This window comes from Methanospirillum lacunae (genome assembly GCF_003173355.1).
Taxonomy (GTDB): domain Archaea; phylum Halobacteriota; class Methanomicrobia; order Methanomicrobiales; family Methanospirillaceae; genus Methanospirillum; species Methanospirillum lacunae.
Genome location: NZ_QGMY01000008.1, coordinates 402871 through 460541 on the forward strand (window position 1 = coordinate 402871; position 57671 = coordinate 460541).

54 protein-coding genes (2 of these 54 only partly in view) are annotated in these 57671 nt (G+C 46.8%); 34 read left to right on the plus strand and 20 right to left on the minus strand.

Annotation, left to right across the window (positions count from 1 at the left end):
- A protein-coding gene (locus DK846_RS12035) for a DUF63 family protein (RefSeq protein ID WP_109969196.1) crosses the window boundary here: on the minus strand, positions 1-361 show its start. 485 nt of this gene lie to the left of the window's left edge; 361 of the gene's 846 nt are visible here — the first part of the coding sequence; it begins with the start codon at positions 359-361; its stop codon lies off the left edge, out of view.
- A 14-nt stretch (positions 362-375) separates the two neighbouring features.
- Between DK846_RS12035 and DK846_RS12040 the strand changes: the two genes are divergently transcribed.
- The 14 genes from DK846_RS12040 to DK846_RS12105 all read left to right on the plus strand — a co-directional run bounded on the left by DK846_RS12040 (position 376) and on the right by DK846_RS12105 (position 10818).
- Positions 376-1458 carry an NAD(P)-dependent glycerol-1-phosphate dehydrogenase gene (locus DK846_RS12040; RefSeq protein WP_109969197.1) on the plus strand — a complete coding sequence of 361 codons (1083 nt, stop codon included), beginning with the start codon at positions 376-378 and terminating at the stop codon, positions 1456-1458.
- A gap of 3 nt (positions 1459-1461) precedes the next feature.
- Positions 1462-1935 (plus strand): UPF0179 family protein, encoded by a 474-nt coding sequence (locus DK846_RS12045; protein ID WP_109969198.1) that lies wholly within the window; start codon positions 1462-1464, stop codon positions 1933-1935.
- A 188-nt stretch (positions 1936-2123) separates the two neighbouring features.
- Positions 2124-2414 (plus strand): UPF0058 family protein, encoded by a 291-nt coding sequence (locus DK846_RS12050; protein ID WP_281269830.1) that lies wholly within the window; start codon positions 2124-2126, stop codon positions 2412-2414.
- Positions 2415-2418: 4 nt separating this feature from the next.
- Positions 2419-4056 (plus strand): tRNA uridine(34) 5-carboxymethylaminomethyl modification radical SAM/GNAT enzyme Elp3, encoded by a 1638-nt coding sequence (locus tag DK846_RS12055; RefSeq protein WP_109969200.1) that lies wholly within the window; start codon positions 2419-2421, stop codon positions 4054-4056.
- A complete protein-coding gene (locus tag DK846_RS12060) occupies positions 4053-5219 on the plus strand; it encodes a DNA primase small subunit domain-containing protein (protein WP_109969201.1) in 1167 nt (388 codons plus the stop codon). Before DK846_RS12055 ends, DK846_RS12060 begins: the two co-directional genes overlap by 4 nt.
- Entirely contained in the window at positions 5200-5979 is a 780-nt protein-coding gene (locus DK846_RS12065) for a hypothetical protein (protein WP_109969202.1), read from the plus strand. The genes DK846_RS12060 and DK846_RS12065 overlap by 20 nt, the downstream gene beginning before the upstream one ends.
- Before the next feature lie 39 nt (positions 5980-6018).
- Positions 6019-6297, plus strand: coding sequence for a 50S ribosomal protein L44e (locus DK846_RS12070; RefSeq protein ID WP_109969203.1), 279 nt, complete (start codon positions 6019-6021; stop codon positions 6295-6297).
- A gap of 5 nt (positions 6298-6302) precedes the next feature.
- Complete coding sequence (locus DK846_RS12075) at positions 6303-6491, plus strand: 30S ribosomal protein S27e (protein WP_109969204.1); 189 nt, start codon at positions 6303-6305, stop codon at positions 6489-6491.
- A 7-nt stretch (positions 6492-6498) separates the two neighbouring features.
- Entirely contained in the window at positions 6499-7293 is a 795-nt protein-coding gene (locus tag DK846_RS12080) for a translation initiation factor IF-2 subunit alpha (protein ID WP_109969205.1), read from the plus strand.
- On the plus strand, positions 7290-7439 hold the full coding sequence (locus DK846_RS12085; RefSeq protein WP_109969206.1) for an RNA-protein complex protein Nop10: 150 nt from the start codon (positions 7290-7292) through the stop codon (positions 7437-7439). The genes DK846_RS12080 and DK846_RS12085 overlap by 4 nt, the downstream gene beginning before the upstream one ends.
- On the plus strand, positions 7439-8191 hold the full coding sequence (locus tag DK846_RS12090) for a proteasome assembly chaperone family protein (RefSeq protein WP_109969207.1): 753 nt from the start codon (positions 7439-7441) through the stop codon (positions 8189-8191). Before DK846_RS12085 ends, DK846_RS12090 begins: the two co-directional genes overlap by 1 nt.
- A gap of 44 nt (positions 8192-8235) precedes the next feature.
- Complete coding sequence (locus DK846_RS12095; protein ID WP_245926539.1) at positions 8236-9315, plus strand: endonuclease Q family protein; 1080 nt, start codon at positions 8236-8238, stop codon at positions 9313-9315.
- Positions 9316-9436: 121 nt separating this feature from the next.
- Complete coding sequence (locus DK846_RS12100) at positions 9437-9610, plus strand: 4Fe-4S binding protein (RefSeq protein ID WP_109969209.1); 174 nt, start codon at positions 9437-9439, stop codon at positions 9608-9610.
- Positions 9607-10818, plus strand: a complete 1212-nt coding sequence (locus DK846_RS12105; protein WP_109969210.1) for an NAD(P)/FAD-dependent oxidoreductase — start codon at positions 9607-9609, stop codon at positions 10816-10818. Before DK846_RS12100 ends, DK846_RS12105 begins: the two co-directional genes overlap by 4 nt.
- 9 nt (positions 10819-10827) lie before the next feature.
- Here the strand turns inward: DK846_RS12105 and DK846_RS12110 are convergent, their stop codons facing one another.
- Entirely contained in the window at positions 10828-13836 is a 3009-nt protein-coding gene (locus DK846_RS12110) for a right-handed parallel beta-helix repeat-containing protein (protein WP_109969211.1), read from the minus strand.
- Positions 13837-13960: 124 nt separating this feature from the next.
- Between DK846_RS12110 and rnhB the strand changes: the two genes are divergently transcribed.
- From rnhB to DK846_RS12130, 4 genes are all read left to right on the plus strand, one after another.
- Positions 13961-14638: a ribonuclease HII gene (gene rnhB / locus DK846_RS12115; protein WP_109969212.1), complete on the plus strand. Its 678-nt coding sequence runs from the start codon at positions 13961-13963 to the stop codon at positions 14636-14638.
- Between the two features lie 47 nt (positions 14639-14685).
- Complete coding sequence (locus tag DK846_RS12120) at positions 14686-16038, plus strand: site-2 protease family protein (protein WP_109969213.1); 1353 nt, start codon at positions 14686-14688, stop codon at positions 16036-16038.
- 116 nt (positions 16039-16154) lie between these two features.
- A complete protein-coding gene (locus DK846_RS12125) occupies positions 16155-16448 on the plus strand; it encodes a hypothetical protein (RefSeq protein ID WP_109969214.1) in 294 nt (97 codons plus the stop codon).
- Between the two features lie 84 nt (positions 16449-16532).
- Positions 16533-17789 (plus strand): TIGR02710 family CRISPR-associated CARF protein, encoded by a 1257-nt coding sequence (locus DK846_RS12130; RefSeq protein ID WP_181391753.1) that lies wholly within the window; start codon positions 16533-16535, stop codon positions 17787-17789.
- 31 nt (positions 17790-17820) lie between these two features.
- Here DK846_RS12130 and DK846_RS12135 read toward each other — a convergent pair whose 3' ends face one another.
- Together DK846_RS12135 and DK846_RS12140 are read right to left on the minus strand one after the other, a co-directional pair.
- On the minus strand, positions 17821-18051 hold the full coding sequence (locus DK846_RS12135; protein ID WP_109969216.1) for a hypothetical protein: 231 nt from the start codon (positions 18049-18051) through the stop codon (positions 17821-17823).
- 25 nt (positions 18052-18076) lie between these two features.
- The gene (locus DK846_RS12140; protein WP_109969217.1) at positions 18077-18397 is read right to left on the minus strand and encodes a DUF2769 domain-containing protein; all 321 of its coding nucleotides are present in this window, start codon (positions 18395-18397) and stop codon (positions 18077-18079) included.
- A gap of 163 nt (positions 18398-18560) precedes the next feature.
- Here DK846_RS12140 and DK846_RS12145 point away from each other — a divergent pair, with 163 nt between their 5' ends.
- The 6 genes from DK846_RS12145 to DK846_RS12170 all read left to right on the plus strand — a co-directional run bounded on the left by DK846_RS12145 (position 18561) and on the right by DK846_RS12170 (position 22362).
- The gene (locus DK846_RS12145) at positions 18561-19781 is read left to right on the plus strand and encodes a YcaO-related McrA-glycine thioamidation protein (protein WP_109969218.1); all 1221 of its coding nucleotides are present in this window, start codon (positions 18561-18563) and stop codon (positions 19779-19781) included.
- A complete protein-coding gene (locus DK846_RS12150; RefSeq protein WP_109969219.1) occupies positions 19735-20412 on the plus strand; it encodes a TfuA-related McrA-glycine thioamidation protein in 678 nt (225 codons plus the stop codon). The genes DK846_RS12145 and DK846_RS12150 overlap by 47 nt, the downstream gene beginning before the upstream one ends.
- Positions 20409-21131, plus strand: coding sequence for a HesA/MoeB/ThiF family protein (locus DK846_RS12155; RefSeq protein WP_109969220.1), 723 nt, complete (start codon positions 20409-20411; stop codon positions 21129-21131). The genes DK846_RS12150 and DK846_RS12155 overlap by 4 nt, the downstream gene beginning before the upstream one ends.
- 7 nt (positions 21132-21138) lie before the next feature.
- Complete coding sequence (locus DK846_RS12160) at positions 21139-21417, plus strand: MoaD/ThiS family protein (protein ID WP_109969221.1); 279 nt, start codon at positions 21139-21141, stop codon at positions 21415-21417.
- Positions 21418-21828, plus strand: a complete 411-nt coding sequence (locus tag DK846_RS12165) for a molybdenum cofactor biosynthesis protein MoaE (RefSeq protein ID WP_109969222.1) — start codon at positions 21418-21420, stop codon at positions 21826-21828. It begins immediately after the preceding gene.
- A gap of 63 nt (positions 21829-21891) precedes the next feature.
- Positions 21892-22362 (plus strand): GNAT family N-acetyltransferase, encoded by a 471-nt coding sequence (locus tag DK846_RS12170; protein WP_109969223.1) that lies wholly within the window; start codon positions 21892-21894, stop codon positions 22360-22362.
- Between the two features lie 46 nt (positions 22363-22408).
- On the opposite strand, the gene DK846_RS12175 is transcribed toward DK846_RS12170, so the two are convergent.
- The 4 genes from DK846_RS12175 to DK846_RS12190 form a co-directional block, all read right to left on the minus strand.
- Positions 22409-22786, minus strand: coding sequence for a nucleotidyltransferase domain-containing protein (locus DK846_RS12175; protein WP_109969224.1), 378 nt, complete (start codon positions 22784-22786; stop codon positions 22409-22411).
- The gene (locus tag DK846_RS12180; RefSeq protein WP_109969225.1) at positions 22768-23259 is read right to left on the minus strand and encodes a DUF86 domain-containing protein; all 492 of its coding nucleotides are present in this window, start codon (positions 23257-23259) and stop codon (positions 22768-22770) included. The genes DK846_RS12175 and DK846_RS12180 overlap by 19 nt, the downstream gene beginning before the upstream one ends.
- 25 nt (positions 23260-23284) lie before the next feature.
- Positions 23285-24226, minus strand: a complete 942-nt coding sequence (locus tag DK846_RS12185) for a lysylphosphatidylglycerol synthase transmembrane domain-containing protein (RefSeq protein WP_109969226.1) — start codon at positions 24224-24226, stop codon at positions 23285-23287.
- A gap of 90 nt (positions 24227-24316) precedes the next feature.
- Positions 24317-25603: a bifunctional hexulose-6-phosphate synthase/ribonuclease regulator gene (locus DK846_RS12190; protein ID WP_109969227.1), complete on the minus strand. Its 1287-nt coding sequence runs from the start codon at positions 25601-25603 to the stop codon at positions 24317-24319.
- A 182-nt stretch (positions 25604-25785) separates the two neighbouring features.
- Between DK846_RS12190 and DK846_RS12195 the strand changes: the two genes are divergently transcribed.
- A complete protein-coding gene (locus DK846_RS12195; protein WP_109969228.1) occupies positions 25786-27450 on the plus strand; it encodes a S8 family serine peptidase in 1665 nt (554 codons plus the stop codon).
- A gap of 36 nt (positions 27451-27486) precedes the next feature.
- Here DK846_RS12195 and DK846_RS12200 read toward each other — a convergent pair whose 3' ends face one another.
- Both DK846_RS12200 and DK846_RS12205 read right to left on the minus strand, forming a co-directional pair.
- Complete coding sequence (locus DK846_RS12200; RefSeq protein WP_109969229.1) at positions 27487-27999, minus strand: nitroreductase family protein; 513 nt, start codon at positions 27997-27999, stop codon at positions 27487-27489.
- Between the two features lie 62 nt (positions 28000-28061).
- Positions 28062-29198, minus strand: coding sequence for a DUF3821 domain-containing protein (locus DK846_RS12205; RefSeq protein WP_109969230.1), 1137 nt, complete (start codon positions 29196-29198; stop codon positions 28062-28064).
- An 86-nt stretch (positions 29199-29284) separates the two neighbouring features.
- Here DK846_RS12205 and msrA point away from each other — a divergent pair, with 86 nt between their 5' ends.
- Positions 29285-29755: a peptide-methionine (S)-S-oxide reductase MsrA gene (gene msrA, locus DK846_RS12210; protein ID WP_109969231.1), complete on the plus strand. Its 471-nt coding sequence runs from the start codon at positions 29285-29287 to the stop codon at positions 29753-29755.
- A gap of 64 nt (positions 29756-29819) precedes the next feature.
- On the opposite strand, the gene DK846_RS12215 is transcribed toward msrA, so the two are convergent.
- The 3 genes from DK846_RS12215 to DK846_RS12225 form a co-directional block, all read right to left on the minus strand.
- The gene (locus tag DK846_RS12215) at positions 29820-30275 is read right to left on the minus strand and encodes a response regulator (protein WP_109969232.1); all 456 of its coding nucleotides are present in this window, start codon (positions 30273-30275) and stop codon (positions 29820-29822) included.
- On the minus strand, positions 30262-32904 hold the full coding sequence (locus tag DK846_RS12220; RefSeq protein WP_181391754.1) for a PAS domain S-box protein: 2643 nt from the start codon (positions 32902-32904) through the stop codon (positions 30262-30264). The genes DK846_RS12215 and DK846_RS12220 overlap by 14 nt, the downstream gene beginning before the upstream one ends.
- 84 nt (positions 32905-32988) lie before the next feature.
- Positions 32989-33582, minus strand: coding sequence for a hypothetical protein (locus DK846_RS12225; protein ID WP_146201214.1), 594 nt, complete (start codon positions 33580-33582; stop codon positions 32989-32991).
- A 695-nt stretch (positions 33583-34277) separates the two neighbouring features.
- Between DK846_RS12225 and DK846_RS12230 the strand changes: the two genes are divergently transcribed.
- Positions 34278-36404 (plus strand): PAS domain-containing protein, encoded by a 2127-nt coding sequence (locus DK846_RS12230; protein WP_109969235.1) that lies wholly within the window; start codon positions 34278-34280, stop codon positions 36402-36404.
- Between the two features lie 58 nt (positions 36405-36462).
- On the opposite strand, the gene DK846_RS12235 is transcribed toward DK846_RS12230, so the two are convergent.
- Positions 36463-36717 carry a SemiSWEET transporter gene (locus DK846_RS12235; RefSeq protein ID WP_109969236.1) on the minus strand — a complete coding sequence of 85 codons (255 nt, stop codon included), beginning with the start codon at positions 36715-36717 and terminating at the stop codon, positions 36463-36465.
- A 101-nt stretch (positions 36718-36818) separates the two neighbouring features.
- A complete protein-coding gene (locus tag DK846_RS12240; RefSeq protein WP_109969237.1) occupies positions 36819-37523 on the minus strand; it encodes a hypothetical protein in 705 nt (234 codons plus the stop codon).
- Between the two features lie 1085 nt (positions 37524-38608).
- Between DK846_RS12240 and DK846_RS17705 the strand changes: the two genes are divergently transcribed.
- Positions 38609-38770 (plus strand): hypothetical protein, encoded by a 162-nt coding sequence (locus DK846_RS17705; protein ID WP_181391755.1) that lies wholly within the window; start codon positions 38609-38611, stop codon positions 38768-38770.
- 144 nt (positions 38771-38914) lie between these two features.
- Here the strand turns inward: DK846_RS17705 and DK846_RS12245 are convergent, their stop codons facing one another.
- Entirely contained in the window at positions 38915-42013 is a 3099-nt protein-coding gene (locus DK846_RS12245; protein WP_245926540.1) for a hypothetical protein, read from the minus strand.
- Positions 42006-42146 carry a hypothetical protein gene (locus DK846_RS17710; RefSeq protein ID WP_181391756.1) on the minus strand — a complete coding sequence of 47 codons (141 nt, stop codon included), beginning with the start codon at positions 42144-42146 and terminating at the stop codon, positions 42006-42008. The genes DK846_RS12245 and DK846_RS17710 overlap by 8 nt, the downstream gene beginning before the upstream one ends.
- A 343-nt stretch (positions 42147-42489) precedes the next feature.
- Here DK846_RS17710 and DK846_RS12250 point away from each other — a divergent pair, with 343 nt between their 5' ends.
- Positions 42490-47352 (plus strand): PAS domain S-box protein, encoded by a 4863-nt coding sequence (locus tag DK846_RS12250; RefSeq protein WP_109969238.1) that lies wholly within the window; start codon positions 42490-42492, stop codon positions 47350-47352.
- A 112-nt stretch (positions 47353-47464) separates the two neighbouring features.
- Here the strand turns inward: DK846_RS12250 and DK846_RS12255 are convergent, their stop codons facing one another.
- Positions 47465-48715, minus strand: coding sequence for a transporter substrate-binding domain-containing protein (locus DK846_RS12255; protein WP_109969239.1), 1251 nt, complete (start codon positions 48713-48715; stop codon positions 47465-47467).
- 227 nt (positions 48716-48942) lie between these two features.
- Between DK846_RS12255 and DK846_RS12260 the strand changes: the two genes are divergently transcribed.
- Positions 48943-49353, plus strand: coding sequence for an IPT/TIG domain-containing protein (locus DK846_RS12260; protein WP_109969240.1), 411 nt, complete (start codon positions 48943-48945; stop codon positions 49351-49353).
- A gap of 88 nt (positions 49354-49441) precedes the next feature.
- On the plus strand, positions 49442-50629 hold the full coding sequence (locus tag DK846_RS12265; protein ID WP_109969241.1) for an MFS transporter: 1188 nt from the start codon (positions 49442-49444) through the stop codon (positions 50627-50629).
- A 7-nt stretch (positions 50630-50636) separates the two neighbouring features.
- Here the strand turns inward: DK846_RS12265 and DK846_RS12270 are convergent, their stop codons facing one another.
- On the minus strand, positions 50637-52484 hold the full coding sequence (locus tag DK846_RS12270) for an MBL fold metallo-hydrolase (RefSeq protein ID WP_181391757.1): 1848 nt from the start codon (positions 52482-52484) through the stop codon (positions 50637-50639).
- A 38-nt stretch (positions 52485-52522) separates the two neighbouring features.
- On the opposite strand from DK846_RS12270, the gene DK846_RS12275 reads away from it, so the two are divergent.
- Together DK846_RS12275 and DK846_RS12280 are read left to right on the plus strand one after the other, a co-directional pair.
- Positions 52523-52873 carry an STAS domain-containing protein gene (locus DK846_RS12275; protein WP_109969243.1) on the plus strand — a complete coding sequence of 117 codons (351 nt, stop codon included), beginning with the start codon at positions 52523-52525 and terminating at the stop codon, positions 52871-52873.
- 46 nt (positions 52874-52919) lie between these two features.
- Complete coding sequence (locus DK846_RS12280) at positions 52920-53336, plus strand: ATP-binding protein (protein ID WP_181391758.1); 417 nt, start codon at positions 52920-52922, stop codon at positions 53334-53336.
- 6 nt (positions 53337-53342) lie between these two features.
- On the opposite strand, the gene DK846_RS12285 is transcribed toward DK846_RS12280, so the two are convergent.
- Positions 53343-55313 carry a beta-propeller domain-containing protein gene (locus DK846_RS12285; RefSeq protein ID WP_109969245.1) on the minus strand — a complete coding sequence of 657 codons (1971 nt, stop codon included), beginning with the start codon at positions 55311-55313 and terminating at the stop codon, positions 53343-53345.
- A gap of 383 nt (positions 55314-55696) precedes the next feature.
- Here DK846_RS12285 and DK846_RS12290 point away from each other — a divergent pair, with 383 nt between their 5' ends.
- Positions 55697-57671 carry the 5' portion of an outer membrane protein assembly factor BamB family protein gene (locus DK846_RS12290; RefSeq protein WP_181391759.1) on the plus strand. The gene runs 674 nt beyond the window's last position, so only the first 1975 of its 2649 coding nucleotides appear in the window; its start codon is at positions 55697-55699; the stop codon falls past the right edge of the window.

Genomic DNA, 57671 nt, shown 5'->3' on the forward strand with positions numbered 1-57671 from the left:
AGGTCTGTTTGAATTTTAAAATAACCTGTCTTTTTTCCAAAAACCATAGGACCCAGAGTGTGGGTGCTGCAACTGTAAATATCAGGAAGAATATAAACGGGGTGGTGAGAAGCATCCCCCATCCTGATCCTGAAACTCCTGTATCTTCTACGACTCTAAGTAATCCTCCCCAGATAACCCATGGGATAAGAGCATACACAAACTCACGGTCTACAGAAATATTGCTCTTGCAGAGCCACCGGTAGATCAACCAGACACAGATGATAAGAATTCCTGCGTAGGTCAGCGTGTCAACAAGGGTATAGGGCTGACCATACCTGATAGGATCTATGTAGTATTTGTAGATGAATTCCCTAATCATGTGCTGAGAGCTACATGAGTGCAGATGACATAAATGTACTGAGGAGGGACTTTTCCAAGTCACGATGGACACAACTCCCACGTGATGTTCTCGTCGGTCATAATGCAATAGAACAGCTCCCTGCTATCCTTGCTGATATCAAACCAGGGAGGTCTGCACTTATCATCACCGGCACTGCAACTCGTGAAGTTGCCGGAAATCAGGTCTGTGCCGTGCTGAATCATGATTATTCAATATTCCATTTTTCAGCAACCCGGCTGGATGCCGGTCTCCTGAAAGAGGCAGAGCAGGCCGGCAGAGAGGCAGGTGCAGAGTTTATCATCGGGGTTGGGGGCGGCCGGGTTATTGATACTGCAAAGATAGTCTCATACAACCTTGACATCCCGTTCATCAGCGTGCCTACCGCTGCATCTCATGATGGAATTGTATCAGGCAGGGCTACTCTTCCAACCGAAGATGGGAACGTTTCTGTGCAGGCCCATCCTCCGATTGCTGTAGTGGCTGATACCGGAATAATTGCCCGGGCTCCTCATCGCCTTCTGGCTTCTGGGTGTGCCGATGTCATTTCCAATTACACAGCGGTTCTTGACTGGGAACTTGCCCACCGTCTGAGGGGAGAAGAAATCAGTGAGTATGCTGTCTCACTCTCACGGATGACAGCAGAGATTCTCGTGAAAAATTCCCGGTTGATAAAGCCTGGCCAGGAAGAAGCTGCCTGGATCGTTGTCAAAGCACTTGTCTCATCAGGAGTTGCGATGAGTATAGCCGGCTCGTCCCGTCCGGCTTCAGGTGGAGAACACAAGTTTGCTCATGCACTTGAACGAATTATGCCCGGAGGAGCACTCCACGGGGAGGTCTGTGGTATTGGTGCTATTATGACTATGTATCTGCATGGTGGTGACTGGCGAGCTATCAGACAGTCCCTGATTCAGATTGGTGCTCCGACTACACCTGAACAATTAAAAATCCCTGACCGGGTTGTAACCGAAGCCCTGCTCAGCGCAAAGGATATCAGGCCTGAACGATTTACTATCCTAGATACAGGAATCACCCGCGAATCGGCTGAACATCTGGTACAGATGTTATACGAGGAGTAATTTATGGAGCAGAAAAAGACTCGGGTTACAATTGTCGGGTCAGCATATGCGAAGCCTGGTATTCAGTTTGTATATACCGGAAAGACTGAAGAATGTGAATCATGTTCCATCTCCCGGGTATGTCACAACTTGGAAATAGGGAAAAGATATGAGGTCGTGGCGATTAGGGCGGCAAACCATTCATGCCCGGTTCACCTAAAAGGAGCTGTAACCGTTGATGTAACCGAAGCACCAGTTGATATTCGTATTCCTGATGGCCTCGCAAAGAAAAATACGACCGTTCTTATCAAACTCCCTGTCTGTGATGAAGCATGTGAATGGTATGCCGAATGCCATCCGGCCGGGGTTGTCAGCGGTCAGAAATATATCATCACTGATATCTTGCCGGATGACCTGGTTCAGTGTCGTGTAGACCTCAAACCTGTAATGGTAAGAGTAATTCCCCTCCCTGATGTACTGCCAAAAATTTCTTCATAAGTCTTCATTTCAAGATGAATTTCTCTTTGTGCTTTACATCTTCTCTGGATATACGATCAGGACATCCTTCTCTAAAGGCGCGGACAAAATCTTTGAATTTCAGTTATTTCATCTCGTGCGCTCTTCAGAGTCTTCCCTTAAATAAATCATTTGCATAACATATATCCAAACCCCGGTGGAGAATCCTGTTGAGTGTTCCAGGTGATAGAGTGCAGAAGGAAGAGTTGCTACATTTACACATGCTTTTTGTCCACGTTAAGAAGTATTATGAACTTACAACCAGTGAGGAAGTTCCCACTGATCGGTATGATACTCTGCACATCTCTCCTGTCCATATCCACAAGAATAAGAGGTCACATAAGGAAGCTATCCTCATTCTTGGACAGGAGATTGTTGACCATATCAAACAGCAACAGCATAAGCCCCCTGTGATTGGGTTTACTGATATGGTCACACCTGAAATAGCGGTTGAAAACTGACATAATGGACGACGAGACCGCATATCGGGAGATCGTCTCCCTTCTTTTAGTATCCGATTCTAAAGATTGTAATCTTCGAAGGATCGTCGCAACTGTCTGTAAGAAATATCATCTCTCACGGGTTCCACGCAATTCTGAAATCTTTGCCTGTGCAACTGCCGACGAGCGAGAGCTGCTTCGCCCGATATTGTTGGTTAAACCATCACGTACCCTTTCCGGGGTTGCGCCGGTTGCAGTCATGACTTCGCCTGCTCCCTGTCCTCATGGCAAGTGTCTCCCCTGTCCGGGTGGACCTGATCATGAGTATCATTCTCCCCAGAGTTATACCGGTGGAGAACCTGCAGCAAGACGAGCCTTCCTGCACCGGTTTGATCCCTATGATCAGACAACTGCACGGCTTTCACAGTTTGAGCAGCTCGGTCACCATGTAGACAAAGCAGAACTGATCATCATGGGGGGAACTATTACTGCCAGGGATGAGGAATATCAGGAATGGTTTACTGCAAGTTGTATCAGGGCGATGAACGAGTATGAATCAGGTTCTATACCCGAGTTCGTACCTCCGTCAGAAGAAATTGGGCAAAGACCTGTTAGTGAAGTCACTCCTCTTCAGCCAGGAGAGAGGGACTCCATATTTGCCAGAAATGAGGAGGCAAAGGTTCGATGTGTGGCAACTACCTTCGAGACCAGGCCTGACTGGTGTCGTGTTGAACATATTGATCGGATGCTTTCCCTCGGCGTGACAAAGGTTGAACTAGGAGTTCAACACCTGGATGACCGAGTTCTTGAGTTGAATCAGCGTGGATGCACTGTTGCAGATGCTGTCAAGGCGAATACGCTGCTTCGAGATGCAGGCATAAAAGTAGGGTTTCACATGATGCCAAATCTTCCGGGTAGTGACGCAAACCGGGACCGGTTGATGTTTCAGGAACTATTTTCCGATCAGAGGTTCAGACCCGATTTTCTTAAAATATATCCAACGCTCATCACCCCTGGCACAGATATAGAAGAACTGCATAATCAGGGTGGCTATGATGTATATCCGGAGGATGAACTGATCGATATCGTTGCAGATGCCAAGGCTGCCATTCCTGAATACTGCCGGCTTCAACGTGTCCAACGCGATATTCCGGCAGACCGGATCCTGGCCGGATCTAGGCACTCCAACTTTCGTGAACTTGCCAAACAGCACCTTATTGAAAAGGGTGGGGTCTGCAGGTGTATCCGGTGCCGTGAGATCGGCCGGAGATCTTCGGATGATGAAGCAGTCCTTCAGACACTGCCATATGAGAGCTGTGATGGAGAGGAACGGTTCATCAGTTTTGTCTCCGGTGACTCTCTGATTGGGTTTGCAAGGCTGCGGCTCCCTGGCAATACCTGGCGGCCAGAGACCCGGGACGCCGCGTTCACCCGCGAGCTGCATGTGTATGGGAAAGTTGTTCCGATAGGAAGAAGTGGTTCTGGAGAAGATCGGCAACATCGCCGGTTTGGCACTGAGCTCCTAACTGAAGCTGAGCAGCAGGCTGCTGATGCCGGTTATTCCCGGATGGCAATCATGGCAGGTATCGGGGTGAGACCTTACTACCGCCGACTTGGTTATGAACGCTCCGGCCCCTACATGATAAGGGATCTTTCGGCATGAGAGCATCGACCCTGACGTTCATCAGGCAGCGGTTTACTGAATACTACGGTAGGGTGCAGATCACACCTCCATCTTCGTCAGGCCAGCGTGAATTTGGGTTCATCTTTTTTGATGGGAATTATCCTGAAGACATCAGAATGAGGAGGCATATCGGATTTGGCTCACCTGAAGAGATGCAGGCGTACATAAAAAATCTCGTTCCTGCCCATGCCTATTACTCAACTGCATATTATCAGACACCACTGGCGGCGACTATGGGCGACAAGAAATGGCTCGGCGCTGACCTGATATTTGACCTGGATGCTGATCATATTCTTCGGGGATCCTACCAGTTGATGCTTGAGCGGATCAAGGAAGAAGCTGTCAAACTTATAACTGTCCTTGATGAGGAACTTGGAATAGATATGCGTACCGTTCGCCTTGTCTTCTCAGGGGGGCGAGGGTATCATATTCATGTGCAGGAGATTGCACTCCGGAGTTTTGATGCACAGGAACGACGTGAACTGATCGACTATATCTGTGGAATCGGGGTCAGCCCGGCCCGGATGTTGAGTGATTTTGAGCCCGGCCGCTCCGGATGGCACCAGCGATATCGTTCCTGTCTTACTACATACCTGGAGGACCTGCTCTCACTCCCTGCATCGGAAGCGAAAGCCTCTCTCTGCTCACTCCGTGGAATCGGGGACACAAGGGGTACCAGATTTTTACAAAATGCTCCAGCACTGGTAAGGCAACTCAATTCTGATCCCAGGCAGGTGAATGTCAGGGATCCGACAACGATCGAGATCCTCTCCATCCTTGCAACAGAGAAAGATAGTCCACTGCAAGCGAAAATACGTGAAGCAGGTATTCAGGCTGATGAACCAGTGACCACCGATATCCGTAGACTTATCCGGCTTCCCGGCTCACTGCACGCCAAATCTGGCTTTAAAGTAACTCCTCTCGCAGTGAAAGAACTCCCTGACTTTGATCCGCTCATTGATGCTGTCCCGTTTGGGGACAGGGGTGTTGGAGTCGAATCGCCCCGTGACTACATGGTGCAACTGCTTGGAAATGAATGGGAGATACATCCCGGAGTCCAGCAGGTCCCTGAAGCGGTGGCACTCTTCCTCTGTTGCCGGGGAATGGCAGAGATATCAGGAGGTGGGTCTCCTGCATCTTGAAGATCTTCGGGGTATTCTCCTCGGAGAGCGGGATAGTGGGACTCTGGTACAGATTCCTCACGATCTCTACCAGACGACTGCGCTTTTAATAAAAACACTACAGCAGGAGGTGATCGTCATGGACGATCCCTTCTCTGATGAAGCCCGTATCCTGATAGAAAAGGTTGCAAGCATCAGGACGACTGCAGAGGAACTCTTTCACCTTCGGTCTGAGAAGATCGTTTCCCTTGCCCAGAGTCAGGCTGATGGCTCCTATATTGAACGTGAAGAACTTCGCATGCTCATCCCGGCTGAACTCGAAATGTTCAATAGGATCGTGGATGGCATTCGTGTATGTCGTATCGCACTCATAGAGTGGAAGACTGTTGGCAGGAGTCCGGTTCCAGTAAGGGTTGAGATACCTGAACGGATATCTGATACCCCTATTTCAGCCGAAAACGAATTTGTCTCCCCTACTGACAGTGCTGCTCTGATTTCCGTCACTGATCCGGACAGCTCTGAATCTGTAGTCGCCATCGATCTTGTATCCGAGTCTCCCGGACGCGCATACGAGCAGGAGGAGGGCTGGACGCCATCCGATGACGAGGATGATGAGCCGTTCGCGTATACTCTCGTCCGTGTTCTGGCAGATATGGAGCCGTTTATGGGTGTGGATGGCCGGACTTATGAGATCTCAACCGGGGATATCCTGACATTGCCGGGAAGAAATGCCGAAGTGCTTGCAGAACGCGACATAGTCTTAAATATAAATCCGGGCTAATAATGTAGGTATTCTCTATACCCAGATGAGGCTCATTTTATGAAGATGCCATCAAAATTCAGGACATACTGCCCGTTTTGTCGCAGTCATCAGCAGCACGAGATTGAAAAGGTTAAGAAGGGTAAGACCACCGGTCTTCACTGGATCGATCGTCAGAAAGCACGCCGTGGCCGTGTCGGTAACATGGGTAAATTTTCCAAGGTTCCTGGAGGCGACAAGCCGACCAAGAAGATCAATGTACGGTACCGCTGTACTTCATGCCACAAGGCACACCTGAGAGCAGGGTACAGGCTGGGCAAGTTCGAACTTACGGAGTGAGTAAGATGGTAGAAGCAAAACGCGAAAACCGGAGCAGGTTTGTCAAGGTAAAGTGTCCTGACTGTGAGAACGAGCAGCTCATCTTTGAGAAGGCAAGCAGCACTGTTGCCTGTGCCGTATGCAGTCATGTACTCGCCACCCCAACCGGTGGAAAAGCAGATATCAAGGCAGAAATCATATCTGCATTTGAGTGAGCACCTAATGCAGGAGAGAGAGTGGCCAGATACCGGCGAATTGGTCGTCTGTTCTGTTAAGAATGTAAAGGACTTTGTGGCCTTTGTAACTCTTGACGAGTACAACGATCAGGAAGGGTTGATCCCGATCTCTGAGATCGCCCGCGGTTGGATTAAGTACATCAGAGACCACATCAGGGAAGGACAAAAGGTCGTCTGCAAAGTACTGAACGTCGATCCGCAGAAAGGCCATATCGATCTCTCCCTTAAGGATGTCAACGAGCATCAGCGGCGTGAAAAGATCAGGATCTGGAAGAACGAGTCCAAGGCACGTAAGTGGATCGGGTTTGCTGCCGCAGAAGCAGGTCGTGAAGATGCTGTTCAGGCGATAACTGACTCATTGTACCGCGAATATCCAGACCTTCACCCAGCCTTTGAGGATTTTGTTCTCGAAGGACGTGAAATCCTTGATAAACTTGGTCTTGATGCTCCAATCGCAGATGCGTTGTATAAGATAGCAACAGAGAATGTCAAACTGCCGACTGTAACGGTTTCAGGTGATCTCTACCTGCAATCCAGCAAGTCGGACGGTGTCAATATCATCAGACGTGCTCTCCGCAGTGCAGAGCCCAAATCTGAAGATGAGCATGTTGAGATTATTTATCTCGGCGCTCCAAACTATCGGATCAAGGTATCTGCCCCCAATTATAAGGAAGCAGAGAAGTCTCTTGAAAAGGCCTCCAGTGCCGCAATCGGGGTAATGAAACGTGCCGGCGGGGAAGGCCGGTTTACCCGGAAGGCAAAAGCTGGTAAGCACGTATGAAAGGTCGAATCAGGCAATGTCCTGTTGACCACCTCTATACTCTTTCTGAAACCTGTCCACAATGTGGTCATCCCACGGTTACTCCGCATCCTGCACGGTATTCCCCGCAGGATCGGCTTGGTTCATATCGGAGGATGGCCCGGTGATGGAAGATATCACGGTGGTTTTTGATGAAGCGGTAGCGCCCGAAGACCGGACCGCTCCTGTATTGATCGAAGGACTTCCGGGAATTGGTCATGTCGGCAAACTTGTCGCAGAGCATATGATCCAGGAACTCGGAGCGGTTAAGATTGCTGAAATACACTCAATCTACTTTCCGCCACAGGTCCTCATCGGTGAGAACGGAGTGGTCAGGCTCTGTAATAATGAGTTGTACCGGTGTTCAGGAGAAAAAGGGGCGTTTCTCTTTCTGATCGGTGACTTTCAGAGTACCTCCAATGAAGGCCATTATCTCCTCTCTCAGGTGTATGTAGATATAGCCCACAAACTTGGGGTAAAGAGGATATACACAATTGGTGGGTACGGGGTAGGCCATTTCATAGAGACTCCCAGGGTCATTACAGCGGTAAATAAAGAGTCACTCTCACAGCTGGTAATTGAAGCGGGTGGGGTATTCGGTGATGGAGAGCCTGGCGGAGGAATTATCGGTGCAGCAGGCCTGATGCTCGGACTCTCAGCACCACTTGAGATCGAAGGAATATGCCTGATGGGAGAGACATCTGGTTACCTCGTTGATCCAAAGAGTGCTGCCCTGGTTCTGGAAGTTTTGACACGGCTTATCGGTATTTCAATCGATCCTGCAAACCTCAAGGAACGTGCAGGTGAGATGGAAGTTGCCGTGCAGCGTCTTCTTGAGCAGGAGAAAAAGTCAGAGGAAGAACTCTCCTACATCGGCTAAGAATGCTCCTCAATATTGATCTCCATATTCACTCCTGTTTTTCTATGGCATCCTCTGCACGGATGTTGCCTGAAGCGATCCTTAACGGATGCCGATTGAAAGGCATCTCTGTTATTGGGACCGGAGATATTCTGCATCCTGTCTGGCGAGAAATGTGGGAGAAAACATCAGTGCCAGTGGATATGATTGCTGTTCCCACAACAGAAGTTGAAGGAGCAGACAGAGTCCATCACCTGATTTTACTCCCAGATTATGATGCTGCCCGGGATCTTGCAGATGCCCTCATCCCATTTAGCAAAAATGTTGAGAAAAACGGGCGCCCCCAGGTGAAACTTCAGGGTGAGGATATTGCTCGTCGGGTTCATGATCTGGGAGGGATGATAGGCCCTGCCCATGCTTTTACTCCCTGGACTTCCCTGTACGCCTCACACAACTCGGTTGCATCCTGCTATGGTGATGAACAGATTGATCTCCTTGAACTTGGTCTCTCTGCTGACAGTGGATACGGAAGCAGGATCGCTGATCTTGCCGGTGTACCGTTTCTTACAAACTCAGATGCTCATAGTCCCGAACCTGCAAAACTCGGGCGTGAATTCACCAGAATAGAGACCAACTCAAACCATCCTGATACAATGGCAGTACTGGATGCTGTCAAAGCCGGAACAATTGTCATGAATGCAGGGTTTTTTCCTGAGGAAGGCAAGTATAACCGGACTGCATGCACCCGATGTTTTACTCCGTATTCCCTTTCTGAAGCAGAAGAACACAAATGGAAATGTCCTATAGATAAAGGCAGAATAAAGAAAGGTGTTCGTGATCGGGCAGAAGAACTCTCATCGGGTCCTGAAACCCAAAGGCCTCCATATCTGCACATTATTCCTCTCGCAGAGATTATTCAGCGGACTCTTGGAACGTGCTCTCCTACTACGAAAAAGTGCTCTGATCTCTATCAAAGATGTTTGGTCGCATTCGGCGATGAGATATCAATACTTACTGAGACACCAATCGACGATATCAGAGAGTTCCACCTGGAACTTGGTGATGCAGTCTCGGCGTTCCGGGAGGGAAGGATTGTCCTGCACCCCGGAGGGGGAGGACAGTACGGGACCTTCTCTCTCGGGTAAATACAATACCTGCGCTGTCTCTTTTTTGATTAAGTAATCTGTTTGACCTGTCTGTTTTTCCTAAGAAGTCACGCAGAGCACACAGAATAGTTAAAGGAGTCTCCCACCCACCTCATAAGGAATGATCATCGTTCGTCGGGACATTTGTGCCTATTGTGGCTGCTGCATTTCAGTCTGCCCAGAAGGTGCACTTGAGCTGATAGATGCCTATCTGGACGTTGATGCAAATACCTGCATCACCTGTGGCATCTGTGTCCGTGCATGCCCGCTCGGGGCACTGGAGGTTAAGAAATGAAGAGTACCTACGATCTGCTTGTGATCGGAGGCGGACCTGGCGGAGCATATGCAGCGAAAACCGCGGCGGAAAAGGGCTTATCTGTCCTGATGGTCGAGAAACGCCCGGCACCTGGTGCCCCTGTCAGGTGCGCAGAGGGAGTTGGCAAGGAACTGCTTCGCGAGTTCATGAAACCTGATGAGCGGTGGGTGGCAGCAGAAATTGAACGTGCCCACCTGATTGCCCCGGACGGTTTCTCAATGGAACTTAATCCAGCGAAGGCAGGTTCAGAAGTCGGGTATGTTCTCAACCGTAAGGTGTTTGATCGCGAACTTGTCTGGCAGGCTGCTGCAGCTGGCTCAGACATTATGGTCAAGACCCGTGCCTGCTCACCAGTGATGGAGAACGGCGCCGTTAAAGGTGCCCTCCTCGAATACAATGGAACCGTCACCGAAGTCAAAGCAGATCTTACAATAGCAGCGGATGGTGTTGAGTCCAAGTTCGCCCGCTGGTGTGGAATCAATACGACGGTCCCACTCAGAGAGATGGAGACTTGTGCCCAGTACCTGATGACCGGTATCGATATCGATCCTCATGCAACCGAGTTCTTCACTGGTAATGAGGTTGCCCCGGGGGGGTATGTCTGGATCTTCCCGAAAGGTGAAAAGACTGCAAACGTGGGAATCGGTATCGGCGGAGACCGTGGTGGGAAGCCCGGAATAAGACCGAAAGATTATCTTGATCGCTTTGTCCAGAAACACTTCCCTGATGGAAAAATTATTGAACTGATTGCAGGTGGCGTCTCGATCTGCAGGCCTCTTGAGTGCACTGTTGCCGATGGTCTGATGATCGTCGGTGATGCAGCACGTGTATCTGATCCAATCACCGGGGGAGGAATATACGCAGCATTGTACACCGGAAAGTCTGCAGCTGAAGTAGGTGCAGATGCTGTTGCAAAAGGTGATGTCAGCAAGAAGAACCTCATGAAGTATGATCAGGACTGGCGTGCATCATACCTTGGCAAGGCTCTTGATCGGAACTACCAGATAAAAGAGGTCTTTGTTAAACTGAATGATGATGACTTGAATGCAATCATCCATTCGGTCTCAAAGATGGACATGACCGAGTTCAATACCCTGAGTCTTGTAAAAAATATTATCACTGCCAATCCAATGGTTGCACTGAAACTTGGAAAGGCCGGACTCAAGAGTCTGATAGACTCTATCTGAACTTTTTTTTCATCCGGTTACTGGTTGCAGATCTGCTTCTTCTTCCAGATGGATCCAGTACCCGCGTGATGGATACATTATTGCTGTTTCTCCTCCGTCTCTGAATATTGGAGGATCATATTTCTGGCTTGTTGCATTATATCCCATCACGTATGACCAGGATTTGTCCAGGGAACGCAAAGCATCACCGGCTGTTGACGCCTGTATTCCAGGGAACCCGATAGCATTCCATCCTTTCATCAGGTGCACCGGTGTTGGGACAGTCCCGGGATCAAAGATCAGAGGCACAGTTGTGGCATCTGTGGCATAGATCCAGAACCCATGTAATGGCTGGATGATATCATTTGCTTTTACTACTGTCCAGGATCCATTGGCAAATGAGTACATACTATGTCCCCCTGAATTGACATCGCTAAATATCAATGCGGTATTATGGCCTGAAGCCAGGTCTGATGGTGTGGATATAAGATTCCACCCTGATTTAAGATCCAGTGGATATCCACCTCCTTCAGTCTGGTACTGGTTCTGTAGTCCGGTTAATGGATATTTGTCGACATTGTCTGTATTTATTGTATATGGTGTGTCTCCGACTCCGCTGGCTGCAATCTCATTTCCTTTGTAATTGGTCCAGTGGTTTCCGAGAAGACCTGAGAATGTCGAATTTCCGTAGATGTACCTGACCCGCTCGCCGGTATCCCATGTGTTTGATGTTTCTACCTGCTCAACCTGCTTACTCTTTCCAGAATCTACAAAGTCCACATTTGCAGGAGTAAATCCCCCCCAAGAGTCATCTGAATCTGATCCGCTGTCCTGTGAAGATAATCCGGTTAATCCGGTTGTGGCGTTTCTGGAATTAAAGTCGTTTAGGACAAAGGTATTACCATATATCCATTCAGAAGAGTCTTTGATCTGCAGGGGTTTTTCTGCAGTGATACTGTTTCGAACCACCTTGTTTCCAAAAGATGCCCTGCTTTTGGTTATTGTTGATGGATGTATGGTTCCCTGTGCGAGAGATAACCCGGTATTATATGCCTCAATCTGGTTTTCTTTGACATTAAGATCCTGTGAACCAGAGAGATTCAGCCCATCTGATACCTCTTTGATCTGGTTTTGTCTGATCATTCCGGCCCCTCCTCCGGAAGAAACAATTCCTGTTTTGCATCTGTTTATCCGGTTACCGGAAAGATCTCCAAATCCTGAACTGCTGAATCCGTCCTGAATCTGAAATCCGATAAGATCACCGGAGAATGAATTTCCAGAAAGGTTCACCCCTGATGAGATCCCTCTGATAGCAACCCCTATTGCGTTGTCCCTGAACTCACTGCCTACTATCCTGATACTGCTGGAATCAGATACCCCGAGCCCGTACCTGCTTGAGTTGTGGACAGTAGTTTCTGCAATAGTTCCTCCTATAACCCCTGTGATGAGGATATTCTGATTCAGGTTCCTGCCCACTGAAATATTCTGGATGGTAAGATCTCTCCCGCCTTCTGCAACAATTCCATACCCGTTCCTTGATTCCATCGCGATATTTCGAACTGTTATGTCTGAACAGTTCACCAGGTATAGCGTTGCAGGAGAGAGATCCTCGATGGTTTTTCCAGATACTCCTTGGAAATAGAGGATTGGAAGACTGTCAATAATGTTTGACTGATCTATTGTATTCGTCTCCGTGATTTCTCCGGTGCAGGAGAATCCTACAGCATTATTGCGGAGAGTATTGTTTGTAACAGTAATCTTTGCAGGCTTGTCAAGTCTGAAACCAACACCCAGGTTGCTTACTATCTGGTTTTCTGCAACAGTTACATTCCTGGTATTGTCTAACCGGAGAGCATCACCCGGACGAGGTGAAGTATCAGGCAGGGCTTTAGAATTTCCTGAAATGATATTTCCTCTGATTTCAGAATCAGCAATCCCGTCAAAGAAAACTCCTCTCTCTTCTGCGTCATTGATCTGTGTTCTCTGCATGAAAAGACCGGTCAGGTTCTCTCCTATAAGGTCAGTTTTACATTCTGAAACTCTGGTCTGTGAAATCCGGATGTCGTTGCTAGTGATAAGACTGATTCCGTTTCTGCTGATATTTGTGATGTTACACGCGGTAATTGTAACATTTTCGCTACCGCTTACAATCAGACCGTTCTGTGACCTGGAGATCTCACATTGCTCAAGGGTTAGATTCCTGATACCTGTTGCTGACACAGCTGTTATGAGATCGTTTTCATCCTTTCTGGCATCAGTAATCTGCAGCCTGTTTAACGACACCTGGCTGACGGTGATTAAAAGAGCAGAACCGTTCTCTCCTGCAGAGATGAGAGGTCTTTCTTCACCTTCTTTCCCGGTGAGAGTGAGGGGTTTGGTGATGATAACCTGTTCTTCGTATGTGCCTGGATCTATCCGAACGGTTTTTCCTGGTGATGCGCTATCGATTGCATCCTGTATCCTGGTAAAATCAGCCCCGGTTCTGCCTACGGTAATAACCTGTGAAGAGGATTCCTGCTGTTGTGATGGTTGTTGTATTGGTTCTGGCTTTACAGCGCCGCGATATGGTGTTGGTTGTGGTGTTGTCTGAATTACGCATGGTGTCCCGGTAGGTTCAGGAGAATGAACAGTGCTCCGGCTCACGGGTCCGAAGATAACGTGAACTGCAATATCATGCGTAACCGGGGAGATGGTGAATGTAGGGATTGAACCCTTGTCAATCTGATCCACCATGACATGATCTATCTCAAACCCGGGCTGGGGTGTGATTATAAATGTTATGTCAGATCCTGATGGAACAGTTGTAGCACCGAAAGGGTTTACAGATCCTCCCTCGGTACTGGTGACCAGTACCATACATGATGCAGGTCCGTCTGCAGGTGCTTCAGCACCTGACTGACCTGCCAGTAGGGCTAATACCAGTAGTGTAAACAGGATCTGCGCTCTGATCCCACTGGTTTGAATATTCGGAAGAGAACCTAACGTTCGGAAAGGAGTTTTCTGCTCCCGTAACCGAAAATCTAAAAACTTCTGTATCATCGGTTTTTTTCTGCTGTGGGAAATATTCGCTTATATTAATAATAAAAGGTCTGATCTGATCATTTCTTTTGATGTGTAGAGTAGCCGATATAAATCTCCGGCCCACACATGCATGCACCAGAATATGTCCGCGTTCAATAATCCTGAAAGAACTGGTACGCGAGTCAGGAACATTTGTGGGGTGGATGAGGCAGGCAAAGGACCTGTGATTGGGCCTATGGTGGTTGCCGGGGTCGCCTGTTCAAACCTTGATGAGCTTGCCGGATTAGGAGTGATGGATTCCAAAGTTCTGACAGCGAAGCGTCGTGAGGCCTTGTTTGAACTCATAAAAAAAGAATTTCCCTATGCTGTGGTCATCAGAACAGCATCAGATATTGACACCCTGAGATCAGAAATGACCATGAACACCATAACGGCACGAGCTCATGCTGAAGTGGTTGCAACACTCGACTGTCCGGTTGCCTGGCTTGACGCCTGTGATGTGAATGAGGACCGGTACGGAAGGACCGTTGCCGGTTACATCGGAAAACCCTGTCAGGTGATCGCAAAACACAAAGCTGATCGTACCTGTCCTGCAGTTTCGGCAGCATCTATCGTGGCCAAGGTAATCCGCGACGGACTGGTCGATTCCTATAAAGAGGAGTACGGGGAGATTGGGAGCGGGTATCCGGCAGATCCGGTGACGATTGGATTTTTAACCAGGTACATCAAGGAACACGGCTCCCCCCCGCCAATCGCACGGAGGAGCTGGGCCACTGTAAAGAACCTGATGAATAATACCGGGCAGAAGAAACTCTTCTGATATGGCAGTCTGTTCTTTTACTGCACAAGTTCAATGTGTACACATCTATGGACTGGTATCTTGTCGCTCTGGTGGTCATTGTCATTTACCTGGCATTGGTTGCTATCATCAAAACCTATCTCCCTTCACCCCGCACTGATACCACTTCTGGTGAGGAGCCGGAGCCTTCTGGAGAGAAATCCGCCCTTGCATCCCATATTACATTCTATGGCCCGATTCTTGCCTTGAAGACCGAAAGTGTCACCTTCTTTGACTGGTTCAAGAAGTATAGCCGTGGACTGCGGATATATGGAACCATTGGTGTTTTCATGGTCATCATTGTCTCGATATTGATGGTGGCCATGATACTTCTCTCGGTCCACCTCACTGTTGCCCTGAAACCTGAACCAACTGCAATTAACAAACCACAAAATCTCTTTCTCATCCCTGGTCTGAATGAGTTTGTTCCGTCCACGTTTGCAGTCTGGTTTGCCTTTATCCTCACCCTTGTGATCCATGAGTTTGGTCATGCAATCCTGTGTCGGGTAGAGAAGATCAAGGTCAAAGCCATGGGTGTTCTCTTTTTTGTGATCCCCATCGGTGCATTCGTGGAACCTGATGAAGAGGAGGTGAACAAGTCAGAATCCTGGCCAAAGATGAGGATGTATGGCGCCGGGATTATGAATAATATGGTTATCGGGGTACTTTGTTTTGTCCTTATGATTGGTATGATAGGTTGGGCTGTGCCCAGTACTGAACCAATCGTGGTCGGATTTTACAAGGACTACCCTGCAGCATCTGCCGGTATCCCGGTACCTTCAGTCATCAAAACCATCAATGACTCTCCTGTCCATAATACCGCAGAGGTGGCCTCACTGCTCAACGAGACTATCCCTGGAACTCATATTATGGTTGGGTTTGAGAAGAACGGGACAATATCAGAACATGAATTAAATTTGTCCACCTGGCCGGCTGATCTTGGTGTCCGTGAGTCTGGATTCATGGGCGTATACTATTATAATGGACAAGGTGTCATTCAGACAACACAGCGGTTCCTCTCACCAACCGGATTTCTGATGCTTTTGTCACTACCATTTATTCCCGGGTACGAAGGTCAGCAGCTTCGGATTCTGGGATTTGATGTTGAAGACACGAGTTATTACACCGAGCCTTTCCCGCTGTACTGGCAGATTATTCATCTGCTCTTCTGGTCAGGGTTCATCAATCTGGCAGCCGGCCTCTTTAATGCCCTGCCGATGCTCCCACTTGATGGTGGACTTATCTTTAAAGAAGCAACCGAACGCCTGCTGGCCAGACGCGGGCTCTCCCGGTATGGATCTCAGATTGTGGGAACTGTGAGCAGCCTGATTCTCATTCTGATGGTTGCAATGCTTACTCTCCCATACCTCTTCCATATGTGAAGATGAGTATCCCTGCCTCCTCTTTTACTGCATTTTGTAGAAAATACAAATGCTGAAATAATCCGGATACTTTTATCTTCCTTTATAGGTATGATATACCAGGAGAAGACGACAAGATGCTGAATATTGGATCTGATGTTCAGGGAGGGCTTCTGGTTGTCAGTTTTTTAATAATAATCCAGATAACGTTCAATTTTTTTCGATCAGGTATACCAAGACTTCGTGTAATTTTTCTAACAATTCTCTGCTATCTTATATGGTTCTGCAGTTTCCTCTTAACCCTCACTGGAGATGGGCTCAGCGAGGGTATTCTCTGGGAGATACTAAGTTTTCTTGGAATGGCTTCAACTCTCTTTGTCCTATTCATTGGAATTTACGAGATTCTGGCAAACCCTGGTGTGATCCGCTGAAGCAGAGTTGAATATATAGGATCACTATCCTGTATCGGAAGGAAGATTATCCATCCTGATCTATCTTCTCCGATGTATCTCCTCATGACGGTTGGGACTGGAATAGGTTCTGATACCGTTGATGCAATTGAGCGACTCGTCCGCTCATGCAGTTATGTAATCCACTTCTACCGGCCTGAGCATGTTATTTATTTCTGCTCACCTGAAAGCAAAGAACTGGTCAGCAATATCAAGGAGGGATGCAAAAGGCTGTGGGGTCAGGAGCCCCCGGAGTCTGAAACATGCATAATCGGAGATCCAAATGATTTTTCCCAGTGTTTTGAGGTGATCTATGGTGTCTGTGTCCTCTTTCAGGAATTTGAGATAGTCATTGATGCAAGTTCAGGAACGAGATCAATGACCATGGCAGCATCTATCGTATCATTTCTGACCCGGAGTCCGGTGGCACATGTTACCGGAGAAAAAAAGGGAGGTTTGGTGATCCCGGGAACTGAAAAGATGAAGGAAATGACCCTTTTTGCTGCTTATGATCGTCTCCGTTTTCATCAGGCAGTTGATCAGTTCAATAATAATCACTTTGGTAGTTCACTTGAACTGCTATCCGGACTCTCTACCATCCCTGAACGTGATCTCTATTATTCTCTCTTTCATGGATACTACTCCTGGGACAAATTGAACTATGCTGAAGCATTCAGGTATTTACAACATGCAGATGACCTGACGGAAGGTGTAGCCCGAAACCGGGAATTTCTTCACAAACTCCTCGACCTTGAAGTAAAAGGAGAGAATGGGTTTTCAAAAAAAGAGCGGTGCAGATACAAACAGGAGAAGTACCTCTATGTCCTCGTGGATCTTCTCAATAATGCCAAACGGCGGATCGAGGGAGAACGATATGATGATGCTTTTGCTCGGCTTTACCGGGTAGTAGAACTCCTCTCTCAGGTCCTCCTACTCAGATGGAACATTGACGATATTGAAGGAAAGATCCATTTCACTGAGCTTCGTAAGATTCTTCGCAACAAGAAAGATGTCTCACTCTATGCCCGTAGGGCAGACCGGAAGGGAGTGATTCGTATAGGGCTGCGATCAAAATTTATGCTGCTTGAAGATCTCGGGATGCAGGGTGCCGGAGAATATTATCTGCACCTTGAGCCTTTCCTCAGAATCCGCAATGAATCAATCCTTGCCCACGGTCTTTCACCAGTGCATGGTGACGAGGCACGGGAGATGTGGGGTGAGGTCTTCACTATTACCCGCCGTGCATGTACTGATATGCCATTTGATCTTGAGAATCTCCTGGTGCAGTCTGCATATCCACACCTTGAGAATCCGATAAATTAACAATTGAGCGTCATTGAACAAATGATTCGGGTTATAAACCCTCTAATGCCTGCTTTATCATCCCTTTTGCTTCGTCAGGAATTTGGAACTGGTCAAGCATTGAGAGCAGGATATTAGCACCAATCTTCCTCCCTTCTGCACTTCCCATAAATTCTTTGATGGTTTTCATTCCTTCAGGAGATGAAATATACTCCTTGATCATCTGTTGCCCTTCAGGTGAAGAGAGATATTTCTTCACCATGGCACCGCCTACGTCAAACATAAGATCTTTGAAAAAAAAGATTAAATTACTCGGAGAGGGTGGATCCCCAGACCGATTGTTCGTATCGCTGTCCCTTCTCGTCTCCGCGGGTGCAGAAATATTTGTACTCGAGACCGACCTCTTTGGATATTGGGCAGGTAGGACAGTTACACCCCTCTTCATATGAGATACACATAAAACTTCTGCCAAGAAGGCAGAAGAGTTTCTCCCGCTCAACAATAGCACACTTGTTGAAACTCGGGCATGTCGGGCAGATACATACCTTCTTCTTCTCCTCAACCAGTTTATCCCGCTCTTCCAGGGGGAGACTTTTCATCTCCTTGACCAGCGACACAAATTTGTCCATTACGATCCCTCGCTTGAGAACTTGCGTTTTTACGGTTATATAATTGTCTGTTGCTTCTGCGTCTTTTGATCTATGCTGTTTTTAGGCTGAATTCTCAATTTTTTTTGGTTTTCAGTCAGGATCAGATCTCTTTTCAGGGTTCAGAACCAACACGTAATAATCAATGAAACTCGCTTCGTGCAGGAAACGGTATCAACAGGAGACTCACCGGACAAAATCCCCTGAAGAAACCTACGCGATTATAAAGGACCTTGTTGTTCCGGCCGGAATAACCCGTGTTGCTGACATCACCGGACTTGATCGGCTAGGAATCCCTGTATTTTCATGTATAAGGCCGGATGCTGCCGAAGGATCAATTTCTGTCTATAACGGGAAAGGTGCAACCGAGATGGCTGCACGGGTCTCTGCCATCATGGAAGGGCTTGAGCGGTACTCTGCCGAGATGCATGATCGTCTCCCGGTGATGGGAACAATTGATCAGATGGCAGACGGCAGGGATCTGATCGATCCCACTGAACTAATTCTGCCCAAAGGCGTTGATCTGACCTTCCCGATTCCCTGGTTTTCAGCAAGTGACATTATGCAGGAGAGTGATGTCCTTGTACCTGCTCATGCAATCTTTCACCCGGTTCACCGGAGTATGGGCCAGCTCTTCAGAACCAGTACCAACGGGATTGCATCAGGCAACACTCTTGAAGAAGCGGTGTTTCATGGCCTTTGTGAGATCATTGAACGGGATGCCTGGTCTCTGGCAGAGGCTGTAAACAGAGGAGGTCCGGTAATTTCTGGGATTGAAAACCAGACCATTCTCTCTCTGTTGAATCGATTCAAAGAAGCAGGAGTTGAGATAATTCTTCGGGATATCTCAAGCGAAATTGGCCTTCCAACTGTTGCTGCAGTTGCTGACGATGTCACACTCAGAGATCCGACTCTCCTCTGTATCGGGATGGGAACTCATGCTGTCCCAGAAATTGCAATTCTCCGTGCCCTTACCGAAGCTGCACAAAGCAGGGCAACCCAGATTCACGGAGCACGTGAAGATACCCAGGACAGCCACATGAAGCGGCAGATCGGATATGACCGGACAAAGCGTCTGAATAAAAAATGGTTTGAGACCGGTCATACTATCGACTTTTCAGAGATGTACGCCTTTCGATCTGAAGATTTCCTTGATGATATTGCATACACCCTCAGGGAGCTGAAGAAGGCAGGAATCAACCATGTCCTCGTTACTGATCTCACAAGACCTGAAATCGGGATTCCTGTCGTCAGGGTTATCGTTCCAGGGCTTGAACATTTTGCAATGGATCCTGAACGTATTGGAAATAGGTGCAGAAGTGCCAGACGTAATTATTTACCTGGGTCCAAGCCTGCCTCTGCATGAGGCAGAATTGATCCTTCCTTCAGGATCAGCAGTTCAATATTGTCCACCGGTAAAACGGGGTGATCTTGCCGCAGCCATTGCAGCAAAGCCGAAGATTATCGGGATCATCGATGGCCTCTTTTTTGAGAATGCTTCGGTTGGTCATCGTGAGATCCTGGGAGCGATGAAGGCCGGGATCAGAGTGATAGGAGCGTCGAGCATGGGTGCCCTTCGTGCAGCCGAACTCTCTTCATTTGGCATGGAAGGAGTCGGTGAGGTGTATCGCCGTTATCAGGAAGGTGAGATTGAGTCTGATGATGAGGTTGCTCTCATCTGCGATCCCGTATCAAACACCGCCCTTTCTGAAGCACTCGTCAACATCAGAATTACTCTTGAAAAAGCTGAATCATCAGGTATTATAACCCCGGAAGAACGGATGGCTTTGTTTTCAGAGGCACAAAAACGGTATTATCCTGATAGGACCTGGACCCAGGTGATCAGGGGGGCAGGTCTCCCCTCAGATCGCACAGAAGAAATTCTCTCCTGGGTCAAAACTTCCCGGGTGGAGCAGAAGCAGGATGATGCGAAAGCCGCTCTCAAATATATTGCCACATTGATGCATCCTTCCAAAACTCAGGATGAGATTTCATGAACACTACTAGTACCCGCTACTCAAGGCAACTCCCACTCTTTGGGAGAGAGGGTCAGCAAAAACTTGCTGATGCAACTGTTTTCATCGCTGGGGCCGGAGGACTCGGTTCTCCGGTTGCTTGCTATCTTGCCATGGCCGGGATTGGCGAACTGATCATTGTTGATGATGATCAGGTTCAGGAGTCGAACCTGAATCGTCAGTTTCTTCATGCCAACCGGAACATCGGTATGAGAAAGGTGTATTCAGCAGCAGAAACCCTTACAGCCCTTAATCCTGATCTGACGATTACAGCCATTCCTGAACGCATCACAGCTGAAACCATTGAAAGCCAGACCGGGGATGCAGATATCCTGGTTGACGCAACGGATAATTTTGAAACCCGGTATCTCCTGAATAAAGCAGCCTTTCAATCAGGAATACCCCTGGTACATGGGGCTGTTGAAGGTTTTTCAGGCCAACTAACCACGATTCTTCCCTGGGAGACCCCATGTCTGTCCTGTCTTTTTCACAGGGCACCTCCTGAACGTGATACTCCGGTAATCGGTGCGACAGCAGGTGTGATTGGATCTCTCCAGGCCATGGAAGTAATCAAGTACATAACCGGATCTGGTCGTCTTATTGCAGGCAGACTTTTGATTTGGGATGGTCTGAGCGGAAGATCCGACTACCTTACATTATCAGCCCGGCCAGACTGTCCTGTCTGTCAAACCCTACGGTGAGTGAATCATGAAGATAACGATAATCTGCTATGCCCGATTCAGGGATATATTTGGAGAAGAAACGCCGGTGGATCTTCCAGAGTCTGCATCAATTCTGGATGCTGTAAGGAATCTTGCCAGTACAGCAGGATCTGATGCAGAGCTGCTGCTCAATTCAGAAGGATTGATCCAGGAGTACGTGATGATGGTGTACCAGGGAACTCGGATTCTCCCGGCAGAGGCAGGAAGTATCACACTCACAGATGGCGAGACTATAACTCTGTTTCCTCCGGTATCTGGTGGATAAATGATCGGGATAACACGCGATGATATTGATATCTCTGCCTTGATTGAACGGGCAAGAAAACCAGAAACAGGTGGGATTGTGACGTTTATCGGTACAGTCCGCGATGACGGGTTTGAAGCCCTTGAACTTGAGGTCTGTGAAGAGATAGCAGTCAGGGATCTGAACCGGATTGCTGCTGAAGCCACTGAAAATTTCTCTCTCAAATCGGTAGAGATCATCCACAGAAGTGGCAGACTTGCACTCACTGAAACTATCGTTGCCATTGTCTGTGGTGCGGGTCACCGCCAGGAAGCATTTGCAGGGTGTTCATGGATCCTTGAGGAGATCAAAGCCTACGTGCCAATCTGGAAAAAAGATATCGGCGAATCCGGGACCTGGCACTTTGCAGCTCCCGGGGATCAGCAGCCCTGATCATAGGGTATCGTCTCTCCTGGGTCTCCCTTTTCTTTCTGTGCCTCTTATCTATGAGGAGATATGGATATCACGATCCGAGAAGCAACACCTGATGATGCCTCCATCATTGCCCAGTATAACCAACGTATGGCGATGGAAACTGAAAAAAAACTTCTTTATCCAGATACTGTCGAAAAAGGAGTTTCCATTTTTCTTTCCCGGCCTGATAAGGGCTTTTACCTGATTGCAGAGTCATCCGGAGTTGTTGCAGGGCAGTGTATGGTTACCTATGAATGGAGTGACTGGCGATGTGGCGACTTCTGGTGGATTCAGTCTGTATATGTTCTCCCTGAGTTCAGGAGGAATGGTATCTTTTCAGCTCTGTATCATCATATTCTGGAGCGGGCAGCATCAGATGATCTGGTAGCAGGTATCAGGCTGTACGTGGAGAAACAGAATTTCACAGCCCAACAGACATACCTCAGTCTCGGAATGGATCACACCCATTACGCGATGCTTGAACGGGATTTTACAAAAAATCCCCTGAAGTAAAGAAATATGTCTAAATGTTGTATTCCAGAGGTGACTCCTGTACGAGTTACGGTGCTCCCGGAATTGGTGTCTGGTACCATCGTTGATCATCCCATTTCTTCCACCAGGGATACAGGTACTCACTGAGAGCATACAGGTCCGGGGATGATATCAGAATTCCGGTGGACAGAATCCTGATCTGCATGAAGAGCGGAAGTAACTCAAATATCCTGATATCATAACGGTCCGCCCTGATGTGACGCCATGCCTGTTTTTGGAGCCAGGCAGGATCCAGATCAGGTCCCGCAACCAGGCAGAGATCAGTATCACTTCTCTCATCTGCCACTCCTTCTGCCTGCGAGCCGTAGAGGAACACTCCGGGAAGGATTACTGGCAGAGATGAAAGTTCCTGAAGTATCCCTTCTTTCAAACTTTGTGGATCCATTCCTCTATTACCTGTACAAGCAAGCAAATTTCAGGAAGTGACTGATTGATTCCTGCCAGTGCAAGAACTTCATCGGTACCGTTGTACCGGTGAATAATCCGGTTTCGAAGGCCGTTCATCTCACGGAGCAGTCGTTTCTGTTCAGCTGAAAAGAGAGATATCTGGTCAATATTTGAGTAGTCATCCCGGGCAGGAACCTTTGTATCCCGCAGGATCATCGAGATACAATCCATGGTTGCTTCAGTTATCTCCTGAAAAGCCTTGAATATTGCCAGCATCGTCTTTGTGTCGCAACCGGGACCACTGATTTCATTGATTTCTTTAAACCAGGTGTCTATAAGATCTGCACGTCCGTGGATCCAATTTATTTTATCCTGGTACCGAAGACGGCGATCCTCATCCATGCATACTGATCCGTTTTTCTTTGTAAAAACTCTGGCTTTGCAAAGTTTTAGGGGTAGTCCTTGATCCATCTGACCAGGACATTCTTGCTGACCTCTATTTCCCCACGGTTCTTAAAGCGTACCTGAACCCGACTACCAGGTGAAATCCTACTGTGAGGACCCGGTCAAGAAGAGCAATTGCAAGTCCGGCTGCAGCTGGTATACCATACTGTGCAAATACTGCGACATACCCACCTTCAACAAAACCGAGTCCTGATATTGAGATTGGAATCAGTGCGAGAGCACTTATCAGTGGCTGGATGAAAATCATCTCCTGAATCGGGATGACAAACCCTGCTGCGAGAGCAATGAGCACAAGACGCAGGCTTTGAAGTGTCCAGATAAAGAGTGTGAAAAGGATAGATGACCCCATGGTCAGTGCAGGATGAGAGAGTGCATCCATGGCTTCACCAAGGTCAGTGGCAAAAGAGGAGAGCCGGGGCATCCTGAAGATATGCACCAGGTTCAGCACTGCTGATCTCTTCACCCAGAATGCAGTAAGAATGACGATTGGAATAGAGAGGACTGCGGTCACCATTAAAAGAAGTCCTGGAGAATGAGCAGCCGAGAGGAGAAGAAGTCCGCCACATCCGAGTATGAAGATTGCGACAAAGTCACAATACCGGTCAAGAAAAACAGAACCGAGTCCTGCATGGGTTGGTACCCGATCACGGATCGTAAGGGGTCTTGAGATCTCCCCGACCCGGGCAGGGGTCATATCAGACATCAGTATTCCAGCGACAAACCCCTGGTATGTAACGAGTACAGGAACATGATATCCCATCTGCCTGAGAATAAATCTCCATCTGAGGGAGAGCAGAAGCAGAGTGATGGCATAGACCAGAACAGCGACAACGAGCAGAGAGATCTGGACTCCTGCGAGGGCATCTATGATATCTTTAGGGTTAAATCTGAAGAGCAGCCATCCGATGATGATGATACCGATTGTAATTTTAAGGACAGTCTTCAGCCAGGCAGGGATAGTATTGATCATCATGATGAAATATGGTGAGATCTGGGTCCTGTGAGAGATATTAGGAGGTCTTTCTCAGTAGTCGTCAGATAACCTGATAAACAGATGGAGAGGTTACTGTTTTTCCCACCTGAGGAGGTTCATGACCTCAGCCAGGGTACTGCCATCGCGAATCTCTGCCCTGATGCGGTCTTCAGTCTTTTTCACCTCAAGAGCTCTTCTGGCTACCTCGTATGCCCGCTCTTTTGGTATAACAACAACCCCGCTCTCGTCAGCAACGATCCAGTCACCAGGTCTGACTGTCTGGCCTGCACATCTGATCTCCGCGTTGATCTCCCCGAATCCTTTCGGTTCGCCTGCGTTCGGCACTGTTGCCTTTGCCCAGAGTGGGAAGTTCATCTTCCTGATGTCATCCACATCCCTGACCGCCCCGTCGATAACTACACCGGTGACACCGCGGTTCTTTGCTGAAAGGGTGGCGAGTTCTCCCCATGGAGCAACACTCGTCACCTCATCGTTGCTGATAACGAGGAAATCACCTTCCCCTGCCGTATTTATTGCCTCAACCGGTTTTGCCCAATCCCCGCCGATGGTCTGCACAGTCACTGCCCGGCCGGTCGCCTTTGTCCCGGGACAGAGTGGAAAGAGCCCGTGCATGGCACCTTTCCGATGCATCGCATCAGTAACATGAGGTGCAGAAACCATGCTGAATATTTTGCGAATCTCGCTCTCCTTATCAGGAGGCTGCCATCCACCCGGGCCCGGGTTATCCAGTGAACTCCGAATCTCTCTGGCAGAGCCGGTGACATCAGAAGCCCGGACGATCCAGCCACCGACAATAACGATATCTGCACCTATTCGAACTGCCTCACTGGCAATGGCAGCATCGATTCCACCTGCAATTGCAATCTGAACTGAAACAGTTCCAATTATCTGAGTAAGAACATCCAGGGGGTTTTTACCAGTCATCTGCTGATCGATACCGGTATGAACAGCGATGATGTCAACACCGAGTGTTTCAAGTACCCTGGCCCGTGCTGGCGGATCAGAAACATTCAGAAGATCAGTCATGATCTTCACGCCGTATTTGGCACCTGCACGAACTGATTCTGCAATTACTTCATCATCAGCTGAGCCAAGCACACAGACAACAGAGGCTCCTGCCTTTGCAGCCATCTCCACCTCGATGGCCCCGGTATCTGCTGTTTTCATATCAGCAACTATTGTTTTGCCGGGAAAGGCTTTTGCAAGGGCTGTGACCGCTGCCATTCCCTCACTCTTGATAAGAGGAGTTCCTGCTTCCAGCCAGTCAGCACCTCCGGCAACAGCAGCCTCTGCAATCCGGAGTGCCCGATCCGTCTCGACCAGGTCAAGTGCAACCTGCAGGATGGGTGGATTCATGAGGTACAGATCTGCCTGACTGAGGGATAATCATTCCTTTCACCGAGTAAAGAAAATCCCGTTCTCTTCAATTGACTATAGTCCAGCAAAGAATATACCGCAGGGCTTTATGTTACTGCCATTCCAATATCCTACTACAGCAGGTCTGCCTTAATACAGACACTGGTGGGTGGGGTTATCATATGATCAATCAGCGGGAGCTCTGGAGATCGCTCATTGTTTTTCTTCTGTTAATATCCACCGTTGTAGCCCTTTCTGTGGCAGACGGTACGAATAGCTCTATAAACAATTCTGTAAATGGGACTTCAAATACTACAACCAACCTGACCGATGCACCCTATGTTCCGGGCGAGATTATTATCAAGTATAAAAATACTGATAGCGTTTCTGCTATGAGTGTCCCGTCTGCCAAACTGGCAAGCCTGGGCGCCGGGGTTAGTGACGACTTCTCTGCCGAGGGCCTTAAAGGGATGCAGATGATCGATGTTGATACTTCAATCTCGGTTGAAAAGGCCATCGAAGAGCTGAATAAGTCATCATATGTTGCATATGCAGAGCCCAACTATGTCATCCAGCTCTCCCTCCCGTCAGAACCTGAACTCCCTAATAATACAACTGCCGAATCTTTCAGCGCTGAATCAGTCTCCGGTGCTCCCAATGATCCTCGTTTCTCTGAGCAGTGGGCCCTCTCCAACACAGGTCAGACAGGTGGGACCTCAGGAGCAGATATCGGTGCCCTCTCTGCCTGGTCTGTGACCACAGGTTCAGATTCTATCGTGGTTGCGGTCATTGATACCGGGGTTGACTACACCCACCCGGATCTTGCTGCCAATATCTGGACCAACCCGGGAGAGATAGCAGGGAATGGGATCGATGACGATGGGAACGGGTATATTGATGACGTTCATGGATGGGATTTCATCAACAACGACAACGATCCGATGGATGACAACGGTCATGGAACCCACTGTGCCGGAGTAATTGGTGCTGTAGGAAATAACGGGATTGGCGTCAGTGGAATAGACCAGAAAGTGAAGATCATGCCACTTAAATTCCTGCGTGCTGATGGCAGCGGCGATGTTGCGGCATCTCTGAATGCAATTGCATACGCAAGAAAAATGGGAGCAGATGTGATAAGCTGCTCCTGGGGTGGCACAGCCAAGAGTCAGGCTCTTGAGGATGCAATATCTTCAACCAATGTACTGTTTGCATGTGCAGCAGGCAACTCTGGTGTCAACACGGATATCATACCTCAGTATCCGTCCTGTTTTACAGAGGCACAGATCATATCAGTAGCTGCCAGTAATGCAAAGGATGGCATTCCATCCTACTCTAATTACGGTCCTGTATCGGTTGATGTTGCAGCACCAGGTGATGGTATCCTTTCCCTGTATCCAACCTCGCTTGGTTCCCAGTACATGAGCATGAAAGGCACCTCGATGGCAACGCCTCATGTTGCAGGTCTCGCTGCTTTGTTACTCTCACAAAAATCGAGCCTCACCCCTGCTGAACTGAAGTCACTGATCATGAGTAATGTAGATACGATCTCTGCCTGGTCAGGAAAGACCGTGACAGGTGGGCGGATTGATGCAGGAAAAACCCTTTCAGCCCTGTCTGGCAGTTCAGTATCTGCCCTTCCCGGCCAGTCTAATAAACCAAAGGATCTCAATGGTGACGGGGTGTATGACGATATCAATGGAAATGGACGCCGGGATTATGCTGATGTCTCACTCTATTTCCAGTATCTTGACTGGATCAAATCTAATGAGCCGGTAGCAGCGTTTGATATTTCCGGAAACGGAAGAATTGATTATAGCGATGTCGTAAAACTTTTCCAGGGTATCTGATTTTTGAAAACCCCAAAAAAATAATTTTCTCAAAGGTTACGCTTCTTCTTCTTTCCAGGTATCCATGAAAGAGACTTCATCAAGATGCTTCTTCTTTGGTATCGTGATCTCTTTGGGGAATCCGCCAGCGATCAGGGAGACCAGGGTATACTTTTCAGGGACATTCAGAAGTTTTCTGACTGGTTCTCCGTACTCTTTCTTGTCTCCGGCAACCCAGCAGGTCCCCAGGCCATACCCCTGCAGACAGATTATTAAATTTTCAGTTGCAGCGCAGCCATCCTCAAGGTAATACTTGGCGTCCTTCTCTCCAAAGATAGCAAAACAGACTGCTGCAGTCTCAATAAATCGTCCATGATCTGTCAGTTCAGCGATTTGCTTGAGCAGTGCCTTATTCCTGACAGCTCCAAAAAGCCATGGCTGTAAATTCATTGCCGTCGGTGCTAGCCGGGCACATTCGAGGGCTTCGTGGACGATCTCATCATCAACTGGTGCATCTGTGAAACTACGGACACTTCGCCGCGATTTGATGAGTGTTGCCCCAAGATTCATGTGATATACTCTATCTGAATCCAAAAAAAGATTGAGGTTCCTGATTTCTGATCACATGTCTTCTATCTCTTTCCGGCCCGGCATAGTGCTGCCATGGCTGCAAATACAGTTAGGATTACACCCGGTACAGAGAGGGGTACAGATTTTGTCTGGACAGGGACCGGTAAAGCCGGTACTGGAGTATCTGTTGGTACCTGAGATGCCTGTGTTATTGTTGGAGGCACTGGAAGCGGTGACTGGTTTGCGACCGGTTGCTGAATGGAAGAGGCTGGAACCGGAACCTCTGTCTGCTGTGTTGTGACAATAGACGTCCCTCTGGGTGAAGATGTAGCCATGTTGTTTTGGGACACAGTAACTGCGGCTCCTGTTGTCATCGTCTGCGCAGGAGTTGCCTTGATAGTTGGTACCTGGGTTATTTTCTCTCCGGTGTCAGTTGAGGAAGAACCGGTTTCTATCCCCACCTGTCTGCCTGAATTTGACAGCGGGTTAATGTCCTGAATGAGCACCGTGATAGGTTCTGATACACCTGTTCCCGGGTCAGCACTGTTTGAATCAAGTTCATTTGCGGTGCACTTAGCCTGGATTGTATAGGTTCCGGAATCTGTCCCGCCTGTGTTCCAGACCGGTCCGGTATCATACAGAGAAGAACTGACCGGGATTCCATTGAGTCTGAATGAACCTGAAGGGCCTGAAACAGTTGAATATTCGCTTCTGCTGGGAGTTGTAATGAGGATATCTACCGGGGCTCCGGAAATACCCCCCCGCGATCTGATTTCGTACAGGTTACTCTCGATCTGAAATGAGGCCAGATGGCCCCGGGGCAGCCACTTTCCTGTGGCGTCAAAATCAGAAGTCGTATCCTTTATCTTAACTTTCAGTTTCGGTTGCTTGATCTTCATCACTGGTGTCTTTGTTGTGAGTGTGTACCAGATCCCTTCTTTTCCTAAAAAGGTTGCACTGAGAGCTGAGAACCTGGCAGGGTTTGAGACCGTGACTGTATCTGCCGGTGCCTCATCAAGTGAAGTCCCTGGGGCCCACCAGGCGATCTGACTTCCTGAACTGACTCCTGATCCACTGATATCAAGGTTTTCTTCACCGATGAAAACAGTCCCGCCAGGAGGGACTGTTTTAATGTCAGCCAGTACCGGAAAGAACAGTGTGAGAATGATACAGATAGTAACTGGTATCCATAATCGCATGATGCAATCAGGTTTCTTCTGGTGTATATAGATTTACATGGTGAGCATGTACCACCCTGATAAACCCGTGCATCAAACGTACCCACATGGCTATTGCTACCGTTGCAGCAGGATGTTTCTGGGGTGTTCAGGCAGCATTCCAGCAGGTACCCGGGGTCCTTGCTACCCGGGTGGGCTACACTGGAGGAACGATGTCTAGCCCAACCTACCGCGATGTCTGTACTGACAAAACCGGGCATGCCGAAGCTGTTCAGATTGAGTATGACCCAGAGCAGGTCTCATACCGGCAGTTGCTTGAGGTCTTTTTTCATCTCCATGATCCAACCCAAATGAATCGTCAGGGTCCTGACGAGGGAACCCAGTATCGGTCTGTGATATTCTATGGATCAGAGGAAGAGAAGGACTGTGCAACCAGAATGATACACGAGATCAATCAGTCCGGGTTATTCAACTCACCTGTTGTTACTCAGGTTGTTCCTGCAGATACATTCTGGCAGGCAGAAGAGGAGCATCAGTCATATTTCCTGAAAATGGGAAGGCGTTATGGCGGACTGTAGTGAAACCAGATCATGATCTGGATACCTGACTCCCGGTCATGGGAGATAAGAAGATAATACAGATTCAGTTTCCGGTATGGACCATTGGCCGGTTCATATTTCGCCAGTAATTGATAAGTTCACGAATTGTCTCAGCATACTTTTCGAACTGGACTGGCTTTACAACATAACTGTTTGCCCCAAGCTGGTAACTCTTCACAACATCGATGTCCTGATTTGATGATGTGAAGACAACCACCGGGTGGGTCACACTGCGCGGATTTTCTTTGAGTGCTTTAAGCACCTCTATCCCGTCTACGAGTGGCATTTTTAAATCAAGGAATATTACGACAGGATAATCCGGAGCCTGTCCCTCGTATTTTCCAGTCCCGAGAAGATATTCAAGTGCTTCCCTTCCGTCAGGAAAGACACGTACCTGATCTCCCATGTCAATCCATTCCACAACATTGAGGAAGAGTTCAATGTCATTTGGGCTATCCTCAATGAGGATTAATTCCAGTCCTGCGTCACTTCGTGCCATGTACCATCCCTACCGTGAAAAAGAAGGTTGTTCCAGATCCTTCTTCTGATATGACTCTGATGTGTCCGCCATGCCTGATTATTATCCGGTTTACTATTGCAAGGCCAACGCCGGTTCCTTCGTACTCTCCAGCAGGATGCAGCCTCAGGAACACGTCAAATATCTTATCTGCGTATTGCATATCAAAACCTATCCCATTATCCTGAACAAAGTACTCGGGAACATCATGAGAGATCGTGTATCCGACCCTGATCTTTGGCCTGTGTCGTTTTTGTGAAAACTTCATCGCATTAGACAGGAGCCTGGTGAGTACCTGCCTGAGCATGAGGAGATCACCATAAGCCGGCGGGAGTTCATCAATTGTTACCTCAAACCTGACGAGGGGGTAAGAACTCATGAGTTCACAGACTACTTCCTCAGTAATTGTCTGCATGTTAACACTGGTCAGTTCGATCTGCCGCCGTGACATTTGAGAAAAGGTGAGGAGATCATCGATCAACAGGTCCATAAACCTGATATTTTCGTGAATCTTTCCAAGATAATGAGCAGTATCTGATTGTTTATCGTGTTCCGTTTTCAGGGTTAAAATATGGGAAAATCCATCGATTGCTCTGAGAGGAGCTCTGAGGTCATGTGAGATTGTGTACGTGAATGAGTCGAGTTCATGTATGATCGCCTCAAGCTCCTGAGTTCTGATCTTTACTTCATGCTCCAGCATCTGATTCATATTCTGTTGTGCTATCGCTGCCAGGTGTTTGTCTGTAGTATCCCTGAGGATGGTGACAATCTTCTCAACCCTTCCGTCTAGCCAGATTGGAATCTTGCGGGTTTCAGTGTGAATTATCCCTTTCTCCTGATTCAGGATTTCTTCGGTGATCAGCATTCTGCCTGTTTCAAAAACTTCAATATATTCTGCCCTGATCTTCTCGTCCAGAAATGGAAAGACATCAAAGAGGTTCTGGTTGATAAGCGATTCAACAGTGGGAAGATCTATCCAGACATGGAAGGCATCGTTGATTAGAAGTATGGTATATGACCGGTCGATCACATGAACGCCATCAACCATCGCGTTTATTGTTGACCGGTAGAGAAGATCTGATGCACGAATGTTTTCTTCAAGCTGTTTCAGATCTGTGATATCTCTGCCAACTGACTGGTATTCAATGACTACGCCATCTTCGTTGAATATCGCTGTATCGTTCCACTGAACCCACCTGGCGGTTCCATCATGGGAAAGTATTTTTTGTTCTATGGTTGCTGATGGAGTTTGTCTGTTTAATGATGAGAGGTGATTTGCCATGATCTGCCTCTCTTCCTGAGTCATCTCCGGGGTAAACCGTGACCCGAGCATCTCATTGATGCTTTTTCCAAAAAATCGTGCGTATGCATCGCTCACAAACAGGTGACTTCCATCAGGTTTGAACCTGCATATGAGTTCGGCTTGGGTCTCCACTACTTTGCGGTACCGCTCTTCACTCTGGAGAAGCTTCTCTTTTTCTTTTTTGAGATCATACACCAGGGTTCTGATACTTGAGACAAGTCTTATAGTGCTCTCCTGAAGACTGCGAAGCTCGATACTGGCACCAGTTCTGATGGTGTGATCGAGGTTTCCACAGGCCACTCTGTCGACATCTTCGACGAGATCTTCAATCGGTCGTGTTATCCTTCTTGAGAGCTGCACGGAAAGCAACATACCGCATATAATTATTATCAGAGCAAGAATGAGATGATTTACGAGTATGCGGTTTAATTTGTCCTCAAGCCGATTGTTATGATACGTGATCTCTGCAACAAGACTCATATCAACACCATAGATTCCATTACGCATATCAACAAGGAGATATTTTACAACAGACTCGTTTTCGGGGTAATGAAACTCTCGACTTTTACGATCAGTGAGAATACTACTGATGATTGAACGTTCCTCGTCGCTAGCGTTATATTTTGGATCACCAACAAGTCGGAAATTTTTTCTGAACAGTCGTGCGTGATCGATATCAGGATTGATCTCTTTGATCTGAGTCATAACCCTACGATAATCGAGACGAAGTTCCTGTTGCCCAAACTCCGGCTTACTGTATGCAAGCTCCATGATGTACTTGTGATCAGGCGTTGGCATGTATGCATACTTTGTCAGGTTCCCGGTGTAGTAGTCAGGTGTAATCCGATCCGGGTACATTTGGCTTGTATTTCTGATTTTTTTTAAAAATTGTGCGACGTTTGGATAGATTTGGTTAAAATCAAGTGCGGGGTTCTGGGTATTTGAACTTTGTACAATGACGGCGGACTCGTTGATAAGGTAGATTTCCATCCCAAGTTGCTGGCTAAGATTCTGCAGGTCCCTTTGAGAGAGATCCCCACCTGTTTCATTGTACTTCTCCATTGCCAATGAGAACCCGTTCTCCATTATGCCATTAAACGAGTTATCATAGTTCTCAAGTCCGGCATTGATGATACGAAATGAGGTGTTGATCATCTGTTCAGAGTGATCTCTGAGTCTCAAGGAGTTATCCTGAACAGCTCCCACCGTTACAAAATAATTAATCAGAATAATTCCTGTAACGATGAGTGCCACGGTGCAGAAAATAATGAGTGATATCTGCCGGGACAGTCTCCATTTCTCTAACATTCTCATTCCTATACGACTCTAAACCTGATCTGGTTGTTTACCATAAAGCAGGATAACACTTCCCATATGAATTCGTAACGATCATCACCCCTCTTCAAACTCCTCCTCTTCTCCGGAGTTTTCATCGTAGGACTGGTCAAACTCTGCCTGGTCCTGGTCAGCGACAGGAACATTCTGCATGATTAGATCCCAGGCATTTTCGTCACCTGCATATGCTTCAGGCCATGGATCGCACTGACTCAATGCAGCAACCAGAGTCCGGATCGTTGCTTCGAGAGAGGCATTTTTTGTCTCAAGCGTGGAAATCCTGCCTCGAAGTTCATCATAATCATCGCGATAACTCTTTGTATCCGCTTTTTCATTGGATGTCAGTAATGACCTGATAAACCTGTCCATCACTTCATCTGATGGCCGGAAGAGCAGGAATCGTGATGGTCCAAGGATGTGCAAGATATCTGAAATATCATCGTGCCTAATGTCCTGCCTGTCCCCGGTGATGATTAAACCGGCAGCATCATTGCTCTGAAAGTAATCTTTAATGTTTTCAAGACTCTCTACCTGCACCACCTGCCTCTCCTGATCATCTTCACCCTGATCCTTTTTTTTCGTTGATGTTTTCTTTCCAAGGATCAGAATAGGTAACTCCGGGCTGGCGTGTTTATTGTCGATAGCCCTCACCACTGGCTGAGGTTCGTAGAGGTGACCATATATTGGGTTGCACGTACCAGAGATCGATGCCTCATTAGATGAGTTCTCCGATTCTGATCAGTAAAATGTGCTGGGTTATTACTACTGAATAAAAAAGATATGCAAGATTGAGATCAAAATCTCCTTGAATGGTAATGCTCTGATCAATGGAGATTTGTATCTCACTGTCACTTCTAGAGGCGTTATTACTCCGGGTGTATGTTTCAGAGCATTGTTTAAATGATTGTTCTTTGAAGGTGATGGTTACCCGGTTGCCGGGCAGTTAATCGGGTATATCCATCATTCATACCATTGAAATTTCCACATATGAAGATCCACGCAACTTCATAACGAGATCTCGACCTATCTTCATGACAGACCGGATCTCCAGTGGCATGGTTGTACTTGAGTGTTCAGCCCTCCTGATAAGGGCAGATTTCTATGGTAAAGATGTGCTTATAAGGATTTTCTATGCAGTATTGCATGGCATTAGTGACTGTAGGAAGTTGGGTGTATTGGACTTATATATAAATTACTTGTTGTGTACAACTTGATAATTGGTCTAGAAATAAATAGTGAAATCAATGCTTTGCTGAGGTTTTTCCTCTGAATATACTATTTAAACTTTTATTTTTTTAGGTTATTGCTTGGCATATCTTTATTAGTATGGTTCAGAGATTTCAAGTATGCCTGCAGAACGGGATAACCTCAATAAAATCCGTTCGCTGCTTAAATTTCATCCCCGTGGCCTAACAATCTCCGATATTTCGCAGCGTCTGAAAATGAACCGAAATTCGGTTGCTAAGTATCTTGAGATCCTTGAAATATCAGGATGTGTTGAGATGCGGCAAATGGGGGCTGCAAAGGTCTTTTATATTTCTCAACGAATCCCACTTGCCGCTATCCTTGGGTTCACCAAAGAAGGGATTGTTGTCATTAATCAGGAAGGCAGGATTAACCAGGTAAATGAAAGGTTCTGCCAGATGTTTGATCTGCGTCAGGAAGAGATTCTGAGTGCACCGATTACTGTTCTTCCTCAAAATCTGCTCAGTGTCCTTACAAGTCAGCGTCTTATGGAAGGTCTTGGGGAAAAAGCAGAACAAACGCGTATTCTCAAGATGGAAGAGTATGACTGGATCCAATATTATAAAGTCAGGATATTGAACACCATATTTGATACTGGTGAACACGGCCAGACTGTCATCATTGAGGATATCACTCTTGAAAAAGAGATGGAAGAGCGGCTTCGTCTTAATGAAGCCCGGTACCGAGGAATTGTCGAAGACCAGCTTGAGATGATCTGCAGGTATACGCCGGATGGTAAGATCACATTTGCCAACGATGCATTTTGTAGGAACCTTAATATCACCCCTGAAGAGGTCGTGAACCACTCTATCCTTTCATATCATCCAGCCGAATCCATATCCCGACTAAAGGCTGGAATGGAAGCCTGCACTCCGCATTCCCCTGTATGGGACCTCGAGATGGAGGTTACACTACCCGGAGACAAAAGATGTTGGCAGCACTGGATTTACCGGGGAATATTTGATGAGCAGGATATGGTTCTGGAATATCAGGGTGTAGGCCGTGACATTACTGATCGTAAGCGAGCCGAGATCGAACTCCTGATCAAGAGCTTCGCCATTGAATCATCTATCATTCCTATCGGGCTTGCAACGCTTGATGGGATGGTTACCTATGTTAATCCTGCATTTTTGCAGATGTGGGGGTATAAGCATCTGTCTGATGTTCTTGGACTTCCCTTGGAACATTTTGCCCATGGAAATGTTGACTCATTGCGAAAAATTTTTGAGATAAAGCAGGCTGTTTCCCGTGAAGGTGGGTTTTCCGGCGAGTTAACCGGAACCCGGAAATCTGGTGAGAAGTTTAACCTTCTTCTTAACGTGTCTGTTGTCAAGGATACAGAAGGATCTCCGCTCTGTCTTATTGGCTATTTCAATGATATATCGCTCCTTGTCAGGATGAACCGTGAGGTACAGATGAAAGAGACTGCAATCTCCCATTCGTATGAAGGAGTAGCCATCATCTGTCCTGATGGGCGTATTAGTTATAGCAATCCTGCTTTCACGAGAATATTTCAGCGTATTCCTGAACATGATCTGTACGGGAAACAGATCGATCTTGTTTATTCCAGTTACCCTCAGCTTGAAGGAAAGAGGGATGAGATATCTGACTCTCTGGCCAGGAAAGGGAGCTGGATCAGTATTGTATCAGATATTACCGAGGATGGTAAAACTAGTATAATCCAGATTCATCTCTCCCGCACCAATGATCTGGGAGGAAATCAACTATGTACTATCTTTTCTGCTCTTGATATTACAGAACAGCGGATGATAGAGGAGTCTCTTTCGATGATGTATCATCACCTAGAGGAGGCGATTGAACATGTTGGTGATCCCACGTTTATCCTTGATAATCACCGGCGTGTTGTTGCATGGAATAATGCGATGGCTTCCCTTACCGGGTATAGCAGGGATGAGGTGATTGGGACTGCCGGGTATCGGGATGCCTGTAAGCGGTTTGAACCAGGTATTCCTCTTCTTGCTGACCTGGTTGATCTTTCTGTCCGTGATCTTATCCGGAATTATCCGTCTGTCTCGCGGTTTGGTTCCGGTCTCTTCACCGAAGCATTTCTCCCCTCTCTGCAGAGTGGGAAGGGGGCAGTGATTTGGGCTAAGGCATCACCAATTCTCAATACAACCGGTCAGACTATCGGTGTAATTCAGACGATGAAGGATATGACCAACTGGAAACGGGTTACAGAACATGGGGTTACCCGTGAAATTTCCTGATACAAACGTTTCCAAATGGTATCTCCTTGGAAATGGGTCCTACGATTCTGATTTCAGGTCATGGATACCGTATCTTCATGACCGTGATTGTAGCCAGAAGGATGAGGGTGATTCCATTTGCAAGAATTACCGGCAATTCCCCGATTACAACGCCATATATGAGCCAGAGTGTCATTCCCGTCATGAGAAGAAGGAGCATTCCGTAACTGATGTCATGAGCATGACGGGTCTTGTATGTTTGCCATACCTGGGGAAGAAATGCAACCGTGGAGCAGAATGCTGCAATGTATCCGGTCGCGTGGAAGAGATCCATACTAAAGTTCTCCTGCGGTGCTCATAGGAGTTCTGGAAGATATGAATTACACTAAAAAAAGAATAATCGTTTGTGAAATCGCTGAATCAGTTTCCTGGCGATTATTTGGTTTCGTACTTTTTAAGGGCAGTGGTGATCTTCTGTATCCGCTCAAGGCTGATCGTCTTCATTTTCTGTGCTGCAATGTCGAAGATGAGATTTGGCGGTACATCAACTTCCTCTGCGAATTTGGTCTGTGTAATCTTCTTGGTTGCCGTGAGTGCGTTGAGCCGTTCAGATACACTTACCGGAACAGGAACCATGGTATCAAGTGCTGGCTGGACAAGTTTCCTGCCCCGCTTAGCTGGTACTTTTACAGGTGCTGTTGTCTGCTCTGGCGCCGGGGTTTTAGCCTTTGCCGCCCCTCTCCTCACTGGAGAAGTTTTAGTGGCAGTGCTCTTGACCGGGGCCTTTGCAGGTGTTGCTGATGCTTTCTTTGCCTGAGTTTTGGCTTTTGAAATGGATTTTACTGGAGCTGCCTTTGCAGGTGATGCTTTAGTGGCAGCAGATTTTGCTGGTGCCTTGGCAGGTGTTACAGATGCTGGTTTAGCCACATCTGATGCGATCTTTACCTTAACCTCTTTCAGTTCAGTCTGCAGGGTTCCAACTGTCTTGTTTAACTGGAGCAGTTGCTTTGCCTGCATGTCAATGATCTTTTTAAGATCGGCAATTTCAGAAGTATTAACACTTTCCTGAACTTGTTTGGGTTTTGCCACTGGCTTTACCGGCTTTTTAACAGTTTTTCTTGGTGCTGGTTTTGTTGCCATTATTATCCCCCCTTTATCTGATGAATATTGTATACATCTTTGAAATAAGAGTATACCGGATGGTATTAATCAACTGATCTTGTCTCAATCCGTAATCATCAGTATCCCTTCATATTGTGAATGTGATATTTAAAAATTTATAGGCGTTTTCAGTTGTTCATCACATGTTATGAGGTGATGAGGCTGGTATTGACAGGTACGTTCTGATAAATTTCTTAGATTGATATTAAAAATCAATAAATCAACCTTGAAATGGCTGTGTCTGTGAGGCGCGGTATTTTGTTTAATAGTTTTCAGTACCTTTTTCTAACCCTATCCGGCTACCCTGTGATCCCTCCGGGTTCTCAAATATGTTTAGGAAAATCACTATACTTTAATCAAAAAAACGGTTAACTGGTCAAAAAATTCTTTCAGGCTTTACAGGACAGGCTCTGTTTATAGGCACCTTGGAATTTCTTCTCATCATTGCGGTGCCATAATATTATACGTGATGAATAATTGGTTCATAAATTACCTGCTGAATCCCTGAATTCAAAAAAAAGAAGGTATTGTCCGAGTATCAGCATAGTCGATGTTCGATCAGAAACACATGAGATCATGGTATCACATAACCCCCCCCATCGGAGTACTATGTGACAATTACCAGATGTGTTATGGTGGTATATATTTTTTATCTTCACTTGGAATGTCTTGTACGTGGCGATTTGCACCTTTATTTGGAAATAATCCGTTATTTCTCATATGCCTAACTCAGTGTCATGTTTTCAGGTTTAGTAAAAATTTCAGATCGACGTGTTTCGAGGGATGTGTAAGAAAAACTGCCGCGCCCAAGTTGGTGTGTTTACCAGGGTCGTGGATGCGGAGATCTTGATAGATCCAAGCTGAGATAACAGTTCATCCCCACATATGTGGGGAACTCGACCTTCTGCTTGGCAAATCTTTATTATTTGAGGATTTATTAGCAGATATGTGGGGAACTCCCTTTCTCTTCCTTCAGCCAGTGATCAAATTCAGGTTTATCCCCACATGTGTGGGGAACTCTGTATAACACTATATACGCCCGTCGACGCTTAGGGTTCAACCCCATGTATGTGGGGAACTCTATTAGGCTGAGCAGGCCGCTGAAAAATCTATCAAAGGGGCATTCATCTCCTTACACCCGGTTTTTCCCACGTACTCATGACATCCATCTTCTTCTTACCCTTCTTGAAGAATCAGGAGTACTGATTCCTGAAGAGATCAAGTAATCAGAAAGACTGACTGCCTCCGCTGTTCAGGTGCGGTACCCCGGATTTTCTGCCCCAATAGAAGAATCATTATCGTCAGGCTCTGTCTCTTGCTGAACTGGTTATCACCTGGGCTGAAACTTTCATCCTGGTAGAATTTCAGCATCAATAGCCCGCATTCCAATGTTCACCCCTCTCCGGTTTTCCTTTTTGTTCACGATGATAGCATGTCTCACAAAGGGCTACCTGCTGGACGGGATCAACCCAGACTGCAGCACCAGTTCTGCAGACTGAACACTTCCCGGTTGGACTAGTCCGATGCTCCATCATGTCTGTTCTGATAACTCCCGGGATTGTCCTGACTGAAAGGGCCTCCCTGACCTGGGCTGCTTCATAGCAGACATCACAGAGCATCCGCTCAGATTTCCCATGACCTCTCTCCCGGTACCTGGAATATAAACTTCCACAGACTGCACACGGTCTCTTCTCAGGCCATCCGTCTATTCTTGAAAAGTCTGATGAACAGATCCCCGGCTCAGATGTCAGAGCGGCATAAGCGGCATCATGCGTGAGAGTGTCCTGATCTGCCACTCTGATATTTTTGCCGCTTTCAGGCAACCGCCCATCAGGTGGGTTTATCTGATCACCCAGGGCGGCAATGCGGCAGATCCCGGGATCAGAGGTCTGGGTACATACCTCTCCGTCAGGTCCTGTGACCTGCTTCACACCTTCACCTTCTGCCGCTCTCTGATCTGAATCTTTATAATCTATTATTTTATGTGATTCTAAAGAGGAATCACTCTCGTTTTTCGAGCGGCAGCCTCCCGCATCGTTCCGCTTTGTGCCATCTTCAGCCGCACTGCCGCCCGGATCATCACCATCAATGTGATCAGCACCTTTTTCTTCCCGGACCAGCCAGACAACTCCACCTTCTGACCAGGGAAGATACAGTGATGGATCCCAGGTGTATACTCTCTGACGCCGCTGTGTGTGCTTTCCGTCAGAACCTGATGTCACCGTCCGGTCATAGAACGAAACTGCCGGACACTTTGCAAGAAGACCTGAGTACGACTGTCCTTTACTCAGGTACCCGTTGAGCAGTTTGTGAATCGAGCTGTTATTCCACCCGGTAAGAATCTGCAGATCACTGACCGTCAATTCAGGCCTGCCTGATTCATGCATAATAACAACCAGTTCAGCCTCCCTTCTGGTAAGCTTGGATACCTGGCTTCCACTCTCTCCGTTCAGTGATGTATAGAGCCTGGTTGCAATCGCAAAATCCTCTTCAGTTGCATAGACACACCTGACATTGTTCATCTCCACTTCAGAACGTTGATGCTGCATGAGCACTGCCGACGCCCTGATGAGATCCAGCAGCATATCCGGATTTCTTCTGTTTGCAGCAGACACAAACCTTATGCGGTCTGCAAACGGCACTATCACAAATGCCGGGCTTAATGTGCTCCAGATCTCCTGGCATACCAAATTCTCATCACGCTCTCTCTCACTACTGGCCGGGCCACAGGAAGCATGGGAAAGACTCCGTTTCAGTACCCTGATATCCTGGTCTTCACTGTCATCGATCCAGCAGGTCAGCATCCGGTTGTAAACCTGATCATCCCCGGTTCCATCAACTTTGGCTATCCACCAGACACACCGTTCAGGAATGATGCATTCCTGTGCAGTCCGATCTTTAGAGACAGTCCTGTACACAAACTGAGAATCAAACGAACTGGTCACTCCTTTCAGGATCTCCTGCATCTGGTCAGAAAGTGCCTGATCATCAAGGGCTATTACGGTCCCTGGTTTCAACCCGTTTATGTAAAAGAGTGCCTTTTCACTGAGTCTGCCATCCAGACGGCTTACAGATGGAACCTGCCTGAGCATGGTCTTGATGGCATGACTCTTTCCTTTCCCTGACTCCCCGGTTATCGAGACATGAAGTCCTTTGCTGTTGAGGACAAGCCGTGAAGCCAGGGACATAATGAGCGACTCTGCAACAGTCTGATCGCCCTCATGTTCAAGAGCAAAGGTCTCAAGCAGGTATCCGAAAGGGTTACCATCGTGGAGGATGGTCTCTGCATGGTTTTTGATCTCTTCCTGTACCTGGGTTGTCTGGTTATCCTGCGGAAGTGAAATCGGTTCTGCAGATTGTGTAACTGGTTTCTTCTGCCCTTTATCAGAGTGAGAACATTTCGTTGCCTGTCTTTTTCCTTCGTACTGCTCACGAAGTTCAGGCCATCGCTGAGTTCCGCCCCCACATGACGCATGGTGACATCCGGCAAAGATAGCACCGTTTGCAAACTGAATTGCATATGCCCCGTCTTTGTGTTCTGATGAAAATGGACATTCACTGAGCACAAAGATAGAACCACCTGCATACGGTTTCTGATTAAACGAGATACTGTTCCGATTGAGCCATGCTCCCAGATCAATGGATCTGACTGTTTTCACCTCAGTTTTTTCAGACGGCTCTTTCGGAAAGAGATCTGCCAGATTACTGAGCATTTCTCCTGAAACGATCTCAAGCACCGGTGGGACTGAAAGGATTGATGCCCTGCGATGTGGCCTCGCTGCAATATTGTCACCTTTTCTGCTTGTGGTGCCGTAGAGTTTCCAGATACGTGCAGCATTGAAGACCGTTGTGTCAACCGAAGCCTTCTCATCAGAGAAGAGGATGTGCAATGTTTCAAGCACGGTTCTGATAAGATCCCGGGATTCTTCGTCGTTTGGCAGATCAATACGGTACAGCAGGTGGGCCCCGTTGCCTGAGTCTGCGATTACCGGATCAGGCCATCCCATACCGGTGAGGTGATCACGAATACGAAATGCCATGGCCTCTGCTGCTTCATGTTCTTCCCTGGACGAAGAGACACCTGATGGTCTGACCGGATCGATATCAATCGGGAGCCAGCGACGGGAGATGATGTCACTATCTCCTGCTGATTTCTCATCTCTTCCAAGCCGTGTCTCAATTCTGTTGGCCCGACGTGCCAGGAGGTCAGGATTTACCGGATTGAGAGTGACATATGCTCCGGCATATTCGCCTCTGTTCTCAAGCAGAGTGACTGCACTTTCAAGCCGGTCATAGTTGTCAAAGAATCCGGATGCTGCCCCTCGCTTCCCGATAAATCTGACCTCTACGGTCTGTCCGGGAGAAAAGAGCAGGTTGCAGGCCGATCTTACTGAATGAGAGTCCCTGCAAAGGTCCGCAGTTTCAGGGATATGAGGCTGCATGTCTTCTCCTCCCTCTCCTTCAGGCATGGATATTATCCACCTGCAATCGAAAGTAAAAAACGTTCAGAAAATTATACTCATACCCTATCCCCGCCTTTCTTCCCTGTCCTGCAAGATCGAGAAGGATTGAGCGGGGTTTTTCAGTTCTTTTCTTTTTCATAAACACACCTGTCCGGGAACCCCCTGGGATCATCAGTTCTCCCCCTTGTCATCGTCGTCCTTGTGTTGTGATAGACGGTTAATGGGGTTTTTTATGATCGCTGATGATTGACTTCCCATTTTCTCAAAGCTTTATATGTTTATAATCTCAATCCCACCCCCCTAAATCCCGGGGTATGCTATCCCCGTTTTCGATTTCAAGTGCTGGTAGCGACATTACTTCTGCTTTCTCGATTTTGGTTGAAGTTTTAAAAGATAGGACTTGAGACACCAGTAGTGATTTTCTGATCTTATTCTGGTACGAAGATTCAATATCACTGAGCGATAAGGGGAGAGGATACTAGATGCGAGGATTCGGTATTGTGTCCCCGGCTCTCAGCCCTGCTTCGCTGTATGATCGGATTGCGCTTTATTGTGGAATCCTGGCTGTTATCATAGGAAGCACAGCTCTTACCGGCTGGGCTGTGAATGCCAGAATCCTTGCTGGTGTCAGGGTTGATTACGTCCCGATGGCACCAAACACCGCACTCCTTGTCATCCTTTTGGGTTGTGCTCTCTGTTTGATATCGCTTTTTCCAATGCATTTCTATTCCCGCCGGGCCGTTGAGATCATCTCCTGTTTTGGGATTTTACTGGCTGGAATAACCCTGCTTGGGATTATCGGGCTCGTGGATTTTCAGATCGACTACCTGTTTTTCCATCCGTCTGACATGCTTGGCTCTGTTCCTGTCGGGAAGATGTCTCCGGTGACTGCTGTCTGTTTCCTGCTTCTTTGCTTCGGGTTTCTTCTTCAAAAAATAAGATTCAGATATGCGGCACTCATCGCAACGGCAGTGTCAGGTGTCAGCGGAATGATGATCATCGGATACTGGTATGATGCACCTCTGCTCTATGGTGGGTCTGTTATCCCTGTTGCATTTCCGACAACTGTGGCTCTTATCATACTTGGAGCCGGGCTTGTTGCCCTCTGTGGCCCCGGTACCTGGCCACTTTCACGGGTATCAGGTGAGTCCACCAGCGCCAGACTCCTTCGAAGCCTGCTACCGGTTACTGTCCTCCTTGTTTTGTTTTTAAACTGGGTTACAATTCTCATCAGTGGAAGATCAGACAGTCTCATTGTTCTCATATCTGCATTATGGGTCATCATTTCTGCAGGGATTGTATACATTGTAGTCTCCAGGCTTTCCAGGGCTATTGGTGGAGCCCTGGATAAGGCAGAGAACGATCGGAAGAGATCAGAAGAACAGTTGCGAGAAAGCCAGGATCTGCTCATCATGGCCCAGGAGATTAGTCACAGTGGTTCCTGGGTGTATTATCCAGATTCAGGAAAGGTATGGCAGTCTGCAGAGGCATCCAGAATTTTTGGATTTCCTCCACAAGTACGTGAGTATTCTCTGGAAGAACTGTGGTCATGTATTACATTTACTGAGCCGGATTTAACAGTTGAGAATTTTCTTGAGAAAATAACTGATGAAACTATTCTGTTTACCATTCAACCGGTTGATGGCTCTCCGTCCGGAATAGTGCATGCCATTGGAAGGCGTGAATATGATTCTGATGGCAATTTCGTGAGGGCTGTTGGTATCATCCAGGATGTCACGAAGCAACAGGAGATATTACGGGAAAATGATCGGTTGATCATAGAACTGAGCACCAATAATGAACAACTCGGAGCAGCGTTTGAAGAACTATCAGGAGCTGAAGAAGAACTCAGATATCAATACAATGCCCTGTCACTCTCTGAAGAAAATCTCAGGCAGACAACAGAATATCTTGAAAACCTCCTGTCCATCGCAAATGTTCCAATAATTGTCTGGGATTCATCGTTTAGGATCACCCGGCTCAACCGTGCTTTCGAGGACCTGATTGGCAGATCCTCAAGCGAAATAGTGGGAAAAGAGATCACGACTTTGTTTCCTGCAGGTGCCCAGGATAGGTCAGAACGGCTTATTCAGACAACCCGGGATGGTGTCAGATGGGAGACTGTCGAACTTGAGATAATCAGAAGTGACGGTACTATCCGGACACTTGTCTGGAACTCGGCAACTCTGTATTCTCCTGATGGGATCACTCCGGTTGCAACCATTGCTCAAGGCCGTGATATAACTGATCAACTGCGGCTTGAGTATGAAAAAGAGCGTGCGGTAACACAGATTCAAAAGAACGTTGCTCAGTTATCTTTTCTCAACGATGAGATTAGAAACCCGCTGACCCTCATTGCCATATCTGCAGAAATGGATGATGAGAAAGCAGTTGGTGTCATCCTGGATCAGGTGATGCGGATTGACCAGATGATCACACAAGTTGACAAACGGTCATGGGAGTCTGAGAAGATCCTTGAGTACCTTCGTAAGCATACGCCGATGGCAATTACCCAATCTGCTGATCAGAAAAATGACTCCACAATTAAGAGCCACATTCCACTTGTCGAAGAGGTTCAGGCAGAACTTTACACTATTCTTGACAGTATTGATGCTATTGTGTATGTTGCAGACATGAAAACCTACGAGATCCTCTTTTTAAACCGTCAGGGGAGGGGAATTTTCGGAGATTATGTTGGGAAGAAATGTTATGAATACATCCAGCATCTTCAAGGTGGTCCATGCCCGTTCTGCACCAACCATCTTTTGGTCGATGAATCAGGACCAACCGGTGTACATCACTGGGAGCTACAAAATACACAAAACGGCAGGTGGTATGACTGTCGCGACCGTGCCATACGATGGACCAACGGAAAACTGGTCAGGCTTGAGATAGCAACTGATATCACTGATCTTAAAGAAGCAGAAGAGAGATTGCGCGAGAATGAGAGCCTGATCAGGAAAAAACTGGACGCTCTTCTCTCACCTGAAGGTGGTATTGATGTTCTGACGCTTTCTGAAATCATAGATATTCCACAAGTTCAGCGGATCATGGATGATTTCCACTCGCTGACCGGCCTCCTCGTAGCTATCCTTGATCTTCAGGGATCGATACTTGTAGCGGCAGGATGGCAGGAAATATGTACACGCTTTCATCGTGTCAATCCGGAAACCTGCAGAAACTGTCTTGAGAGTGATACCATCCTGTCGAAAGGTGTTGCTCCCGGGACGTACAATGCCTACCGGTGTAAAAACAACATGTGGGATATTTCAACCCCGATTGTGGTAGGCGGCGTCCATATTGGTAATCTCTTCCTGGGTCAGTTCTTTTATGATGATGAGGTTGTAAACCTGGATTTCTACAGGGAGCAGGCTATCAGGTATGGGTTTGATGTTGATTCGTATCTTGCAGCCCTTGAGAAGGTCCCCCGGATGAGCAGGGAGAAGATCGACATTGCAATGCATTTTTACACGCGGTTGATCTCGCTCGTCACCCAGGTCAGTTGGAGCAACATTAAACTTGCACGTATCGTTCACGAACGTGATCTCCTCCTTGCGTCTGTTAAAGAGAATGAAGAGAAGTACAGGCATCTGATTGAGCATGCTAATGATGGCATTGCGGTAACACAACAAGACAGACTACAACTGGTTAATACCCGATTGGAAGAGATAACAGGGTATCAGAAGAGTGATCTTCTCTCCCTCCCCTTTGTCACGTTTATTCACCCTGATGACCAGGCAACGGTATCCGAACGATATATGAAGCGGCTTGTAGGTATGGACGTCCCTTCCCGGTATACGTTCAGGCTGATCAGACCAGATGGGGCTGTTGTCTGGATTGAAGTGAGTGCGGTGATTGTTGACTGGGAAGGAAGACCTGCGACACTGAATTTTATTACTGATATTACAGAGCGGAAACTTGCAGAAGATGCTCTTCGTATCAGTGAAGGCCGGCTCTCCACACTTGTCCAGACACTTCCTGATCTGGTCTGGCTTAAAGATCCTAATGGGGTGTTTATCGCATGTAACCACATGTTTGAGCGATTTTTTGGTGCTAAAGAAGCCGAAATCATTGGAAAAACAGATTATGATTTCCTAACCCCTGATCTCGCAGAGTTTTTCCTTTCCTATGATCGTAAGGTGCTGGAAACCGGTATTCCTGGTAGAAATGAGGAGTGGATCACCTTTGCCGATGATGGGCATCGGGCACTCCTGGATACAATAAAGACGCCGATGTATGACTCCGAAGGTACTCTTATCGGGGTGCTTGGGATCGGCCGTGACATAACATCACGCAGAGAAGCAGAAGAGGGGTTGATTGCTGCCCAGGAACGGCTCAAAGAAGCTCATCGTCTTGCCCATTTTGGTACCTGGGATTGGATCATTGAACCTGAAACCATAACCTGGTCAGAAGAGATCTACATGATTGCAGGCTTGGATCAAAACCGGCCAGCTCCCGGTTCTGCTGAAATGCGACGTATATTCTCCCCCTCGAGTTGGGAACGGTTGATTACGTTATTTGCTCACTCTCTCTCTACAGGTGAATCTTTTACTATTGAACTTGAGATGGTCAGACCGGATGGAAGTACCTGCTGGGTTCAGGGGTTCGGAGGTGTTAAAAAGGAAGAGAATGGGAAGATCATCGGTTTGCATGGGACACTGCAGGATATTCAAGAACTCAAACAGGCAGAAGCAGCCCTCTATGAAGCAAACCATAAGTTACATCTGCTCACCAGCCTGACACGCCATGATATCCTGAATCAGGTGTCAGCACTGGAAATGTTCCTTGATTTGGCATCAGAGTCTTCAGACCCACTCAAGACAAGGGAGTATATTAAAAATTGTATTACGGCCACTGAGCAGATCGAGCGAACAATCGGGTTCACCCGTGAGTATGAGCGGTTTGGCGTTGTATCCAGTGGATGGCAGAGAATCAGGGTCATCATCAGTTCTGCGATGGCAGAGATCACTCTTGAGAGTATATGTGTGCAGAACGAAATTCCTGAAACTCTTGAGGTATATGCCGATCCCATCCTCCGGAAAGTCTTTACTACCCTCATTGAAAATGCAGTCAGGCATGGGGAGAAGATAACGTATATCCGGTTTTCAGTCTCTGAAACAGTTGATAGCCGTGTTATCATCTGCGAAGATGATGGTGTCGGAGTGCCTGATGGAGAGAAAAAACTTATATTCGAACATGGATTTGGGAAGAATACCGGAATCGGACTATTTCTCGTGCGGGAGATCCTCTCTATCACTGGGCTTATGATTAAAGAGACCGGTGTTCCGGGAGAAGGGGCACGGTTTGAGATCCTGGTGCCTGCAGGAAAATTCAGACAGACCTGACAATTCTGGTTTTGTATCAGTCCGGTGATGTAGGTTTTTATCAGAGAAGATTTGTCCTTGATTTGCATCCCGGATATCTATAAAAAAAGTATTGGATAGATTACTGTTGGGTTTACTTTTCTGTTCTCTCTGAACCTGCTTCTTTCTCATCACAGGTCTGGTATCTTCCAACTCCGACGACATACTGATTGCCGTCACTTCCCTTTACCATCTGGTAGTAACTCATCTTCTGATAGAGTCCCAGTGAGTCAGGATTCGAGTAGATATATGATACCCATCCGGTGCCGTTCTTTTCTGCACCTTTCACGATCTCATCACGGAACGGATACCCAAAAACATCAGTTGTTCCTGCAAGATTTTTTCCTAAATTAGCAGAATTTACTGCGTTTGCCACGAGATTCACTGATGTATCAAACACGAATACATAAAGATCAGGGTCAGTCGGACTGCGGTACGGGCTTTTTCCTGCATTAATTGATGTGATAGTGCCCGGTGCATCGGCAGCGATGTCTGTTGCAGTCATATTGACAAGGTTAATCACCTGATCTTGAGGTGTTGATTTTTCTGTACATCTGACTGGCAGGTAATCTGCAATAGTGCGTTCGTACTTTGTCACACCTGCCTCTGTCCGGTTCCGCTTGAAATCCTGCAGGGTGTTGTTTACCGCATTTACAAATTCAACCGGTGTTTCCGGGTTGAATGCAAGGTAGTATCTGCTTGTTCCAAGTACCTGTCTCTCTCCGATTTGTACCGGGTCTGTGGCATATTTCATAATGGCATGCTGACCCGCGAGTTCATCATATGCCCATCCGTATGCAGATCCGTTCTCGATCATCATAACCGCCTCTTTTGCCTGAGGCACTTCTATGATATTTTTCTCATCTGCCCCGGCTTTGATGGCATATGCCTTTCCGCAATCATCGGTTAGTACTACGATCTTCTGGGAACCTAACCCGAGGTCAGAGCGGTTGGTATCTGTCCGGGTAAAGAGAACCTGTGAGTTTTCCATAACCGGGCCTGCCCAGAGAAAGAGATCCTCACGTTCCGGGAGCCTGTCAGTTGAGAAGAGGATGGTATTGGGAGTGGTTCTTGCCAGGTTGTATGCTTCACTCCAGGGTAGAACACTGAATGATTCACGTGTTAAGTTACTTCCGAGCTGGTGCAAAGCAGCCTCTGTCAGATCAACAGAGATTCCTTTCAGTGTTCCGTTATCAAGATAATTAAGGGGTGCATAATCTTCTGTGACAACTTTGAGATCATCAGTCTGAAAGTCATGAATTGGTGCAGCCAGTGATACTGCGGGAATAAGCATGAAAACCAGGATAATGAATACTGGAATTTTTGTCTTGGTATACGTCATCATCACTATGTCATGTTAATTTACACAGAAATGGAAAAATACTTCTCTCCTTGGTTTCACTGGATCATGATCAGCGTAACACATGGTATGGATCTGACTATTTGAATTTGTATCTGTTCTCTTCCGCTTTCATGAGTTTAATTTTGAAAATATCGAATATTCATGGAAATTAATCTTAATAATCAAGAAGCCTCATATACAAGAAGTTCAAATCTATGTAATTGGTTCATATGAATCAGAATGTTTTAAAAATCTCGGTAATTTTAATTTCATGCCTCCTGCTTGCTGGGTTCGCTGCGGCGAGTAACACGACCGATTCAAAGAGTGATGTAAAGGATGTATCAGCTCTTGCAAAGCCGAATATCACTGCAATCAACCCAACATCTGGCAAGGTCGGAGAAACTGTTGATTTCACCATCACCGGAGCCAACTTCTCAAAGAGTTCAAAGGTTTACCTTGAAAACGAGTCAAACAGAGAAGCCAAGAACATCAATGCAAAGGATGTGACCTCTAACTCTACTACAACCCTCACCGGTTCATTTGACATTCCATCCGGTACCGATACCGGTTCCTGGATTGTAAATGTCAAGGACAATGGTCAGACCAGCGCATCAAAAGTCAAGTTTACTATCAACAAGTAAAAAGAAGTAATTTTACTTCTTTTTATCCTGATAGAGTTTAAGGTGCGTCAATATCTCATTAGATAAATACCTGCATGAAATATCTGGTATGCAGTTCTCTACAGATCAGAGATTTATCCTCAACCTGTCAATAGTCGGCTTTTTTGCTATCTTCTCGACAACAATCTCAAAGAATCCTGTTCTTCCCCTCTACGCCTCATCATTAGGTGCAAACGAAGCCCTCATTGGATTGATTTCAGCAGTTTCACCTTTTGCCGGTATCCTCCTGAGTTTTCCTGTAGGAGTTCTCTCTGATCATCTTGGAAAAAAGCGGCTTCTTATGCTTGCAGGAGGAGTTTTCCTAACTGCACCTCTTCTTTACCTCCTGGTAACTGATCCCATTCTATTGATTCCTGTACGGTTTTTTCATGGTATGGCAACAGCCATCCTCGGGCCTGTTGTATCTGCCCTTATTGCAGAACGATTTTCAGTAACAAGAGGTGAACGAATCGGTCAGTACTCATCAGCAACGCTCTATGGCCGGACCCTTGCTCCCCTTGTTGGTGGAGCATTGATCTCACTCTTTGTTATCGTACCTGGTGTTTTCAGGTACCAGAGTGTGTACCTTGCCGCTTTCTTTTCCGGGCTTCTTGTCTTCCTTCTTCTTCTCAAAATCCCTGATGAACCAAAGGGTGCCCTTAAGACAATTTCCCCGGCTGTATTCAAAGAGAGCCTGGTGGCTTTCAGGGCTGATCGCAGGTTGCTTGCAACTGCCACGGTTGATATGGGGACCTACTTTGTATTCGGGGTGTTTGAAACTTTTTTCCCGGTATACCTCATCGGGATTGGTGTTGAGGCTTATCTCATAGGAATAATTTTTGCTGTCCAGGTGCTTTCGATTGCCATAACCAAACCCTTCTTTGGCAGAATTGCAGATCAGAAGGACCCCAGGTACCAGATCGGTGCTGGTGTATTTCTGCTTGGAATTTCTGTCTCACTCATAGCAGTCTCATCATCTCTGGTTCTGATGATCGTCATTAGCCTTGTTTCTGGTATCGGTATATCGCTTTCAACAGTGGCAACGACAAAGTATGTTGCAGATCTTGCAAAAAAAGAGCAGATTGGGGCGTCAATGGGTGCCCTATCCTCGGTTATGGATATTGGTCACTCAGCAGGTCCGCTGGTTGCAGGTCTTCTTATCACCATATTTGGATTCGGGGCAGGATTCTTCTCATGTTTCCTTCTCAGCATGGTGATCATCATATACTTCGGGTTTGCAACCCGGTTGATACACTGAGATCTGATCAACCAGAATTATCAAAGTTTGCTGATTTTTGAAATTCAATCCTGATATCCTCTTTTCCAGGTTCCATCACGCTTTCGACAACACCACCGGCATAGGCTATCTCCCTGATTGTTGAACCCGGGAGCGGAAGTTCTGATTCAAGGTTTGGTCCCACCGGGGTCAGGATCATATGAATTCCGTTCTTTTCACCTGTCAGTGTAATATTCAGAGATTTGGCGTTGATACATTCAAGATATTCGATGAGAGCGATAAATGAGTCATACAACCGTTCTCTGTCTGCCAGGATTGTAATTGCATCTTCATCGACTTCGTAGTTTTCTGTGGAAATGTGATATGGAAGATGATGGGCATAGGGATGATGAGCAATTCTTTTTACTATTGCCTGGCGGTATGCCTCTTCATCATCCGCAATTGTAATGAGTTCCTCATCACTCACTCCGGACTGTTCTCCTGCAAAGACCTCATGAATCATGGATATCAGCATGACAGGTTCGTCTTTACCGTCCGGGATGATGCCCTGGATAGTTGAGAGAAAATCTGAGAGGATTCTTCTTGCCCGTCTGAGAAGGGATCTGTCAATAACTGATTCCAGTGATTCGGCAGGAAATGCCTTTTCTATCTGTTCAAATACCTGCAGGGCTTTGTGGACTACCTCGGGTTTAATCTTTTTTCCCGCCTTGAATTCCTCATAGAACCGGTTGAAATCCAGAAGAAATTGATCCACCTGTTCATCGCTGAATAGGACACATATATCTGCCGCCTCCTGTTCCATCTCAATATTTTCAAGACGAAAGCATAGTGACATCATACGGCCTGCAATGATCGGAAAGAGTCGGTGAGCTTCATCGATAAGATCAAGCCCGTGCCAGAGTGAGAGGTTCAGCCTTTTAACGTTGTACTCTGAAATGTCAGGCATCACACTGATCTCTTTTTCCATGCGGCTGACCATCGCCATGGCACCTGAATAATCAAACGTTCTCCCATGGCCCGGGCAGCAGATTGTGTCTTCTGTCAGAAGATGATCCCTGATATTGTAGATAGAATCGAGCAGGTCGCTTTTATTCCAGCCAGCCCTTCCTGCGATTCCCGGATTGGTGGCAAACGGGATATCACCGACATGAAGCAGCGTCCCTATACTGATGGACATACTCTCCTGGCTGTGACCCGGAGTGTTCCAGAAGGTTATGTAATCCCCATCTTCAAGCAACATAGACTGGCCATACAGTGTCCGGCCGTTAGTAGAGACCTGGTGAGAATTGAGGATAATTTCTCCAAATCCTTCAATGTTAACGATCTTTTTTATCTCTGCTGCCTTGTCTTCTGGTGTCAGGAGGTGAAGGGCCACATGTACTGGTGACTGGGGCAGACCAACGATATCTGATCCCGTCCAGTGTGCGTCACCGGCCTCAAGTTGCTCTGCACCCCAGTGCTCTGCTGCAATGATAGTCCTGCCAATTCTGCGCAGCTGGCGATCAACCAGCCCGAAGTACATATGATCCACATGGATATGCCCTGCAATCAGAATGATCCGATGATTTTGGTCTGAAACTTCTTTAGAAAGAATCTCTCTGACTTTCTCCATCTGATCCGTGATAGCTCCCGGATCGATGACCAGTAAATGCCTGCCGCTTCTGATAATGTAGGTATTTGAACCGGTAATCGAGGGTTTTCTGATAAACGGATAGACCCATGCACTTCGTGTCTTTGGTATCTGCTGCCAGACCTCATTCTCGAGTTGCATCACGCGGTTATTCTCTACTGGCATTCTTGGTACTAGTTTTTGTGTTCTATCATAATACTCATTTTTCCGGTGTATGATGAACTCCTTCTTTCTGCCTTCTGCCAAATAGTGAAATAGCTATCACACCTTCATTCTTATTACGTATGAGTGAACTGCTCGATGTCACAACCCGGAACATTGAGGATGTTACTATTGTTGATGTATCCGGAAGAATGGATGCAGCCACATCTCGTGATGTGGAATCTGTATTGAACTCCCTGATTGATGGGGGTTCCCGTAAACTAGTCTTTAACGGGCAGCATCTCTCCTATATCAGCAGTTCCGGTCTGAGGGTAATACTCGCCTCATTGAAACGTCTCCGGCAGGACGGTGGGGAGATGATTTTAGCCTCGCTCCAGGCCGCTCCTTTGGAGGTAATAAAGATGACCGGGTTTGATCGGATTTTTACCATCTGTGAGACTCCTGAACAGGCGATCAGCCGTATAACCAGTTGATGCCGGATGTATCTGGGCATTCTCTGGTTAATCATCAGGTGATATTGTGATCTGCGAATCTGAAGGGATTGTAGTTCCAGCAACGATTGATGCTATTGAAGTGGTGGCTCAGTACCTTGAGGAATGTCTTGAGCAGGCAGATGTTCCCCTGATGGATATGACGAGGATTCAACTTGCAGTTGAGGAGGCTGTCACGAATGTTGTTACTCACGGATATGAAAATCCGGGTGGTAATGTCTCTGTCAGGTGTGTTTCATCCCCTGAACTTGTCACGATCACGATAACAGATACCGGACCTGCTTTTGATCCAACGAAAATACCTCCTGCTGATGTGACTGCTGATCTGGATCACAGAAATATCGGAGGTCTTGGGGTTCACCTGATCAGATCAGTGATGGACGAGATTACATATAACCGCGAGATGGATGAAAACCATCTGACACTGGTTAAACGGCTCGGTTAAAAATTTTTATATTAATGAGATATCTGCCAACTGTCTTGAAAAGTCGCTGATATTTGTTGCAATAATATTTTGTTCAGATATTGTATACAAAATATCATCCATCATAATTGATCTCCTGACAACAGAACCCGAGTTGGGAGAATTTGCAGGTTCGATTTTATGCTGGGTGACTCTTCCCTTTGCGATAAATCCTTTTGCCAGATCAATGCCGTACACATATGTCCCCTGCCAGATGGAAGGAGTCTGTGATCCGGTGTATTGTGTCCCGGCGGCCGGGAAATTGGTCTGTTCTTTCATGGGAATAGCCATTACATTCTTTTCTTTATCCAGAAGAAATGCATGATGATCATGGAGGATCTCAGAATCCGACCCCTTGTCTCCCAGAATTATATGATCTATTTCTTGCGGGTTTGTAAGATTTGATACATCAAATAGTGCAATTTTTATCCCGGTTGCTGATACTCCCCCATGATTTTCGGTTGTGTTTTTTCCTATGCCAATCAGATGGGTGTCATCATATGGGTGGAGGTACTCTGAGTACCCTGGAATCTTCAATTCTCCCAGAACTCCCGGTTTCTTTGGATTTGAGAGATCTATTACAAAGAGTGGATCCATGGTCCTGAATGTCACCAGGTAGAGAAGATCACCCATAAACCGGGCAGAATAGATCTTTTCACCTGCTGCCAGATCATCCAGGCTCCCGATAACTGTCAGATCAGGATCCAGCACGTATACCCCATTTGATCTTCCGTTCGTTGCTCCACTCTGATCACGTGTTGTAGCAACACGAAGATTTCCTCCCTGCTCATCAAGTGAAAACTGGTTAAGCAGGTACCCGGGAAAAGTGCCGGTTGCTTTATAGGATATATCCCCTTCCTTTATTGAGAACCGGTGTACTACTGATTCCTGTCCGTTTATCTTGGTTTCTGGATTTGTCAGGATATTCTTGTAAGCAATGTATACATTATCTGGTGAAACATACAGGGTGCTGTCTTTTCCTAGAAGAAATGATTCTCCCTTTGGTTGCGCTTCATTTAGTAGATTGAAAGATGATAGCGAATAAAATGCATAATTTGCCGGAGGTTGGGGAGGAGCCCAGATATTTCGTATACTCACTTCCTTTTTCCCCTCAAACAGGGATGGCATATGATAATCTCCGGAACTTCTGCTTTCCTGGTTTAGTACATAGATATCATTACCGATCATCCGTGCATTCTGATATTTTCCCGGGATTGTAATATCTCGAAGCAATAATGGATGGGCATGATCGGATATGGAATATATCAGTGCATGAGTCTGATATTCAGAAGTTGGTACCGGAGCAACTGAACCTGATGGTTTTATCCATCCCTGTCCGGGCTTACCGGTAAAAACTACGAGCCGATCTCCGTTAAGAAAGATATCAGATACATCCCCTTCCATGGGTGTTTGTGAGAGTATCGTTGCATGTTCAGGTGGATATGCGTCAATTATTTTCAGAGAATTTTTATGAATAATGTAGATGTATTTCCCATCATTTTTTACAAAATCGGGTTCATCTACTCCTTTTACCTGGATATTTGTCGTGGAGTATGTAGATGCAGGGTTTTGTATGGATGTATCTGGGGCACTTGTAGATGCAAATTCTAAAGAAAAAACCTGATTTTCAGGCATCTGGTTCGGAAACCCTCTCTGAAAACTTTGTATGCCTCCCGCGTTTTGAGGTTCAGCATTATGGATCCCTGCAGTATCCTTTTTGATAGATCCTCCATTTGTGAGAAGAGAACTCCCTGGTGTGAACGGAGTACTATTCAGGGTTTGTCTGGTGTTTTGCACCGTACTCTGGTTGGATATATACTGTTCAAGTTCATCTGCCGAACTGAGTTTATGTAATGCTATTGAATTATCCAGGAGATCTCCTAAAACCGGAAGAACTCCTGTTGTAAGCATGAGAAGGAATACTATTATAAAAAAATATGGTGGTCGTGACAGATTCATCCAGATTCCTCTAATGGTATCATATGAAAAGATGTGTTAATTAGTTGTCTGTGATTCTACCTTATCGACACCATTTATGTTTTTTGGTCTGTCACAATTTTAGAGAGGGTGATGCACTCAAGTACATAGGTTTATCAGTTTTTTTTGTTTTTCCTGAATCTGAAACCAGAGAGAATTCTTAATATCAGTTCCTCTCTGTTATACAAGGTTTACAAAAAAGGTTTGTAGCATTGGATAAGATTATCACATTAGCTGACCGAAAACGGGGTGAATGTGTGAACCAGGATCTGAAGGTAAGATGGGTACAACCAGGTAGGGAATTGAGATGGCCCCTCAATATTTTTTTTAATCTTCCGTTTTGGTCTCATGTTACCATGAGATTCATGCTATTCCTTCTATTCATCGGAATAACTCAAATCACTGTAGTTCTTGGAGATTCTGTGGCTCCGATAACCCTGGTGCAATCCGAAATTGGCAGTATTCTTACTGACTCTCATGGAAAAACCCTCTATGTATTTGCAAATGATATTCCTGGTAGTAACACCAGTGCCTGTAGTGGGAGTGGCTGTACCGGCGTATGGCCTCCCTACTTTGCAGATCTATCAGGTATATCCCGATTGTCTGATCCTCTTCATTCAGAGGATTTTTCAACATTTGTTCGTACTGATGGGAAAAACCAGACAACGTTTCATGGATGGCCCTTGTATTCGTATTCAGGGGATATAAATCCGGGAGATGTAACCGGACAGGCATATAACAATTCATGGTATGTGATGGGAGTGTCTGGGATGATTTCTACAGTGCCTCCGGTGGTGACTGTGCCGCCCACTCCCATTCCTCCTCCCACTACTGTTCAGACATCTGTTTCTACTCCGGTTCCCACAAAACCTCCTGGTTCTGAGTGGTATACTCTCACCTTCCAGAATGGAGGAATGTCTCTTCAGGCAGAATCACCTGGATATTCAATAATTGATGGAAACCAGTCTGTGATGGATGAAAAAAATAATATGTCGATACATGGCAAAAACGCAGGAATTTTTCTTGCAGGATTTGGCATGGTGATTATTCAGAATATTACTTTTCAAACAGCAGGCAGATCAGAGGTCAGGATAGATCCCGGTTCCGGGTACACCATTACCATAACCAACAAGTCTCCTTATGTTGTTCCAACATCAAAAGATGGACCTGTTCATGGTGATCCGATCTCAATCATGATACCTTCTACAGGTATGCGGGATGATGACGGATTAAATACCCGGATACACGTGAATAAGGGAGGTATGTATGCAGTCAATCTCTCCTTTCAACCCCGTGGGCCGGGAGGATATCATCTGAACCTGACAGATGCCAACGGTTCTGTCCTGTATGATATTTCTGACTGGGAAACTCTTCCTGAAGGAGTCAGGTTTGATAACGAATCCCAAACATTATTTTTCAAGGATGGTGTCTTGCCGAATGTATCTGTTACCTATTCACTCAACAGTATCCTGACCATATCCGGGATTTCACCATCTTCAGCGATGAATACCAATGATCTCAGGTTTGATCTAGAAGGATCCAGATTCCAAACCGGAACCCGGGTTTACCTCATAAAGGATGGTGAATACACACAATCTGCCAGGGATATATCTGTCATATCCCCGCAAACCATTCAATGCACTCTCCCGATCAACAAATTATCTCCTGGTGTGTGGCAGGTAATGGTCCGGAATCCTGATGGGAGTACAGCAGTTCTTCCAGGCGGCCTGGCTATTACCTCCCCTGTATCTCTTCCGTTTTTCCCGGATATTTCAATATCTTTCCCCCATGCAAGCAGTATGTCCCTCTTTGATCAAATTGGGCACTATTTACATAATCAAACCGATTTTATTGTGAATGCGACCAGTAAGGCTGATTTTGGGATTACTCACATCACGGATTTTTCTTCTATTACCTTTCACTATAATCCTGCCAGTACTGATACTCCTCCCCTGTCAGGGTGGAAATTCAGATCAGATCTCCAGGGTACTGGAGTATATGATGATGGAGGGAACCGTCCTGGTAAGGATCGGGTCTGGATGTTCAAAACCGGGGGAGAAGTCGTGTCCAGTCCGGTTATAGTCCAAAATGTTGTGTACATCGGAAGTACTGACTCCTTTTTGTATGCCCTTGATGCATCAGATGGTCATGAATTCTGGAAATTTCAGACAGATGGGGCTGTTTACTCAAGTCCGGCTGTTGTGAATAATTGTATATTTTTCGGAAGTGCTGACAACAGGTTGTACTGTCTCGATGCTACAAACGGGAAGGAAAAATGGCGGGTTCAAACCGGGGGGATTGTTAGTTCAAGTCCTACGGTGATCGATAATGTCGTGTATG

What these genes read in the sequence shown, in the direction of transcription:
- DK846_RS12085 (WP_109969206.1), top strand. Translation starts at nt 7,290, where the DNA reads ATGAAAGGTCGAATCAGGCAATGTCCTGTTGACCACCTCTATACTCTT.
- DK846_RS12260 (WP_109969240.1), top strand. Translation starts at nt 48,943, where the DNA reads ATGAATCAGAATGTTTTAAAAATCTCGGTAATTTTAATTTCATGCCTC.
- DK846_RS12230 (WP_109969235.1), top strand. Translation starts at nt 34,278, where the DNA reads ATGCCTGCAGAACGGGATAACCTCAATAAAATCCGTTCGCTGCTTAAA.
- DK846_RS12145 (WP_109969218.1), top strand. Translation starts at nt 18,561, where the DNA reads ATGAAACTCGCTTCGTGCAGGAAACGGTATCAACAGGAGACTCACCGG.
- DK846_RS12245 (WP_245926540.1), bottom strand. Translation starts at nt 42,013, where the DNA reads ATGCCTGAAGGAGAGGGAGGAGAAGACATGCAGCCTCATATCCCTGAA.
- DK846_RS12070 (WP_109969203.1), top strand. Translation starts at nt 6,019, where the DNA reads ATGAAGATGCCATCAAAATTCAGGACATACTGCCCGTTTTGTCGCAGT.
- DK846_RS12140 (WP_109969217.1), bottom strand. Translation starts at nt 18,397, where the DNA reads ATGGACAAATTTGTGTCGCTGGTCAAGGAGATGAAAAGTCTCCCCCTG.
- DK846_RS12255 (WP_109969239.1), bottom strand. Translation starts at nt 48,715, where the DNA reads ATGATGACGTATACCAAGACAAAAATTCCAGTATTCATTATCCTGGTT.
- DK846_RS12185 (WP_109969226.1), bottom strand. Translation starts at nt 24,226, where the DNA reads ATGATGATCAATACTATCCCTGCCTGGCTGAAGACTGTCCTTAAAATT.
- DK846_RS12205 (WP_109969230.1), bottom strand. Translation starts at nt 29,198, where the DNA reads ATGCGATTATGGATACCAGTTACTATCTGTATCATTCTCACACTGTTC.
- DK846_RS12285 (WP_109969245.1), bottom strand. Translation starts at nt 55,313, where the DNA reads ATGAATCTGTCACGACCACCATATTTTTTTATAATAGTATTCCTTCTC.
- DK846_RS17710 (WP_181391756.1), bottom strand. Translation starts at nt 42,146, where the DNA reads ATGAAAAAGAAAAGAACTGAAAAACCCCGCTCAATCCTTCTCGATCTT.
- DK846_RS12055 (WP_109969200.1), top strand. Translation starts at nt 2,419, where the DNA reads ATGGACGACGAGACCGCATATCGGGAGATCGTCTCCCTTCTTTTAGTA.
- DK846_RS12155 (WP_109969220.1), top strand. Translation starts at nt 20,409, where the DNA reads ATGAACACTACTAGTACCCGCTACTCAAGGCAACTCCCACTCTTTGGG.
- DK846_RS12105 (WP_109969210.1), top strand. Translation starts at nt 9,607, where the DNA reads ATGAAGAGTACCTACGATCTGCTTGTGATCGGAGGCGGACCTGGCGGA.
- DK846_RS12200 (WP_109969229.1), bottom strand. Translation starts at nt 27,999, where the DNA reads ATGAATCTTGGGGCAACACTCATCAAATCGCGGCGAAGTGTCCGTAGT.
- DK846_RS12125 (WP_109969214.1), top strand. Translation starts at nt 16,155, where the DNA reads ATGCTGAATATTGGATCTGATGTTCAGGGAGGGCTTCTGGTTGTCAGT.
- DK846_RS12215 (WP_109969232.1), bottom strand. Translation starts at nt 30,275, where the DNA reads ATGGCACGAAGTGACGCAGGACTGGAATTAATCCTCATTGAGGATAGC.
- DK846_RS12100 (WP_109969209.1), top strand. Translation starts at nt 9,437, where the DNA reads ATGATCATCGTTCGTCGGGACATTTGTGCCTATTGTGGCTGCTGCATT.
- DK846_RS12075 (WP_109969204.1), top strand. Translation starts at nt 6,303, where the DNA reads ATGGTAGAAGCAAAACGCGAAAACCGGAGCAGGTTTGTCAAGGTAAAG.
- DK846_RS12275 (WP_109969243.1), top strand. Translation starts at nt 52,523, where the DNA reads ATGAGTGAACTGCTCGATGTCACAACCCGGAACATTGAGGATGTTACT.
- DK846_RS12165 (WP_109969222.1), top strand. Translation starts at nt 21,418, where the DNA reads ATGATCGGGATAACACGCGATGATATTGATATCTCTGCCTTGATTGAA.
- DK846_RS12220 (WP_181391754.1), bottom strand. Translation starts at nt 32,904, where the DNA reads ATGTTAGAGAAATGGAGACTGTCCCGGCAGATATCACTCATTATTTTC.
- DK846_RS12110 (WP_109969211.1), bottom strand. Translation starts at nt 13,836, where the DNA reads ATGATACAGAAGTTTTTAGATTTTCGGTTACGGGAGCAGAAAACTCCT.
- DK846_RS12190 (WP_109969227.1), bottom strand. Translation starts at nt 25,603, where the DNA reads ATGAATCCACCCATCCTGCAGGTTGCACTTGACCTGGTCGAGACGGAT.
- DK846_RS12130 (WP_181391753.1), top strand. Translation starts at nt 16,533, where the DNA reads ATGACGGTTGGGACTGGAATAGGTTCTGATACCGTTGATGCAATTGAG.
- rnhB (WP_109969212.1), top strand. Translation starts at nt 13,961, where the DNA reads ATGTCCGCGTTCAATAATCCTGAAAGAACTGGTACGCGAGTCAGGAAC.
- DK846_RS17705 (WP_181391755.1), top strand. Translation starts at nt 38,609, where the DNA reads ATGTATGTGGGGAACTCTATTAGGCTGAGCAGGCCGCTGAAAAATCTA.
- DK846_RS12160 (WP_109969221.1), top strand. Translation starts at nt 21,139, where the DNA reads ATGAAGATAACGATAATCTGCTATGCCCGATTCAGGGATATATTTGGA.
- DK846_RS12265 (WP_109969241.1), top strand. Translation starts at nt 49,442, where the DNA reads ATGCAGTTCTCTACAGATCAGAGATTTATCCTCAACCTGTCAATAGTC.
- DK846_RS12040 (WP_109969197.1), top strand. Translation starts at nt 376, where the DNA reads ATGAGTGCAGATGACATAAATGTACTGAGGAGGGACTTTTCCAAGTCA.
- DK846_RS12180 (WP_109969225.1), bottom strand. Translation starts at nt 23,259, where the DNA reads ATGGATCAAGGACTACCCCTAAAACTTTGCAAAGCCAGAGTTTTTACA.
- DK846_RS12135 (WP_109969216.1), bottom strand. Translation starts at nt 18,051, where the DNA reads ATGTTTGACGTAGGCGGTGCCATGGTGAAGAAATATCTCTCTTCACCT.
- DK846_RS12095 (WP_245926539.1), top strand. Translation starts at nt 8,236, where the DNA reads ATGGCATCCTCTGCACGGATGTTGCCTGAAGCGATCCTTAACGGATGC.
- DK846_RS12080 (WP_109969205.1), top strand. Translation starts at nt 6,499, where the DNA reads ATGCAGGAGAGAGAGTGGCCAGATACCGGCGAATTGGTCGTCTGTTCT.
- msrA (WP_109969231.1), top strand. Translation starts at nt 29,285, where the DNA reads ATGGCTATTGCTACCGTTGCAGCAGGATGTTTCTGGGGTGTTCAGGCA.
- DK846_RS12120 (WP_109969213.1), top strand. Translation starts at nt 14,686, where the DNA reads ATGGACTGGTATCTTGTCGCTCTGGTGGTCATTGTCATTTACCTGGCA.
- DK846_RS12170 (WP_109969223.1), top strand. Translation starts at nt 21,892, where the DNA reads ATGGATATCACGATCCGAGAAGCAACACCTGATGATGCCTCCATCATT.
- DK846_RS12240 (WP_109969237.1), bottom strand. Translation starts at nt 37,523, where the DNA reads ATGGCAACAAAACCAGCACCAAGAAAAACTGTTAAAAAGCCGGTAAAG.
- DK846_RS12250 (WP_109969238.1), top strand. Translation starts at nt 42,490, where the DNA reads ATGCGAGGATTCGGTATTGTGTCCCCGGCTCTCAGCCCTGCTTCGCTG.
- DK846_RS12235 (WP_109969236.1), bottom strand. Translation starts at nt 36,717, where the DNA reads ATGGATCTCTTCCACGCGACCGGATACATTGCAGCATTCTGCTCCACG.
- DK846_RS12060 (WP_109969201.1), top strand. Translation starts at nt 4,053, where the DNA reads ATGAGAGCATCGACCCTGACGTTCATCAGGCAGCGGTTTACTGAATAC.
- DK846_RS12045 (WP_109969198.1), top strand. Translation starts at nt 1,462, where the DNA reads ATGGAGCAGAAAAAGACTCGGGTTACAATTGTCGGGTCAGCATATGCG.
- DK846_RS12175 (WP_109969224.1), bottom strand. Translation starts at nt 22,786, where the DNA reads ATGGATCCACAAAGTTTGAAAGAAGGGATACTTCAGGAACTTTCATCT.
- DK846_RS12195 (WP_109969228.1), top strand. Translation starts at nt 25,786, where the DNA reads ATGATCAATCAGCGGGAGCTCTGGAGATCGCTCATTGTTTTTCTTCTG.
- DK846_RS12090 (WP_109969207.1), top strand. Translation starts at nt 7,439, where the DNA reads ATGGAAGATATCACGGTGGTTTTTGATGAAGCGGTAGCGCCCGAAGAC.